The organism is Streptomyces sp. 4N509B, from assembly GCF_052245655.1.
In the GTDB taxonomy this organism is placed as follows: Bacteria; Actinomycetota; Actinomycetes; order Streptomycetales; family Streptomycetaceae; genus Streptomyces.
The window spans coordinates 1-55964 of the sequence record NZ_JBQQBZ010000045.1; the positions used below are offsets into that span (position 1 = coordinate 1).

General features: G+C 73.2%; 37 protein-coding genes, 1 rRNA gene, 1 other RNA gene and 1 pseudogene. 26 read left to right on the top strand and 14 right to left on the bottom strand.

Translation table 11 applies throughout. From position 1 onward, the window contains the following. The first annotated feature begins 6 nt into the window (after positions 1 to 6). Positions 7 to 124, top strand: a 5S ribosomal RNA gene (rrf, locus tag ACTWP5_RS28245). 146 nt (positions 125 to 270) lie between these two features. Here rrf and ACTWP5_RS28250 read toward each other — a convergent pair. Genes ACTWP5_RS28250 through ACTWP5_RS28270 form a run of 5 tightly spaced genes read right to left on the bottom strand, consistent with a single transcriptional unit; the run spans position 271 to position 6042 of the window. Further along, positions 271 to 1578 carry a DUF58 domain-containing protein gene (locus ACTWP5_RS28250; RefSeq protein ID WP_443223985.1) on the bottom strand — a complete coding sequence of 436 codons (1308 nt, stop codon included), beginning with the start codon at positions 1576 to 1578 and terminating at the stop codon, positions 271 to 273. A 19-nt stretch (positions 1579 to 1597) separates the two neighbouring features. Continuing rightward, on the bottom strand, positions 1598 to 2563 hold the full coding sequence (locus ACTWP5_RS28255) for an AAA family ATPase (RefSeq protein WP_443223986.1): 966 nt from the start codon (positions 2561 to 2563) through the stop codon (positions 1598 to 1600). Beyond that, positions 2560 to 3975, bottom strand: a complete 1416-nt coding sequence (locus ACTWP5_RS28260; protein WP_443223987.1) for a DUF4350 domain-containing protein — start codon at positions 3973 to 3975, stop codon at positions 2560 to 2562. The genes ACTWP5_RS28255 and ACTWP5_RS28260 overlap by 4 nt, the downstream gene beginning before the upstream one ends. Next, complete coding sequence (locus tag ACTWP5_RS28265; RefSeq protein ID WP_443223988.1) at positions 3972 to 4646, bottom strand: DUF4129 domain-containing protein; 675 nt, start codon at positions 4644 to 4646, stop codon at positions 3972 to 3974. The genes ACTWP5_RS28260 and ACTWP5_RS28265 overlap by 4 nt, the downstream gene beginning before the upstream one ends. 4 nt (positions 4647 to 4650) lie before the next feature. Further along, positions 4651 to 6042 (bottom strand): DUF7544 domain-containing protein, encoded by a 1392-nt coding sequence (locus tag ACTWP5_RS28270; RefSeq protein ID WP_443223989.1) that lies wholly within the window; start codon positions 6040 to 6042, stop codon positions 4651 to 4653. A gap of 280 nt (positions 6043 to 6322) precedes the next feature. Here ACTWP5_RS28270 and mtrA point away from each other — a divergent pair, with 280 nt between their 5' ends. The 6 genes from mtrA (at position 6323) to ACTWP5_RS28300 (ending at position 13714) form a co-directional block, all read left to right on the top strand. Beyond that, positions 6323 to 7000 (top strand): two-component system response regulator MtrA, encoded by a 678-nt coding sequence (mtrA, locus tag ACTWP5_RS28275; protein ID WP_347584395.1) that lies wholly within the window; start codon positions 6323 to 6325, stop codon positions 6998 to 7000. Position 7001: 1 nt separating this feature from the next. Next, the gene (gene mtrB, locus ACTWP5_RS28280; RefSeq protein WP_443223990.1) at positions 7002 to 8987 is read left to right on the top strand and encodes an MtrAB system histidine kinase MtrB; all 1986 of its coding nucleotides are present in this window, start codon (positions 7002 to 7004) and stop codon (positions 8985 to 8987) included. Next, a complete protein-coding gene (locus tag ACTWP5_RS28285; RefSeq protein WP_443223991.1) occupies positions 8977 to 10830 on the top strand; it encodes an LpqB family beta-propeller domain-containing protein in 1854 nt (617 codons plus the stop codon). The genes mtrB and ACTWP5_RS28285 overlap by 11 nt, the downstream gene beginning before the upstream one ends. A 244-nt stretch (positions 10831 to 11074) precedes the next feature. Beyond that, a complete protein-coding gene (locus tag ACTWP5_RS28290) occupies positions 11075 to 11794 on the top strand; it encodes a ComF family protein (protein ID WP_443223992.1) in 720 nt (239 codons plus the stop codon). A 321-nt stretch (positions 11795 to 12115) separates the two neighbouring features. Next, positions 12116 to 12808 carry a ribosome hibernation-promoting factor, HPF/YfiA family gene (hpf, locus tag ACTWP5_RS28295; protein ID WP_443223993.1) on the top strand — a complete coding sequence of 231 codons (693 nt, stop codon included), beginning with the start codon at positions 12116 to 12118 and terminating at the stop codon, positions 12806 to 12808. Between the two features lie 165 nt (positions 12809 to 12973). After that, positions 12974 to 13714, top strand: coding sequence for a response regulator (locus ACTWP5_RS28300; protein WP_443224020.1), 741 nt, complete (start codon positions 12974 to 12976; stop codon positions 13712 to 13714). A 46-nt stretch (positions 13715 to 13760) separates the two neighbouring features. Here ACTWP5_RS28300 and ACTWP5_RS28305 read toward each other — a convergent pair whose 3' ends face one another. Beyond that, positions 13761 to 14981, bottom strand: coding sequence for a winged helix-turn-helix domain-containing protein (locus ACTWP5_RS28305; RefSeq protein ID WP_443223994.1), 1221 nt, complete (start codon positions 14979 to 14981; stop codon positions 13761 to 13763). Positions 14982 to 15125: 144 nt separating this feature from the next. Between ACTWP5_RS28305 and secA the strand changes: the two genes are divergently transcribed. After that, positions 15126 to 18047, top strand: a complete 2922-nt coding sequence (gene secA, locus ACTWP5_RS28310) for a preprotein translocase subunit SecA (RefSeq protein ID WP_443223995.1) — start codon at positions 15126 to 15128, stop codon at positions 18045 to 18047. Between the two features lie 120 nt (positions 18048 to 18167). Here the strand turns inward: secA and ACTWP5_RS28315 are convergent, their stop codons facing one another. Further along, positions 18168 to 18611, bottom strand: a complete 444-nt coding sequence (locus tag ACTWP5_RS28315; protein ID WP_443223996.1) for an Rv3235 family protein — start codon at positions 18609 to 18611, stop codon at positions 18168 to 18170. 140 nt (positions 18612 to 18751) lie between these two features. Between ACTWP5_RS28315 and ACTWP5_RS28320 the strand changes: the two genes are divergently transcribed. The 3 genes from ACTWP5_RS28320 (at position 18752) to ACTWP5_RS28330 (ending at position 25539) form a co-directional block, all read left to right on the top strand. Then, positions 18752 to 19306 (top strand): DUF6912 family protein, encoded by a 555-nt coding sequence (locus ACTWP5_RS28320; protein WP_443223997.1) that lies wholly within the window; start codon positions 18752 to 18754, stop codon positions 19304 to 19306. A 156-nt stretch (positions 19307 to 19462) separates the two neighbouring features. Continuing rightward, the gene (locus ACTWP5_RS28325; protein WP_443223998.1) at positions 19463 to 20194 is read left to right on the top strand and encodes an HAD family hydrolase; all 732 of its coding nucleotides are present in this window, start codon (positions 19463 to 19465) and stop codon (positions 20192 to 20194) included. A gap of 347 nt (positions 20195 to 20541) precedes the next feature. Further along, the gene (locus ACTWP5_RS28330) at positions 20542 to 25539 is read left to right on the top strand and encodes an NAD-glutamate dehydrogenase (RefSeq protein WP_443223999.1); all 4998 of its coding nucleotides are present in this window, start codon (positions 20542 to 20544) and stop codon (positions 25537 to 25539) included. Between the two features lie 110 nt (positions 25540 to 25649). On the opposite strand, the pseudogene ACTWP5_RS28335 reads toward ACTWP5_RS28330, so the two are convergent. From ACTWP5_RS28335 to ACTWP5_RS28350, 4 genes and pseudogenes are all read right to left on the bottom strand, one after another. Further along, positions 25650 to 26471: pseudogene (locus tag ACTWP5_RS28335) on the bottom strand (carbohydrate ABC transporter permease); the annotation flags it as partial. Between the two features lie 11 nt (positions 26472 to 26482). Then, entirely contained in the window at positions 26483 to 27781 is a 1299-nt protein-coding gene (locus ACTWP5_RS28340) for a carbohydrate ABC transporter permease (protein WP_443224000.1), read from the bottom strand. Positions 27782 to 27840: 59 nt separating this feature from the next. Then, complete coding sequence (locus ACTWP5_RS28345) at positions 27841 to 29220, bottom strand: ABC transporter substrate-binding protein (RefSeq protein ID WP_443224001.1); 1380 nt, start codon at positions 29218 to 29220, stop codon at positions 27841 to 27843. A 387-nt stretch (positions 29221 to 29607) separates the two neighbouring features. Further along, positions 29608 to 32586 (bottom strand): FHA domain-containing protein, encoded by a 2979-nt coding sequence (locus tag ACTWP5_RS28350; RefSeq protein ID WP_443224002.1) that lies wholly within the window; start codon positions 32584 to 32586, stop codon positions 29608 to 29610. A 432-nt stretch (positions 32587 to 33018) separates the two neighbouring features. Between ACTWP5_RS28350 and ACTWP5_RS28355 the strand changes: the two genes are divergently transcribed. The 4 genes from ACTWP5_RS28355 to ACTWP5_RS28370 all read left to right on the top strand — a co-directional run bounded on the left by ACTWP5_RS28355 (position 33019) and on the right by ACTWP5_RS28370 (position 38391). Further along, positions 33019 to 34749: a serine/threonine-protein kinase gene (locus ACTWP5_RS28355; protein WP_443224003.1), complete on the top strand. Its 1731-nt coding sequence runs from the start codon at positions 33019 to 33021 to the stop codon at positions 34747 to 34749. A gap of 116 nt (positions 34750 to 34865) precedes the next feature. Then, entirely contained in the window at positions 34866 to 36209 is a 1344-nt protein-coding gene (locus tag ACTWP5_RS28360) for a serine/threonine-protein kinase (RefSeq protein ID WP_443224004.1), read from the top strand. A 16-nt stretch (positions 36210 to 36225) separates the two neighbouring features. Then, positions 36226 to 37332: a peptide chain release factor 2 gene (prfB, locus tag ACTWP5_RS28365; RefSeq protein ID WP_443224005.1), complete on the top strand. Its 1107-nt coding sequence runs from the start codon at positions 36226 to 36228 to the stop codon at positions 37330 to 37332. A gap of 228 nt (positions 37333 to 37560) precedes the next feature. Then, positions 37561 to 38391, top strand: a complete 831-nt coding sequence (locus ACTWP5_RS28370) for an LPXTG cell wall anchor domain-containing protein (protein WP_443224006.1) — start codon at positions 37561 to 37563, stop codon at positions 38389 to 38391. A gap of 124 nt (positions 38392 to 38515) precedes the next feature. Here the strand turns inward: ACTWP5_RS28370 and ACTWP5_RS28375 are convergent, their stop codons facing one another. Beyond that, positions 38516 to 38731: a hypothetical protein gene (locus ACTWP5_RS28375; protein WP_443224007.1), complete on the bottom strand. Its 216-nt coding sequence runs from the start codon at positions 38729 to 38731 to the stop codon at positions 38516 to 38518. A 221-nt stretch (positions 38732 to 38952) separates the two neighbouring features. Here ACTWP5_RS28375 and ftsE point away from each other — a divergent pair, with 221 nt between their 5' ends. The 6 genes from ftsE (at position 38953) to ACTWP5_RS28405 (ending at position 44917) form a co-directional block, all read left to right on the top strand. After that, positions 38953 to 39642 carry a cell division ATP-binding protein FtsE gene (gene ftsE / locus ACTWP5_RS28380; RefSeq protein ID WP_443224008.1) on the top strand — a complete coding sequence of 230 codons (690 nt, stop codon included), beginning with the start codon at positions 38953 to 38955 and terminating at the stop codon, positions 39640 to 39642. 41 nt (positions 39643 to 39683) lie between these two features. Beyond that, complete coding sequence (gene ftsX / locus ACTWP5_RS28385; RefSeq protein WP_443224009.1) at positions 39684 to 40595, top strand: permease-like cell division protein FtsX; 912 nt, start codon at positions 39684 to 39686, stop codon at positions 40593 to 40595. Positions 40596 to 40673: 78 nt separating this feature from the next. Continuing rightward, positions 40674 to 41795, top strand: a complete 1122-nt coding sequence (locus ACTWP5_RS28390) for a S41 family peptidase (RefSeq protein ID WP_443224010.1) — start codon at positions 40674 to 40676, stop codon at positions 41793 to 41795. Positions 41796 to 41885: 90 nt separating this feature from the next. Continuing rightward, the gene (smpB, locus tag ACTWP5_RS28395; RefSeq protein ID WP_443224011.1) at positions 41886 to 42368 is read left to right on the top strand and encodes an SsrA-binding protein SmpB; all 483 of its coding nucleotides are present in this window, start codon (positions 41886 to 41888) and stop codon (positions 42366 to 42368) included. A gap of 55 nt (positions 42369 to 42423) precedes the next feature. Continuing rightward, positions 42424 to 42794: a transfer-messenger RNA gene (ssrA, locus tag ACTWP5_RS28400) on the top strand. Positions 42795 to 43066: 272 nt separating this feature from the next. After that, complete coding sequence (locus ACTWP5_RS28405; RefSeq protein ID WP_443224012.1) at positions 43067 to 44917, top strand: penicillin-binding transpeptidase domain-containing protein; 1851 nt, start codon at positions 43067 to 43069, stop codon at positions 44915 to 44917. Positions 44918 to 45000: 83 nt separating this feature from the next. Here ACTWP5_RS28405 and ACTWP5_RS28410 read toward each other — a convergent pair whose 3' ends face one another. Next, positions 45001 to 46032 carry a LuxR C-terminal-related transcriptional regulator gene (locus ACTWP5_RS28410; protein WP_443224013.1) on the bottom strand — a complete coding sequence of 344 codons (1032 nt, stop codon included), beginning with the start codon at positions 46030 to 46032 and terminating at the stop codon, positions 45001 to 45003. Positions 46033 to 46145: 113 nt separating this feature from the next. Beyond that, positions 46146 to 47135 carry a LuxR C-terminal-related transcriptional regulator gene (locus ACTWP5_RS28415; RefSeq protein ID WP_443224014.1) on the bottom strand — a complete coding sequence of 330 codons (990 nt, stop codon included), beginning with the start codon at positions 47133 to 47135 and terminating at the stop codon, positions 46146 to 46148. A gap of 495 nt (positions 47136 to 47630) precedes the next feature. Between ACTWP5_RS28415 and ACTWP5_RS28420 the strand changes: the two genes are divergently transcribed. From ACTWP5_RS28420 to ACTWP5_RS28440, 5 genes are all read left to right on the top strand, one after another. Continuing rightward, positions 47631 to 49004, top strand: coding sequence for an ATP-grasp domain-containing protein (locus ACTWP5_RS28420; RefSeq protein ID WP_443224015.1), 1374 nt, complete (start codon positions 47631 to 47633; stop codon positions 49002 to 49004). A 70-nt stretch (positions 49005 to 49074) separates the two neighbouring features. Continuing rightward, positions 49075 to 50055 carry a DUF1015 family protein gene (locus ACTWP5_RS28425; RefSeq protein WP_443224016.1) on the top strand — a complete coding sequence of 327 codons (981 nt, stop codon included), beginning with the start codon at positions 49075 to 49077 and terminating at the stop codon, positions 50053 to 50055. A gap of 333 nt (positions 50056 to 50388) precedes the next feature. Beyond that, a complete protein-coding gene (locus ACTWP5_RS28430; RefSeq protein WP_443224017.1) occupies positions 50389 to 51780 on the top strand; it encodes a nitrate/nitrite transporter in 1392 nt (463 codons plus the stop codon). 131 nt (positions 51781 to 51911) lie between these two features. Continuing rightward, positions 51912 to 53147: a uroporphyrinogen-III synthase gene (locus ACTWP5_RS28435; RefSeq protein WP_443224018.1), complete on the top strand. Its 1236-nt coding sequence runs from the start codon at positions 51912 to 51914 to the stop codon at positions 53145 to 53147. A gap of 195 nt (positions 53148 to 53342) precedes the next feature. Then, positions 53343 to 55793 (top strand): HelD family protein, encoded by a 2451-nt coding sequence (locus tag ACTWP5_RS28440; RefSeq protein ID WP_443224019.1) that lies wholly within the window; start codon positions 53343 to 53345, stop codon positions 55791 to 55793. The last annotated feature ends 171 nt before the right edge of the window (positions 55794 to 55964 follow it).

Below are 55964 nucleotides of genomic sequence, written 5' to 3' on the forward strand. Positions count from 1 at the left end.
TTGTGTTTCGGTGGTCATGGCGGGAGGGAAACGCCCGGTTATCTTTCCGAACCCGGAAGCTAAGCCTCCCTGCGCCGATGGTACTGCATGGGGGACCGTGTGGGAGAGTAGGACACCGCCGAACAAATATTGAACGAGTGCCTGGAAGCTGATTCAGCTTCCAGGCACTCGTGTTTTTTGTTGTCGTACGCGTCGCGCCCGCTGACGGTTTGTCGCCCGTGCGGTTCCCTGGTCGGGAGCTGACATTCCGTGCTCCGAGCGAGGGCTTTGTCAGAGCTTTCCGGCGGCCTTCAGGGAGAGGTAGGCATCGGCCACGACCGGGGGAAGGGAGGAGGGCGGTGCCTCGACGACCGTGGCGCCGAGGGCGCGGAGCCGTGAGACGGTGAGGCGACGTTCCGCCTCGTGCTGCGCGGCGGCAGCGGCCTCGTAGACGCCGGTGATGGTGCCCCGCGAGCGGGCCATCTCCTCGATACGGGGATCGGCGACCGCGGCCACCACAACCGTGTGGCGACGCGTCAACTGCGGAAGGACCGGCAACAGTCCAGCCTCGACGGGCGCCGCGTCCAGCCCGGTGAAGAGAACGACGAGCGAGCGTCGTGGTGCCTCGGCCAGGGCGGCGGCCGCCATGGCACGGGTGTCCGTCTCGACGAGCGCGGACTCCAGCGGGGTGAGTGCCTGGACCACGGACGGCAACAGCTGCGCTCCCGTCCGGCCACGCACGGAGGCGCGCACCCGGCGGTCGAACGCGAGCAGGTCCACCCGGTCCCCCGCCTGCGACGCGAGAGCCGTGAGAAGCAGGGCCGCGTCCATGGCGACGTCGAGCCGTGGCACATCGCCGACCCGGCCCGCCGAGGTGCGGCCGGTGTCCAGAACGAGCAGCAGGTGGCGGTCGCGTTCGGGCCGCCAGGTGCGGACGGCGACGGTGGACTGTCGGGCCGTGGCGCGCCAGTCGATGGACCGGACGTCGTCGCCGGGAACGTAGTCCCGCAGGCTGTCGAACTCGGTGCCCTCGCCCCGGGTCAGGACCGTGGTGCGGCCGTCGAGTTCCCGGAGGCGCGACAGCTTCGACGGGAGGTGCTTGCGACTGGTGAACGGCGGCAGGACCCGCACGGTCCAGGGCACGGCGTGGCTGCCCTGACGTGCGGCCAGGCCCAGCGGGCCGTGGGAGCGCACCGTGACGCGGACGGCCTCGCGGCCGCCTCGCCGCGTCGGCGAGAGATCCGTCGTCACCCTGCGCCGTTCTCCGCCGGGGACCGTGAGGCGGTGCCGGGACGCCGTGAACGCGGCTCCCGCCGGCCAGCTGCTGGGCGGCCAGGCGTCGCGCAGGTCGGCGCGGAGGGTCCGGGACGACGGGTTGGTGACGGTGAGGTGCACCCTCGCCGTCTCGCCGAGACGGACACGGGTGTCGCCGCCGCGCGTGAGGACCAGGGCACGCACGGGCGCCGCCCTCGCCAGGTCGTAGAGCACGGCCGCGAGGAGGGGAAGCGCGACGGCGAGGACACCGTGCCAGCCTGGCATCAGGCCGACGACGAGGGCGCCGACGGCGGCCAGCAGTGCGGTGCGTCCGGTGAGTGCCATGGGGAGCGGCTCCAGCCGGTCAGCGTGGGACCGGAACGTGGGACAGCAGGCCGGTGATCACGCTGTCGGGGGTGACGCCTTCCATCTCCGCCTCGGGGCGCAGCCGGACCCGGTGTCGCAGCGTGGGAAGGGCGAGGGCCTTCACGTCGTCGGGGATCACGAACTCGCGGCCCGAGAGCCAGGCCCACGCCCTGGCGGTGGCCAGCAGGGCCGTCGCGCCGCGCGGTGAGGCGCCGAGCGCCAGTGACGGGGACTCCCGGGTGGCGCGGCACAGGTCGACGACGTACCCGGTGACCTCCGGCGAGACGGTGAGCTCGGCGATGGCCGCGCGCGCCGCCGCCAGATCGGCGGGGCCGGCGACGGGGCCGACGCCGGCGGCGGCGAGGTCGCGCGGGTCGAAGCCGGTGGCGTGACGCGTCAGCACGTCGATCTCCTGCTGGCGGTTGGGCAGCGGGAGGTTCAGCTTCAGCAGGAAGCGGTCCAGCTGGGCTTCCGGCAGGGGGTAGGTGCCCTCGTACTCGACGGGGTTCTGGGTGGCGGCCACCATGAACGGCTCGGGGAGGGGGCGGGGGACGCCGTCGACCGACACCTGGCGCTCCTCCATGGCCTCCAGCAGCGACGCCTGGGTCTTGGGGGGCGTGCGGTTGATCTCGTCGGCGAGGAGGAGGTTGGTGAAGACCGGGCCGGCCTGGAAGGAGAACTCGGCGGTGCGGGCGTCGTAGACCAGGGAGCCGGTGACGTCGCTCGGCATGAGGTCGGGGGTGAACTGGACACGCTTCGTGTCGAGCGTCAGCGCGGCGGCGAGCGTGCGGACCAGCAGGGTCTTGGCGACCCCGGGGACGCCTTCCAGGAGGACGTGTCCCCGGCAGAGGAGGGCGACGACCAGGCCGGTCACGGCGGCGTCCTGGCCGACGACGGCCTTGCCGATCTCGTCGCGCAGGGCTTCGAGCGAGGCGTGCGGGCTTTGAGCGGCGGGGGCGGTCACGGGCGTGCGTCCTTGTCGTTCTCGTCCCCGGCTGAGGGCGCGGGGGGCGGGCTGGTGGTGGTCGGAGGGCGGGCGGCCGGCCCGGGGCGGGGGGCGACGCGGCCTTCGAGGGCGTCGAGCTCGTCCGCGAGACGGATGAGGGCGGAGTCGTCGGCCGGGGGAGGCCCGAAGAGGAGGGCGTCCACGACGCTGGGGCTGTCCGCGACGCGCGCGGCGATCGCCGACGGGAGCACGTCGCGTGCGTCCATGGCGGTGGTGGGGAGTCCGAGCAGCGACGTGAGGCGGCCCCGGCTGGCGGCGCGCAGCGCGTCGGCCGCGCGGCCTCGGGCGCGTGTGGCGTGGTAGAGGCGGGCGCGGCCCTCGGTGGTCTCCGCGGCGGGGACGGTGACGGGCAGGGACTCCGTGACCACGGGGCCCAGGCGCCTGGCGCGCCACAGGGCGGTGAGGACCGCGGCGATGCCCAGCTGCAACGTTGCCCAACGCCAGCCCGGGTCGAGGAGGGAGGTCAGGCTCCGCTCCTCGCCGGGGGCGGGGGCGTCGGCCGCGGACGGCATGTACCACACGAGGTGGGGGCGGGTGCCGAGGAGCTGGAGGGCGAGGGACGCGTTGCCCGCCTCGCCGAGGTGCTGGTTGTAGAGGATGTGAGGGGAGCCGAGCAGCACGGTGTCTCCGCCGTCGCCCGCCGCGAGGGCGAGCAGGGTGGGCAGCGGGATCGGGGCCTCGGGGACGGGGTAGCACGCGAAGACGACGGAGGGCGGCAGCGGCCCCTCGGCGTGGAAGCCGCCGCCCAGCAGGGCGCTGCCGGCTCGCCTCCCGGGGGCCGCGTCTGCGGCGCCGTCGGGGGTGACGCAGTCCGGGGCCAACTCGGTGGCCTCGATGGGCCCGGGGGCGCTGATCCCGGGAGTGAGGACGTCGAGGGTGTCCTGGTCGGGGGCGACGAGCACGGTGCGTCCGCCGCTGTCGGCCGCCGCTCGGTCGAGGGTGGCGCGCTGCCGGTCGGTGAGCGTGTCGGGGCGGACCACCACCACGGTGGTGTCGGGGCCCGCCGCGTCGGCCGCCTCGGCCGCGGTGGTGACCAGGGTGGTGTCGACGCCGTGGTCGGCGAGCAACTCGGCGACGGCCCGGCTGCCGTGCTGGGTGGCGGAGCGGGGATGGAGGGTGCCGTCGTCGCCCGCGTTGAGCAGGCCGAGCACCAGACCCGTGGCCAGCAGCACCGCGGCGGCGACCAGGAGGCCGCGTCCGCTGCGCCAGAGCTGGCGGGCGTCGGGGGAGACGGCTGTCGTTGCGGGGCCCTCGGACGCGCCGGAGGATCTGGGCGGACCGGGTGGTGCGGACGGTTGTGGAGGGGCGGAGGGTCCGGTCGGTTCGACGCCGTCGGCGGGGCTGGTGCGGCCGGCGGTGGTGGGGGTCATCGCGCCGTCCCTGTGACGGCGGTCAGGTCGGGCCTGGCCTGGCGCAGGCGGTCGTCGAGCTCGCGCAGCCGCGCGTGGTCGGCCGGGGTGGCGGGGCGGTCGCCGTAGGTGACCCCGTCGAAGGTGGTGGCGGCGGCGTGCAGCTCGCGGGCGTGTGCCGGGAGGGGCAGGCCGGCCTCGGCCGCGGCCTCGTCGGCCGTGCGGCCGGGGCGGGGCTCCAGCAGGGCGCGCTCCTCGAGGGAGCGGACGATCGCGCGCAGCTGCTCCTGTACGGCCTGGTCCCAACGGCCGGCGTGGGCGTGCTCCGCGGCGGCGGCGCGGTGCTCGGCGGCGGTGCGCGGCCGGTCGGTGAAGAGCGCTCCCCGTCGGCCGGGGCCCGCCGCGTTGCGCAGGGCCCCCAGGCGCAGGCGCAGGGCCACGAGGAAGCCGACCACGAGGGCCACGATGACGAGCAGGCCGACCCAGCCGCCGGGAACGGCGAACGCCGCCGACTCCAGCACGCCGAAGAGGCGCTCCCACAGCCAGCCCAGGACGCGTCGGAACAGGCCGGGCTCGTGCTCCGCGTAGATCTGCCGGGACAGCTCGCGCTCGGCGGCCTCACGGGCCGCGTCACGGCCCACGACGACCGGCGGGCCGGGCTCGTCCACGGGGAACGCCACCGCGACCGGCATGGCGTCAGCTCCCCGGCATGCCCGGAGCGCCCGGCGCGCCCTTGCCCGGATGGTCGACGCCCGCCGCGCGGGCCAGCTCCAGGTCCAGCGCCTCGCGGCGTATCCGCTGGTCGATGTAGAGGAGGGCGGTGACCCCGGCGGAGATGGGCAGCGTGATGGCGGAGGCGATGACCGCGCCGATGCCGGTGATGGTGAGGTACGTCCAGCTCAGCTCGCCCATGGAGCCGCCGAAGAGGCTGTCGGCACCCTGCCCGTCGATGACGCCGGCGAGGATGGCCACGGGGAACTCGATGATGCCGACGACGATCGTGACCAGCACCTGGATCAGCAGGGTGATGCCGAAGATGCGCCACCACGACCCGCGCACCAGCTTCCAGGAGCGGCGCATGGCCGGCATGACGCCCTGCCGCTCCAGCATCAGCGCCGGCGGGGCCAGGGAGAACTGGACCCAGAGCCAGACGGCCAGCACGATGCCGGCGATCGCGGCGATGACGACGGCCGCGACGTTGCCCGAGAGGGCGGCGAGCACGAGCGGGACGGCGACCGCGCCCACGGCCACGAGCATCACCATCAGGGTGAGGCCGAGGAGACGCAGCAACAGGGGGCGTGAGTCCAGCCACGCCTCGTTCGTGGTGACGCCGCGGCCGAGGACGGCGCGGCTGACGACGATCGTGAGCATGGCCGTGGCCAGGACGCTGCCGAGCAGCGCGACCACGCCCGACACCGAGAAGAACGCGAAGAGGTCGGTGAAGGCGTCGCGGAGCTCTTCCGAGCTGGGGTTGGGGTTGTCCTCCAGGGCTTGGAGGCCGGAGCTGTCGCTGAGCCAGACGCGGGTGGCGATGGTGGAGATGAGCTGGATGACGATGGCCACCCCGAGTGCGATGGCCAGCACCGTGCGCCAGTGGGCGCGGGCGGTGGAGACCGCGCCGTCGAGGATCTCGCCGACGCCGAGGGGGCGCAGCGGGATGACGCCGGGCTTGGCGGCCCACGCCTGTGGGTTCCAGCCGCTCCAGGCGCCGTGCTGGCCGCCCCAGCCCTGCTGCTGACCTCCCCAGCCCTGCTGCTGGCCGGCCCAGCCCTGGTGGGGTGCGCCGCCCCAGCCGGGCTGGAGCGGGGGCTGGGCCTGGTGCGGCGCGGGAGCGTGCTGCGGGGCGGGGGTGGGAGTGGGGGTGGGGGTGGGCTCGGGACGTGGTGCGTCCTCATCGGGCCCGTCGGCCTCGCGGCCGGGCGTGGCCGGGGCCTCGTGGCCGGCGCCGGGCGCGGCGTCACGACCGCCGGGGTGCGGAGCGTCGCCCCAGCCCTGCGGCGCCGCGGGCGCGCCGCTCGGCGGCGCGTCGTTCCGGTCGTCGTCCGGGGACGGCGATCCGGGCGAGGCCCAACCCGGCCTGTCGTTCACGATCTCTCCCTCCCGCGTGCCGTCGCTCGTTCAACGGCCTTCTGGCGCCCATCGTGCCACGGCGCTACGACGCTGGCGCCCGCGCTACCGGGCCTCCCGGTTTCCGGGTCGGGGGGTCGGACGGGCACACTGTGCGAATGGCCGAATCCGTGCTCTCCCCCGGAGAGGTCTTCCACGGCCCGGGGTCCTCGGTCGACCAGACGCGCCCCATGGTCGCGTGTTCCATGTGTTCCAGGTCACGTTTCACAAGTCACGATCAGGTAAATGGGATGATGATGGCATGAAGGGACGCGTACTCGTCGTCGATGACGACACCGCGCTGGCGGAAATGCTCGGCATCGTGCTGCGCGGCGAGGGGTTCGAGCCGTCGTTCGTGGCCGATGGGGACAAGGCGCTGGCCGCCTTCCGGGAGATCAAGCCGGATCTCGTGCTGCTGGACCTGATGCTGCCCGGTCGGGACGGCATCGAGGTCTGCCGGCTGATCCGGGGCGAGTCCGGGGTGCCGATCGTCATGCTCACCGCGAAGAGCGACACGGTGGACGTGGTCGTGGGCCTGGAGTCCGGCGCCGACGACTACATCGTCAAGCCGTTCAAGCCCAAGGAGCTGATCGCCCGCATCCGGGCGCGGCTGCGCCGCTCCGAGGAGCCGACCCCCGAGCAGCTCGCCATCGGGGACCTCGTGATCGACGTGGCGGGACACTCGGTCAAGCGCGGCAGCCAGGCGATCTCGCTGACGCCCCTGGAGTTCGACCTGCTGGTCGCGCTGGCGCGTAAGCCCTGGCAGGTCTTCACCCGCGAGGTCCTGCTGGAGCAGGTCTGGGGGTACCGCCACGCCGCCGACACCCGGCTGGTCAACGTCCACGTCCAGCGGCTGCGGTCGAAGGTGGAGAAGGACCCGGAGCGTCCGGAGATCGTCGTGACCGTGCGTGGCGTCGGCTACAAGGCCGGATCCAGCTGAGGTGACCGACCGGCTGTGGCGGCACGGCTCCCGGCTGCTGTCCGAGGGCGCGACGGCGACCGGCGGCCGGGCCCAGCCCGCGATACGGATCATCGGCCGATGGGCGCGTGGCCCGGTGCTGTCGCTGATGCGGCTGTGGCGGCGGAACATCCAGCTGCGGGTCGTGGCCAGCACGCTGCTGATGTCGGCGGCGGTGGTGCTGGTGCTGGGCGTCGTGGTCATCGGCCAGGTGCGCAACGGCCTGCTGGAGGCGAAGCGGCAGACCGCCCAGAGCCAGGCCGAGGGCGGCTTCGCGGTGGCGGTGAACATGGCCACCGATCCCGAGCAGTCCACCGAGGCCGGCACCGGGCAGGCCACGCTGCCCGGCAACTGGATGACCAGCATCGTGCAGCAGCTCGCCAGCGGCGGGCAGGGCGTGTACCACGTGGTGGCGCTCAGCTCCGACCTGGGCACGCCGTCGCCGGGGGACGACGGGGCGGCGCCGCGCGCGCCGCGGGCCTCCGCCGATCTGGAGGTGGACGAGACCATATCGACCGAGCTGCGGGACGCGGTCGACCACAGCACCGCCATCCACCGTCAGTACGGCACGATCCACTACAAGAACGGCTCGAGTGAGGCCGGGCTGTTCATCGGCAGGCTCCTCACCGACAACCAGGGAAACCAGTACCAGCTCTACTACCTCTTCCCGTTCACCCAGGAGGAGAAGTCCCTGAGCCTCGTCGCGGGCACCATCGCCACCGCCGGTCTCTTCGTGGTGGTGCTGCTGTGCGCGACCGCGTGGCTCGTGGTGCGGCAGGTGGTGACGCCGGTGCGGATGGCGGCCAGGATCGCCGAGCGGCTGGCCGCGGGCCAGCTGCGGGAGCGGATGAAGGTGAGCGGCGAGGACGACATCGCCCGGTTGGGGGAGTCGTTCAACAAGATGGCGCGCAACCTCCAGGTGAAGATCCAGCAGCTGCAGGAGCTGTCGCGGATGCAGCGCCGCTTCGTCTCGGACGTCTCCCACGAGCTGCGCACGCCGTTGACGACGGTGCGGATGGCGGCCGACGTCATACACGAGTCGCGCACCGAGTTCGATCCGGCGACGGCGCGCTCGGCGGAGCTGCTGATCAGCCAGCTCGACCGTTTCGAGTCGCTGCTCGCCGACCTGCTGGAGATCAGCCGGTTCGACGCGGGCGCAGCCCACCTGGAGGCGGAGCACACCGACCTGCGGGACGTGGTGCACCGGGTCGTGGAGGGCGCCGAGCCGTTGGCGGAGCGCCGGGGCAGCCGGCTGCTGGTGCGGGGCGACGCCCTGCCGGTCGTCGCCGAGGTCGACCCGCGGCGCGTCGAGCGGGTGGTGCGCAACCTCGTGGTCAACGCCATCGAGCACGGTGAGGGCAACGACGTGGTGGTGCGGGTGGCGGCCAGCGGCGACGGTGGCCCGGTCGCCATCGCGGTGCGGGACTACGGCATAGGGCTCAAGCCGGGAGAGGCCGAGCGGGTCTTCAACCGCTTCTGGCGCGCCGACCCGGCGCGGGCGCGTACCACCGGCGGCACCGGCCTCGGGCTGTCGATCGCCGTGGAGGACGCGCACCTGCACGGGGGGCAGCTTGAGGCGTGGGGTGAACAGGGTGGCGGGGCGCAGTTCCGGCTGACGCTGCCGCGTTCGGTGGGCGGCTCGTTGCGTGGTTCTCCGTTGCCGCTGGAGCCGCACGACTCGCGGGCCAGGCGTGGTGCCGCGGCGGCCGTGGCGGCGGGGGTGGCCGGCGTGCCGCGGGCCGACGGTACGGACCCGGTGGGGAGCGAGGGCATCCCCGGAGGGGCGGGCGTTCCCGCCCCGGCGCGGGCGTGGGACGAGGAGTACGAGGGTGGCGTCGGGACCATGGCGGCGGCGTCCGGTGCCGACGGGGTGGCCGGCATGGCCGGTGGAGCGGGCGCGGTCGACGGAACGGGCGGAGTCGGTGTCGTCGGCGGCGCCGACGGGGAGGGCGGAGGCCGTGAGGTCTGAACGACACGGCGGCGTGGTCCGCTGGCGGCGCGGGGCCGTCCTCGCCGTGGTCGCGCTGGTGCTGGCGGGCTGCGCGTCGATGCCCAGCAGCGGGCCGGTGCAGCCGGTGGACTCCTCGCAGCGTGCCGAGGGCGAGTCCCAGGTCCGCGTCTTCGGCGTCAGCCCAGAGGAGGGAGCGCTGCCGCACGAGATCGTGCGCGGGTTCCTGGAGGCGATCACGAGCGACGAGGCGGAGTTCGACACGGCCACGGAGTACCTGACGCCCGAGCAGCGCCGCACGTGGGACCCGTTCCAGGGCACCACCGTGCTCGCCTCGGGGCCCCATCTGTCGTCGCCGTTCACCGAGACCGCTCCGGACGGCAGCGGCGAGGTCATGATCGTCGAGGTCAACGGCACGCAGCTGGCCACGGTGGACGCGGCGCACGTCTACACGCCGGTGGAGGCGACGTTCTCGGCCATCTTCACGCTGCGGCAGGTGGACGAGGAGTGGCGTATCGACGACCTGCCGCCCGGCCTGATCATGGGCGAGGCGGACTTCCGGCGGAACTACCGCTCCGTGGACGCGTACTACTACGCCGACCTGGGCTCCGAGGCGGGTCGGGTGGGCAACGGCGAGAACGTGCTGGTCGCCGACCCGGTCTACGTGCGCCGGCGGATAGATCCGCTGACGGAGGTCGTGGCCTCGCTGCTGGCCGGGCCCAGCGCGTGGCTCGAACCCGTGGTGACGACGGCGTTCCCGGAGGGCGTCGCCCTCGCCGAGGGGGAGCGCCCGGCCATCGACGACTCGGGCATGCTCACGGTGCGGCTGACCGGTGTGCCGCGTGACTGGTCACGGGCCAGCTGCGAGCGGATGGGCGCCCAGCTGCTGCACTCGGTCCGGGAGGTGTGGACGACGGCGGAGGTGGGCCAGGTCAGGATCGCCAACCGCGCCGGAACGCAGCTGTGCGCGCTGGAGCGGGGGGACGCGGGCATGTACGACCCGGGCCTGCTGGAGGGCGACCTCGGCCAGCCGTACTTCATCGACGACCAGGGGCGCCTGGTGGCGGTGTCGGCCGGGGACACGACGATCGTGACGCCGGTCTCCGGACCGTTGGGGCGGGGGGACGCGCCGCTGCGGGACGCGGCGGTCAGCCGCACGGAGGAGTGGGCGGCCGGCGTGAGCGAGGACGGCACGGCGCTCTTCGTGGCCGCTCTCTCCAGCAGCGACACGCTGCCGGAGCCGGTGTACACCCGGCCCTCGACGGGGGAGGACGACGCGGGGCTGACGGCGCCGAGCTGGGACGGTCTGGGGGACCTGTGGGTCGTCGACCGGGACCCGGCGGGGCAGCGGCTGCTGCGGCTGCCCAGCGGCCAGGGGCCGCCGCAGGAGGTTCCGGTGGTGGGCCTGCGGGAGGGGCAGCGGGTCGAGGCGTTGCGGGTCGCGTCGGACGGGGTCAGGGTCGCGATGCTGGTGCGCGAGGACGAGCACACCGAGCTTCTGCTGGGGCGCGTGGAGCGCACGGGGCGGGGCGAGGCCGCGGAGGTGGCCGTGGACGGGCTGCGGCCCGTGGCGCCCCGTCTGGAGAACGTCGCGGCGGCGTCGTGGGCGGGCGACAGCAGGCTGATGGTGGTGGGGCGGCCGGTGGACGGCGTCGAGCAGTGGCAGTACGTGAGCACGGACGGCTTCGCCGACACCACCCCGACCATGCCGGGGCTCAACGACGTGATCGGTGTCGCGGCGGCGGAGGAGGACGGCAGGTCGTTGCTGGCGGAGACGGAGGACGGCATCGCCATCCTGGAGGACGACGCCCAGTGGCGACTGGTGCCCTCGGGGCACACCTCGGGGCCGTTCTATCCGGGCTGAGCCGGCGCACCGACCTGTCTGTATCAGGGCTGAGCTGCGCACCGAGCCTGCGCACTGACCTGCTCGACCGACGTCCTCGGGGGCGGCGGGGCGCTCCGGTCCGCGCCGCCTTCGAGGCCGGTTCGTCGCGGAGACTCCGAGTGTCTGCTTGGGTGCGCACAGTGTTGGCTGGGTGATCGCTCGTGCGGGTGAACCGTGGCGGGACGAGTGGCGCGTTGGCCGCCGGTCCGTCACTCTGGGTGACATGAGGGGTTGGTGGGAGGAAGTCTGCGGCCTGGTGCTCCCCACGGCGTGCGCCGGCTGCGGCGCGGGGCGCGTCGTGCTGTGCGAGCCGTGTCGGCGGGAGCTGTGCGAGGGGCCGGCGCGGCGGTTCCGTCCGGTGCCGGAGCCGCGCGGGTTGCCGCCCGTCTTCGCCGCGACGGACTACGCGGACCGGGCGCGCGCGGTGCTGCTGGCGCACAAGGAGCGCGGCGTGCTGGCGTTGGCCGTGCCGCTCGGGCGGGCGCTCGCGACGAGCGTCCGGGCGGTCTGCGCGGCCGTGGCGGCGCGCCGCCGGTGCGCGGTGCCGCCCGGTGGAGGAGGAGTGCTGAGCCTGGTGCCCGTGCCGTCGGCGCGGCAGGCGACGGCGCGGCGCGGACACGATCCGGTGCGCCGCATCGCGCTCGTCGCCGCGGGTGTGCTGCGGCGGGAGGGGGCGGCGGTGCGGGTGCGCTCGGTGCTGCGGCAGCGGCGCGGCGTCGTCGACCAGTCGGGACTCGGGGCGGGGGAGCGGCGGGGGAACCTCGCGGGAGCCCTGGTCGTCGCGCCCGGCGCGCTGGGGGCGGACGAGCCGGTGCTGCTGGTGGACGACCTGGTCACCACGGGAGCCTCGCTCACCGAGGCGGCACGGGTGGTCACGGCGGCAGGAGCGGGGCTGGTGGGCGCGGCGGTCGTCGCCGCCCGTCCCTGGCATACGGGGCGGTAGGGGTGCCGGGCCGCGCCTCGTGGAGGTACGTTCGGAACAAGGCAGAGATGCGCTATCCAACGTCCATCTCGACATAAGAGCATATGGTCCCCGGGCCGCCTCGGGACGTGCCGCTGACTGCCACCGGTCGTCGTCACTCGCGGCCGGCCTCGTTGATCGTCCCGCTGTCCGGGGGATGTCGATCTTCCCGCTGGGCAGGAGGAGGTGAAAGTCCCAACCCCGAGGTAGTGCCGGAGGGGCTCCCGGGCACGGATCCCTCCCGGCTGATGTGTACCAAGGGCGTGCTCCGCCCAGCGGAGCCGTCCGGGAACGGAGTTCTGCGTGGACATCGTCGTCAAGAGCCGTAAGACAGAGGTGTCGGACCGATTCCGGCGGCACGTCGCCGAGAAGCTGAAGCTGGACAAGCTGTTGAGGATCGACGGCAAGGTGACCCGCTTGGACGTGGAGGTCTCCAAGGAACCGAACCCACGCCAGGCCGACCGTTCCGACCGTGTCGAGATCACGCTCAGGCACCGTGGCCCGGTCGTCCGGGCGGAGGCGTCCGCGGCGGACCCGTACGGCGCGCTCGACCTCGCGGTGGAGAAGCTGGAGGCACGGCTGCGCAGGCAGAACGACCGGCGCAGCTGCCGCAGGGGACGGGGCCGTGTCCCGGCCAGCGCGGTCGGCACCGTCATGCGCGACGCGGCCCCGCTCAACGGCGAGGGCGAGTTCGCCGCCGAGCGCCTCATGGGCGAGGCGCCCGCCGTGCGGCAGATCGGCGGGCTCGAGGTCCAGGGGGACGGACCGCTGGTGGTCCGCGAGAAGACGCACACCGCGGCCCCGATGTCGCTCGACCAGGCCCTGTACGAGATGGAGCTGGTCGGACACGACTTCTTCCTCTTCGTCGACGCGGAGACCAAGCTGCCGAGCGTCGTCTACCGGAGGCACGGCTACGACTACGGCGTCCTCCACCTGGAGACGGACCCGCTGGCGGAGAGCGAGCCGCGAGACGCGGGAGGCTCCGTCGGCGGCTGATTCCGCGTGGCTCCACGCGTCAACCCCTGGCCGGAGACCGATCCGGCCAGGGGTTCTCATGGAATCATGAGCGTGCCAACCGATGTCTCGCGCCGCCCGGTTGGCTGGGTTGGTGAGTTCTCGGCGTGGAGGGGGCGAACGATGGTGGATGGCTTCGGGCCCGCGATGTCCCGGGGGCTGGGTGAGCGGGGGAGGGGCGCCGCGGCGGAGCCCGCGGACACCGGCGGCGGCACGACGCGGGAGCCGATTCGCGTGCTCGTGGTCGACGACCACGAGCTCTTCCGTCGTGGGCTGGAGATCGTGCTCGCCCAGGAGGAGGACATCGAGGTCGTGGGGGAGGCGGGGGACGGCGCCGAGGCGGTGGAGAAGGCGGCCGACCTGCTGCCCGACATCGTGCTGATGGACGTTCGGATGCCGCGACGAGGCGGCATCGAGGCGTGCACCTCCATCAAGGAGGTGGCCCCCAGCGCGCGGATCATCATGCTGACCATCAGCGACGAGGAGGCCGACCTCTACGACGCGATCAAGGCGGGCGCCACGGGATACCTGCTGAAGGAGATCTCCACCGACGAGGTCACCGCGGCGATCCGCGCCGTCGCGGACGGGCAGTCCCAGATCAGCCCGTCCATGGCGGCGAAGCTGCTGACGGAGTTCAAGTCGATGATCCAGCGCACCGACGACCGTCGCCTGGTGCCGGCTCCCCGGCTCACCGACCGCGAGATGGAGGTGCTCAAGCTCGTGGCCACCGGGCGGAACAACCGCGACATCGCCAAGGAGCTCTTCATCAGCGAGAACACCGTGAAGAACCACGTCCGCAACATCCTGGAGAAGCTCCAGCTCCACTCCCGCATGGAGGCCGTGGTTTACGCGATGCGGGAGAAGATCCTCGACCTCGAGACGGGGTAGACGCGGCGGCGGCCGAGCGGGCCGGTGCCGGACACGCGCCGGGTGCTCAGGGCTGGCCCGGTGCCGCGCTTGCCACCGCGTCGGCCAGCGGCCGGGCCAGCTCGACGGGCGTGGTCCGCTCCACCCGGACGTCGTCGCACTCCACCCAGCGCGCCGCCTCGACCAGGGCCTCGGCCATGGCCGGCACGGCCTTGGCGGCCCGCGTCACGGGCCCCTCGAACGCGGCGTGCCGGGCCACCAGCGTGCGCCCCTCGCGGGCGGGGTCGACCCGGCCGAGCAGGCGCCCGCCGGCCAGCAGCGGCATCGAGAAGTATCCGTATATGCGCTTGGGCTTGGGAACGTACGCCTCAAGGCGGTGGAAAAAGCCGAAGATCCGCTCGGTGCGCGGACGGTCCCAGACCAGCGAGTCGAACGGGGACAGCAACGTGGTCCTGTGCCGCCCGCGGGGCGGCTGCTCCAGGGCTGCCGGATCGGCCCACGCCGGCTCGCGCCAGCCGGCCACCGCGACCCGCACCAACCCGGTGTCGGGCAGCACGTTCTCGACCTCGGCCGCCCGCAGACGGTGGTAGTCGGCGAGATCGGCGCGGGTGGCGACGCCGAGCGCCGCCCCGGCCTGGGCCACCAGGCGCCGCACGCACTCCCGGTCGTCGAGGTCGTCGTGGAAGAGCGCCGAGGGGACGGCGCGCTCGGCGAGCTCGTACACCCGCTTCCAGGAGCGCCGCTCCCGGCAGACGACCTCACCCGTGTCCAGCAGCCACTCCACCGCGATCTTCGTCTCCGACCAGTCCCACCACGGTCCGCCCTTCTTGGCCCCGCCCAGCTCGGTGGCGGTGAGCGGGCCGGCGTCCGCCAGCCGTGCCCGGACCTCGTCCAGCGTCCGCTCCCCCTCCGCGAGGCGGTGCCAGCGGTGGCCACGGGCGCGCATCTGGCGTCGGCGGAAGGCGAAGAGCGGCCACTCCTCGATCGGCAGTACGCACGCGGCGTGGGACCAGTACTCGAAGGACTGGCCCCCCTCCCAGTACGCCGCCTCCACGGCCGGCCGGCCGACCGCGCCGAGCCGCGCGTACGGCAGCAGCTCGTGCGAGCGGGCGAGCACCGAGATGGTGTCCAGCTGCACCGCGCCCAGCCGTCGCAGCACGCCACGGACGCCGGCTCTCCGGTCGGGCGCTCCCAGCAGACCCTGGGCGCGCAGCGCGATGCGGCGGGCCTCGTCGGCGGAGAGCTCGGCGGCGGGACGGCTGGCGGCGAGCGTCGCGGTGACAGTCATGCGAGGGATCGTAGGGCCGAGCACTGACACTCCTCGCGGCACTCGCATACCATGGCCGGTGCGGCGGGGCCAATGCTCGCTGTGCCCGCGCACCACTCAAGGCCCCTGGGGCCTGCTCCCCGACCGGCAAGGAGACCAGCCCTCGTGTCCGTCTTCGACAAGATCATGCGTGCAGGCGAAGGAAAGATCCTTCGGAAGCTGAATCGCATCGCCAACCAGGTGAACTCCATCGAGGAGGACTTCGTCGATCTGTCCGACGCGGAGCTGACGGCCCTCACCGCGGAGTACAGGGAGCGGCTGGCCGACGGGGAGAGCCTCGACGACATCCTGCCCGAGGCGTTCGCCACGGTGCGCGAGGCCGCCAAGCGGGTGCTGCGGCAGCGCCACTACGACGTGCAGATCATGGGCGGTGCCGCCCTCCACCTCGGGTACGTCGCCGAGATGAAGACCGGTGAGGGCAAGACCCTCGTCGGCACCCTCCCGGCGTACCTCAACGCGCTCTCGGGCGACGGCGTGCACCTCATCACCGTCAACGACTACCTGGCGCAGCGCGACTCCGAGTGGATGGGCCGCGTCCACCGCTTCCTCGGCCTGACGGTCGGCTGCATCACGGCCGGCATGTCGCCCGCCAAGCGCCGCGAGCAGTACGCCTGCGACATCACCTACGGCACCAACAACGAGTTCGGCTTCGACTACCTGCGCGACAACATGGCCTGGTCGAAGAACGAGCTGGTGCAGCGCGGGCACAACTTCGCGATCGTCGACGAGGTGGACTCGATCCTCGTCGACGAGGCCCGCACCCCCCTGATCATCTCGGGACCGGCCGACCAGGCGACCAAGTGGTACGCCGACTTCGCCAAGCTCGCCACGCGGCTGGAGCGCGGCGAGGCCTCCGTTCCCACCAAGCAGCAGCCCGAGACCGGCGACTACGACGTCGACGAGAAGAAGCGGACCGTCGCCATCCACGACGCCGGCGTCAGCAAGGTCGAGGACTGGCTGGGCATCGACAACCTCTACGAGTCGGTGAACACCCCCCTCGTCGGGTACCTCAACAACGCCATCAAGGCCAAGGAGCTGTACAAGCGGGACAAGGACTACGTCGTCCTCGACGGCGAGGTCGTGATCGTCGACGAGCACACCGGCCGCATCCTGGCGGGTCGTCGGTACAACGAGGGCATGCACCAGGCGATCGAGGCCAAGGAGGGGGTGAAGATCAAGGACGAGAACCAGACGCTCGCCAAGATCACCCTCCAGAACTACTTCCGCCTCTACACCAAGCTCGCCGGCATGACCGGTACGGCGATGACCGAGGCCGCCGAGTTCCACCAGATCTACAAGCTCGGCGTCGTGCCGATCCCGACGAACCTCCCGATGGCCCGCCTCGACCAGCCCGACCTCATCTACCGCACCGAGGTCTCCAAGTTCAGTGCCGTCGTCGAGGACATCGTCGAGAAGTACGAGGCGGGTCAACCGGTGCTGGTCGGCACCACCTCGGTGGAGAAGTCGGAGTACCTCTCCCAGCAGCTGAACAAGCGGGGCGTGCGCCACGAGGTGCTCAACGCCAAGAACCACGCCAAGGAGGCCGAGATCGTCGCCAAGGCCGGCCGGAAGGGCGCGGTCACGGTGGCGACGAACATGGCCGGTCGTGGTACCGACATCAAGCTGGGCGGCGACCCGGAGAAGATCGCCGAGGCGGACCTGCGCGCCAAGGGACTCGACCCGGACAACCCCGAGCACCTGGAGCAGTGGACCGCGGCCCTGCCGCAGGCGTTGGAGCGCGCCGAGAAGGCCGTCGCCGCGGAGTTCGAGGAGGTCAAGGAGCTCGGCGGGCTGTACGTGCTGGGCACCGAGCGCCACGAGTCGCGCCGGATCGACAACCAGCTGCGCGGTCGTTCCGGCCGGCAGGGCGACCCGGGCGAGTCCCGCTTCTACCTCTCGCTCGGCGACGACCTGATGCGGCTGTTCAAGGCGCAGATGGTCGAGCGCGTGATGTCGATCGCCAACGTCCCCGACGACGTGCCGATCGAGAACCGCATGGTCACCCGGGCCATCGCCTCCGCCCAGGGCCAGGTCGAGCAGCAGAACTTCGAGATCCGCAAGAACGTCCTGAAGTACGACGAGGTCCTCAACCGGCAGCGCGAGGTCATCTACAGCGAGCGGCGCCGGGTGCTGGAGGGCGAGGACCTGCACGAGCAGGTGCGGTTCTTCATGGACGACACGATCGAGGCGTACGTGCACGCCGAGACCGTGGAGGGCTTCTCCGAGGAATGGGACATGGAGCGCCTGTGGGGCGCGTTCAAGCAGCTCTACCCGGTGTCGGTGACCGTGGAGGAGTTGGAGGAGGAGGCCGGCGGCCGTGAGGGACTCACGGCGGAGTTCATCGCGAACACCGTCAAGGAGGACGTCCACCGCCAGTACGACAAGCGGGAGAAGGAGCTCGGCTCCGAGGTGATGCGGGAGCTGGAGCGCCGCGTGGTGCTGTCGGTGCTGGACCGCAAGTGGCGCGAGCACCTCTACGAGATGGACTACCTCCAGGAGGGCATCGGGCTGCGCGCGATGGCACAGCGTGACCCGGTGGTCGAGTTCCAGCGCGAGGGCTTCGACATGTTCACGGCCATGATGGACGGGATCAAGGAGGAGTCCGTCGGTTACCTGTTCAACCTGGAGGTCCAGGTTGAGCGGCAGGTCGAGCAGGTGCCCGTGCAGGGTGGCGCGAAGGCCCCGGCGGAGCAGGGCGAGCCGCAGGCCGCGGTGGCCGCGGGCGCGGCGCGGGCGACCGCTGCCGGCGGTGGCGCGCAGGCCGCGGCGGGCGCCCAGGGGGCGCCGGCGATCCGGGCCAAGGGACTCGAGATGCCCAAGCGCGCGAACCGGCTGCACTACTCGGCGCCCACCGTGGACAGCGCCGGCGGCGTCGTCGAGGGCGACTTCGCCACGGACGGTGGCGGCGAGGCGGGGGCCGGCTCCCGGTCCGGCGGCGCGGCCGGTGCCGGCGGCTCGGACCAGCAGGGCATGAGCCGCGCGGAGCGCCGCAAGGCCCAGAAGGGCGGCCGTCGCCGCAAGAAGTGAGGCTGACGCCGGGGTGCTCGTCGCGCCCGGCCGGACGGCCGGGCGCCGCCCGGACCTCTCGGTGTGACTGACGGTGTGGCCCCGCACGGTTTCGGCGTGCGGGGCCACACCGTCGGCGTTTCAGCGCACCGTGTCGAGTTCGACGGCGCAGCACAGCCAGCGGCCGTTGTCCGCGCGTTCCAGCCGGAAGGCCAGCGCGCGCGTCCTGCCACCCGCGGCGACGCGGGCGAACGCCTCGATCACGTCGGGGTGCGGGAGGCAGGCGCCGACGCCCCGCAGCGTCGGCGCGCCGCGCTGACCTGGTGGGGGACGGAGCGGGGTGCGTGGCGCGACGCGGCTGAGCTGCTCGTAGGCCCGGTCGCGGGTGTGGCCGAGGAGCGAGTGGACCGGCCTGACGCCGCTGAGGACGAGCAACAGCTGTTCCGCGAACCAGTGATGAGGCGCGCGTCGTCCCCGTGCCCTGGCCGGGCCGGCCGGGCGGCGAAGGTCCGATCGTCGTGGTGGCGCGGTCGGGCCGCCGGGTCCGCGCTCGATCCGCCGCGTGCGAGTGGTCTGACCACTCATGTGATCACCCCCGTGTCGTGCCGAGATAATGCTACCGAACGGTAATTTACGCGGATCGTAATCACCCAGGCACGGACTGGGCAAGGCAGGACGGGGGCGATCGGGCGCACGTCGGCCGGCGCGCCCCGTATCCTTGCCCGGTGCGCGTCTACGTCCCCCTCACGCTCCCCGGTCTCGCGCGACTGCGCCGGTCAGGCCAGGTGGAGCCGGCGCCCCTGACCGCCTACGCCGTCACTCCGGGACTGCGGGCGTGGTACGGCGCGGACGACCAGGAGGAGCTGGAGTACGCGGCGCTCGGCGCCGCCGGCGAGGCGTCGCTGCGGCTGCTCGCGGCCGAGCCCGCCGCGCCGCGGCGGCGCGTGGTCCTCGCGGCCGACGTGCCGGATCCGACCGTGCGGGCCGAGCCGGGCACGGGCGGGGCGCCGGGAGAGGTCCGACTGGTCGAGCCCGTGGCGCTGCGGCGGGCGGCCTCGGTCCACGTGGACGGGGAGGACGCCGAGGACGACGTCGCGGCGGCGGTCGCCGCCCTGGCACCGGCCGACCCGGGCGCGGAGGGAACGGCGGACACGGCGGGAACGCCGGGCGGGGCGGCGCTGGACCGGCTGCCGGACGGGCTGCGGGGCGCGGTCGCCGAGCACGAACTGCTCTGGTACGCCGTGCAGGAGATCGAGGACCTGGTGCGCGGGCGCCCGTGAGGACGTGAGCCGGTCAGGCGTCTGAAGCCGGCCGGGCGCGGGGGCCGGAACAGGACAAGGGGACACCGGCGGCGCACGCGGCGGCAGGCGCGCGGGGTGGGCGCGGAGGCGCATATCTCGTCGCGGTTGTCAGTGGCGCCCCGTACCGTCATAGGCATGGTTGAACCGACCCGCGAGACCAGGAAGCGCCGTTCCGACTCCGCCCGCGCCCACATCGTCTGGGACTGGAACGGCACGTTGCTCCACGACATCGACGTCGTGCTGGAGGCGACGAACGCCTCGTTCGCCGAGGTCGGGATACCGCCCATCACCCTGGAGCGGTACCGCGAGCTGTTCTGCGTGCCGATTCCCCAGTTCTACGAGCGGCTGATCGGGAGGCTGCCCTCCGCGGAGGAGTGGGCGGTGCTGGACAGCTCCTTCGACCGGCACTACACCGCGCGGGCCGAGGGCGTCGGCCTGGCCGAGGGGGCCGCCGCCGTGCTCGCGTCCTGGCAGGAGGCCGGCGGCACGCAGTCGATGTGTTCGCTCGCGGCCCACGAACGGCTCAGGACCACGGTGGCCCGCCTGGGTATCGACCGCCACTTCGTGAGAATCGACGGGAACAGCGGCGACGGCGTGATGCGGGGGAAGTCCGACCAGATGGCGCGCCACGTCGCGGCGCTCAGAGCCAGCCTGGACGGGCTCGACCCCGCCAGGACCGTCGTCATCGGAGACGCCGTGGACGACGCGCTGGCGGCGGCCCACGCCGGGGCCAGGGCGGTGCTGTACACGGGCGGCTCCCACAGCCGCAGCCGGCTGCTGGACGCGGGAGTGCCCGTGGTGGACAGCCTCGCGGAGGCCGTGGTCGTCGCGGAGGAACTGGCCGGGGCCATACCCACGGAGCGCTGAGGCCGAGCGGCCGGACGCCCGCGCGACCGGGCGGAGCCGTCCTCCCTCGGCGCGGAGCGAGCCTCGGGTGAGGTGGGACACCGGCCCGCGCCGGGCGGGCAGGCGGCAGAGTATGTTGGTTGAGTGATGAGTGCGATTGCCGTCGCGGTGCCAGCCGGAGACGGCTGGCTTCCTCCGCTCGGGATCGCGCTGGTCCGCCCCCGCCCCCACGGGCCGGGACCGAAGGACCGACCGGGAGCGGCTCTCCCCAGGGACGCACGCGTCAGGGGATCGAGCACCGCACCGACACCCCATTCGACGTCGCGCAACGGCGCGCGGCGTTCGCGGCGTTTGGAGCCACAGGAACCATGCACAACAAGCAACTGGACGAGGAAAAGGCCAAACTGCTGGCACAGGCCGCCGAGGTAGCGAAGCGGACACCGGCCGGCGGGCACGCGGCGTCCGTCATCGACCACGCCGCCCTCGGCAGTTACCTCCAGCGCTACTACCTCTACGTGGCCCCCGAGGACCTCACCGACCGGCAGCCCGAGGACGTCGCAGGCGCCGCCCTCACCCACAGCAAGCTCGCCGCCCACCGCCCCCAGGGCACCGCCAACGTCCGCGTCCACACGCCGACGATCGACGAGATGGGCTGGACCTGCAGCCACACCGTGGTGGACGTCGTCACCGACGACATGCCGTTCCTGGTGGACTCCGTCACCAACGAACTGACCCGCCAGCACCGCGGCATCCACCTCGTCATCCACCCGCAGATCGTGGTGCGTCGCGACGTCACCGGCCGGCTCCTGGAGGTCCTCGACGCCGGACGCGACCCCGAGGGCCCCTCGGCCACCACGTACCAGCCGGACCAGCTGCCGGCCGACGCGGTCATCGAGTCGTGGATCCACGTGGAGACCGACCGCGAGACCGATCGCGAGGATCTCGCCCAGATCGAGGCCGACCTGCGCCGCGTCCTCGGCGACGTCCGCGAGGCGGTCGAGGACTGGCACAAGATGCGCGCCGCCGCCCTCCAGATCGCCGACGGTCTGCCCAGCGAGCCGTTGTCGGACCGGATCGAGCAGCGGGAGATCGACGAGGCCGGCGAACTGCTGCGCTGGCTGGCCGACGACCACTTCACCTTCCTCGGGTACCGCGAGTACGAGCTCGTGCGGGACGAGGACGGCGGGGACCGGGACCAGCTGCGCGCGATCCCCGGCACGGGGCTCGGTATCCTGCGCTCCGACCCGACGCACGACCGCGGCGCCCAACACCCCTCGGCCTCGGCGGCGTTCAACCGCCTGTCGCCCTCGGCGCGCGCGAAGGCCCGCGAGCCGCGGCTGCTCATCCTCACCAAGGCCAACAGCCGCGCCACCGTCCACCGCCGCTCGTACCTGGACTACGTCGGTGTGAAGACGTTCGACGCCGAGGGCAACGTCGTCGGCGAGCGCCGCTTCCTCGGCCTCTTCTCCGCCGCCGCCTACACCGGATCGGTGCGGAAGATCCCGGTCGTCCGCCGCCGCGTCGCGGAGGTCCTCGCCGCGGCCGGCTTCGCCGCCGACAGCCACAGCGGCCGCGACCTGCTCCAGATCCTGGAGACCTACCCGCGCGACGAGCTCTTCCAGACCCCCGCGAGCACCCTGCGCACCATCGCCACCGCCGTCCTCCAGCTCCAGGAGCGGCGCCGGCTGCGGCTCTTCCTGCGCCAGGAGGAGTACGGCCGGTACTACTCGGCGTTGGTGTACCTGCCACGGGACCGGTACACCACGTCCGTGCGGCTCCGCCTGACGGAGATCCTCCGCGAGGAGCTCGGCGGCACCGGCGTCGACTTCACCGCGTGGAACACCGAGTCCGTCCTCTCCCGGCTGCACTTCGTGATCCGCGTCGAGCCCGGCACCGAGCTGCCGGAGCTCACCGAGTCCGAGGTGGACCACATCGAGGCCCGCCTGGCGGAGGCCTCCCGGTCGTGGACGGACGGCTTCGCGGAGGCGCTGCTGGCCGAGTTCGGCGAGGAGCACGCCGCCGAGCTCTCCCGCCAGTACCTCGACGCCTTCCCCGAGGGGTACAAGGCGGACTTCCCACCCCGTGCAGCCGTCTCCGACCTCCAGTACCTCATCGGCCTGACCCCGCGGGAGGCCGCCGAGCCCGCCGTCCCGGAGCCCGCCGGCCGCGACTTCGCGCTGAGCCTGTACGAGCCGGTCGGCGCGGGCGCCGGGGAGCGCCGCTTCAAGATCTACCGCACCGGTGAGCCCGTCTCGCTCTCCTCCGTCCTCCCCGTCCTGCACAACCTGGGCGTCGAGGTCGTCGACGAACGCCCGTACCTGCTGCGTCCGGCGGAGGGCTCCCCCGCCTGGATCTACGACTTCGGTCTGCGGATCCCCGAGTCGCTGGCGCGGAACCTCGGGGGCGACGCCCGCGAGCGGTTCCAGGACGCCTTCGCCGCCGCGTGGACGGGCGCGGCCGAGGACGACGGGTTCAACGCGCTGGTCCTCTCCGCCGACCTGAGCTGGCGGCAGGCGATGGTGCTGCGCGCCTACGCCAAGTACCTGTGGCAGGCCGGGGCCCGCTTCACCCGCGAGAGCATGGAGACCACGCTCCGCAGGAACGACCACACCACCAGGCTGCTGGTGAAGCTCTTCGAGGCGCGGCTGTCACCGCAGCGCCAGGCGGCGGGTCTGGAGTTGACCGACGCCCTGCTCGCCGAGCTCGACTTCGCGCTGGAGGACGTGGTCAACCTCGACGAGGACCGCATCCTGCGTGCCTTCCTCACCGTCATCAAGGCCACCCTGCGCTGCAACCACTTCCAGAACGCCAGCGACGGCCGCCCCCACGCGTACCTGTCGATGAAGCTCGACCCGAAGGCCATCCCCGAGCTGCCCGAGCCCCGCCCGGCCGTCGAGGTCTGGGTGTACTCGCCGCGTGTGGAGGGCGTCCACCTGCGCTTCGGCACGGTCGCCCGCGGCGGCCTGCGGTGGTCCGACCGGCGGGAGGACTTCCGCACCGAGATCCTGGGCCTGGTGAAGGCGCAGGAGGTGAAGAACACCGTCATCGTCCCCGTGGGCGCGAAGGGCGGCTTCGTCGGCAAGCAGCTGCCCGACCCCGCGGCCGACCGGGACGCGTGGCTGGCCGAGGGCATCGCCTGCTACCGCACGTTCATCTCCGGACTGCTCGACATCACGGACAACATGGTCGACGGCGAGATCGTCCCGCCCGCCTCGGTGGTGCGGCACGACGGCGACGACCCGTACCTCGTCGTCGCCGCCGACAAGGGCACCGCCTCCTTCTCCGACATCGCCAACGAGGTGGCCGTCTCCTACGGCTTCTGGCTCGGCGACGCCTTCGCCTCCGGCGGCTCCGCCGGCTACGACCACAAGGGCATGGGCATCACCGCCCGCGGCGCGTGGGAGTCCGTCAGACGCCACTTCCGCGAGCTCGGCCACGACACCCAGACACGGGACTTCACCGTCGCCGGCATCGGCGACATGTCGGGCGACGTCTTCGGCAACGGCATGCTCCTGTCCGAGCACATCCGGCTCGTCGCCGCCTTCGACCACCGCCACATCTTCATCGACCCCGACCCCGACGCCGCCACCTCCTACGCGGAGCGCCGTCGGCTCTACGGGCTGCCCCGCTCCTCCTGGGCGGACTACGACAGCGCGCTCATCTCCAAGGGCGGCGGGGTCTATCCCCGCACCGCGAAGTCCATCGGGCTCACCCCCCAGGCCCGTGAGGCCCTCGGCATCGATCCCACGGTCACCGTGCTCACCCCCGCCGAGGTGATGAAGGCCATCCTCAAGGCCCCCGTCGACCTGCTGTGGAACGGCGGCATCGGCACCTACGTGAAGTCCTCCGCCGAGTCCCACGCCGACGCCGGGGACAAGGCCAACGACGCCATCCGCGTCAACGGCCGCGAGCTGCGCGCCCGCGTCGTCGGCGAGGGCGGGAACCTCGGCCTCACCCAGCGCGGCCGGATCGAGTACGCCGAGGCCGGCGGCCGGTGCAACACCGACGCCATCGACAACAGCGCGGGCGTCGACACCTCCGACCACGAGGTCAACATCAAGATCCTGCTGAACGCGGTGGTCGCCGCGGGCGACCTGACCGTCAAGCAGCGCAACGCCCTGCTCGCCGGGATGACCGACGAGGTCGCCAGCCTCGTGCTGCGCACCAACTACGCCCAGAACGTCGCCCTGGCCAACGCCCAGACCACCGCGCCGGGGCTCATCCTCGCCCACCGGCGGCTGATCCGCCGGCTGAGCGAGGAGGGGCGGCTCGACCGGGAGCTGGAGTTCCTGCCCTCCGACGAGGAGATCGACGAGCGGCGTGCCGCCGGCAGGGGGCTCACCCAGCCGGAGCTGTCGGTGATGATGGCCTACGCCAAGCTGACCCTCACCGCCGAGCTCGTCGGCACGGAGCTGCCCGACGACCCCTACGTGGGCCGCCTGCTGTACGCGTACTTCCCGAGCGCGCTACGGGAGCGGTTCGCCGCGCAGATGGAGAGCCACGCGCTGCGTCGCGAGATCATCACCACGGTCCTGGTCAACGACACGGTCAACGTGGGCGGCTGCTCCTTCGTCCACCGCATGGGCGAGGAGTCCGGGGCCTCCACGGAGGAGATCGTCCGCGCCCACACCGCCTCGCGCGCGATCTTCGGCCTCGCCGAGATCTGGGACACCGCCGAGCAGCTCGACAGCCACGTCGACGCGGACGTCCTCACCCGCATCCGCCTCCACGCGCGGCGGCTGGTGGAGCGCGGCGCCCGCTGGCTGTTGAACAACCGGCCCCAGCCACTGAAGCTGACGGAGACCATCGAGCTGTTCTCGGACCGCGTCGAGCAGGTGTGGGCCGAGCTGCCGAAGCTGCTGCGCGGCCAGGACCTGCGGGCCCACGGGGAGATGCACGAGACGCTCACCTCCCAGGGCGTCCCCGCCGACCTCGCCCAGCAGGTCGCCGGCCTGTCCGCGGTCCTCCCGGCGCTGGACATCGTCGCCGTCGCCGACCGCACCGGTCGGGAGCTGCTGGACGTCGCCGAGGTGTACTACCACCTCGGGGACCAGCTCGGCATCTCGCAGCTGCAGGACCGTATCAGCGAGCTGCCGCGGGCGGACCGCTGGCAGTCGATGGCGCGCACGGCGATCCGCGAGGACCTCTACGCCGCGCACCAGCTGATCACGGCCGACGTGCTGGCGGCGGGTGGCCCCGACGCCACGGGCGAGGAGCGGTTCGCGGCCTGGTCGGAGCGGAACGCCGCCATCCTCGGCCGCGCCCGCGCCACGCTGCGCGAGATCCAGTCCTCCGACACCTTCGACCTCGCCAACCTCTCGGTCGCCATGCGCACGATGCGCACCCTGCTGCGCAGCAACCGCTGACCCGCCCGACAGACCGCCCAGGAACCCGTCCGTCGAACCCGTCCGTCGGGCCCGTCCGTCGGGCCCGTCCACACCCGGCGGTCCCCACCGGACGGACACGAACGAGGCGCCGGGCCGGGCACCTCGATGTTGCTGCCGAACTGCCGCATCTGCTGCTGGAGCGCCACCGTCATCGGCGGCGAGCTGGTGTCGGCGAAGATCAGCGCCACCAGCATGTCGTTCCACACCCACATGAACTGGAAGATGCCGAGCGCCGCGATGGCCGGGCCGCCCAGCGGCAGCACCACGCGGGCGAAGAGCCGGATCTCCCCCGCCCCGTCCAGCCGCGCCGCCTCCAGCAGCTCCCGCGGGATCTCCGCGAAGAAGTTCCGCAGCAGGAAGATCGCGAACGGCAGGCCGAAGGCGGTGTGGAAGATGATCACCGCCAGCGTGGTCCCGAAGATCCCCAGCGTCTCGAAGAGGTCGGCCACCGGGATCAGCGCCACCTGCACCGGCACCACCAGCAGGGCGACCACCAGCAGGAACCACCAGTCGCGGCCGGGGAAGTCCAGCCACGCGAAGGCGTAGGCCGCCAGCGCGCCGATGACGACGACGGCGAGGGTGGAGGGGACGGTGATCGCCAGCGTCGTCCAGACGGAGTCGGTGAAGACCTCGTTGCTCAGCAGGGTGTCGTAGTTGTCCCAGGTGAGCTGGTCGAGGTTGGTCAGCGACTCCCACCAGCCGGAGGCGGCGACGTCCCGCGGGTCCCGGAGGGAGGAGACGAGCAGCCCGGCCGTCGGCAGCAGCCACAGCGCGGCGATCACGACGAGGAAGACCCGCACGACGCCACCCGCGGTGAGCGACACCAGGCGCGAGGACAGGGACGGCGTCTCCTTCCCCGCCGAGGTCTCGCGCCGGTCCGGGGCCGGTGGCTCTGGCGCCTGAGCGGTCATGGTGGGTGCGCTCACCGCTGGTTCTCCCGTCGCAACCGTCGGATGTTGTTCAGCATCACCGGCACCGCGAGCAGCAACAGCAGCACCGCGATCGCGCTGCCCAGGCCCGGGTTACCGCCGGAGATGAAGGACTCCTGGTAGAGCTCCAGCGCCAGCACGTTGGCGTCCGCCTGGCTGGACTGCGGTGGAATCACGAGCACCAGGTCGAAGATCTTCATCACGTTGATCATCAGCGTCACCATGACCACCGCCAGCACGGGTGCCAGCAGCGGCACCGTCACGCGGCGGAAGATCTGCCACTCGTTGGCGCCGTCGACGCGCGCGGCCTCCAACGTCTCCCGTGGCACGGCGGCCAGACCCGCCGCGATCAGCACCATCGCGAAGCCGGCCCACATCCACACGTACGAGGCGATGATGGCGGGGGTGATGAGGCTCGGGCCGAGCCACTCCACGCCGTTGTACGGGGCGGTGAAGCTGTCCGCCGCGAGCCGTAGCTGGGCGCCGTCGGCCTCGGCGGGCAGCGTGAACGTGCCGTCGTCACCGGTGGTCGCCGAGGCGACCACGTCGCCGTCCCTGACGGCCTCCACGGTGATCCCGGCCAGGCCCTCCTCGCCGGGGTCGACGGTGTTCTCCGTGCCCTCGCCGCCGGGGGTGAAGTCCCGCCAGACGGTGCCGGTGACCTCCTGCCCGCCGCCGGCCGCCACCTCGGCGGGATCGGCGCCCTCCAGCTCGGGCTGCGGGATGCCGACGAGCGGCAGCAGCACCGGCTCGCCCGCCGTGACGGGCTCGGCCAGCAGGTACGAACCGTCCTCCTGCGCCTGGAGCGCGCCGTCGGGCCGCGGCTCGGCGTCCGGCCACGTGGAGGAGCCGGAGAAGGTGTCGTGCACCGTCGTCGCGACGGCGTTGGCCACGCCCCGGTCCGGGTCCTGCTCGTAGACCAGCCGGAAGATGATGCCGGCGGCCAGCATGGAGATCGCCATCGGCATGAAGACGATCAGCTTGAACGCGGTGGCCCAGCGGATCCGTTCGGTCATCACCGCGAAGATCAGGCCGAGCACGGTGCAGATGGTCGGGGCGACGACGATCCAGATGACGTTGTTCCGCAGTGCCGTGCGGGTGTCGTCCTCGGTGAAGATGTCGGCGAAGTTCGAAAGCCCCACGAACCCGTCGCCCGAGGCGTCGAAGAGGCTGCGCCACACCGTGTACCCGATGGGGTAGACGACCAGCGCGCCGAGCAGCAGCAGCGCGGGCAGCAGGAACGACGCGGCCACCCAGGGACGGGCCCTGATCACCGCCTTGCCGGATGCCATGGGGTCTCAGTCTCCATCCGTCCGTGGGTTTGTTCCGTGAGGGGGGCGGGGCGGGGCCGTCACTGGCTGTACGCCCTTTCCGCCTGTGCCTCCAGGTACTGCTGGGCGCCCTCGACGTCGTCGGGGTTGCGCAGGAAGTTCTGCAGGCCCTGCCACATGCCCTGACCGGTGGTGCCGCCGAAGGCGGCCGGGGTCTGGTCGGACATGTCGAACCGGAAGTCGTTGCCCGCCTCGACCAGTGCCTGGGCGATGCCGCGCTGCACGTCGTTGGGGTAGGCGTCCAGTTCGAGGGAGCTGTTGGGGGAGATGTAGCCGCCGGGCGCGGCCCAGATGCGGGCGGCGTCGGGGGAGGCGAGGAACGCCAGCAGCGCGTCCTGCGCCTCGCTGGTCTCGCCGTCCGGGGCCACCGCGACGGCCGCGTCGCCCGCGGTCACCACGGGGGGCTCGGCGCCGACCGACGGGAAGGGGAAGACCTGCGCGTCCTCGCCGACGACGGCGTCCGTGCTGTCGGTGATGACGGCGCCGACGAAGTCCGCCTCGAAGACCATGCCGGCCAGCGGCGTCTCCAGGTCGATGAACGTCTGGGTGACGGAGTTGGGGAAGTCCGTCTGGAGCGCGCCGTCGCTGCCGCCGACCACCAGCTGCTCCTCGCCGAAGAGCGCGCCGAGCGTGGTCAGCGCCTCGGTGACGCTGGGGTCGGTCCACGGGATCTCGTGCGCCATCAGCTGGTCGTACATCTCGCCGCCGGCCAGGGAGAGGTAGATGTTCTCGAACCAGTCGGTCAGCGTCCAGCCGTCGGCCCCACCCACGGACACGGCGTCGGTGCCCGACTCCCAGAGCGTCCACGCGGTGTCGACGAACTGGTCCCAGGTCTGCGGCGGCTCGACACCGGCGTACTCGAACGCCGTGGTGTTGTACCAGACCAGGGACTTGTTCGCGGCCTTGACGTAGACCCCGTACTGCTCGCCCTCGTAGGTGGTGAGGTCCTGCCAGCCCTGGGCGTAGTTGGCGTCGAGCTGCTCCAGCACGATGTCGCCGACGGGGGCGATCCAGCCCTCGCGCGCGAACTCCTGGATCACGCCGGGCTGCGGCACCATGACGACGTCCGGCGCGGCGCCACCGGCGACCCGGCTGCCGACGAAGGTCGCGACGTTGTCACCCGTGGAGACGAAGGTCACCGAGGCGCCGGTCTCCTGCTCGAAGGCCTCCATGACGCGCATGAAGTTCTCCTGCTCGGCGCCCGTCCACACGGCGGCGACCTCCACGTTCTCGCCGCTGAGGTCGGGCAGCTCGATCGAGATCCGAAAGTCGGTCTCCTCGCCGCCGCTCTCACCGGAGCAGGCCGTCAGCGCGACCGCGCAGGCGGACGCGGCCGCCGCTGCCGCACGCCACGCGCCGCGTCCGGTCCTCCGCCGGAAGTCCCCGTCCGAACCGTGCATGAGCACCTCATCACCTGGCCTTCTGATGCGGCGACACCCCGAAGCCGGCGCAGGGCTGCCACATCGCACGTCCTGTGCCGAAAGTCCTACGCCGGGCTCACGGGGCAGGCAACCCTGTCCGCCTTGTCAAGTCAGCTTTGTGATCGGCATGTTACCGCTGGGACTACGTCCGTCAGCGGTGTCGGGACGTTCTCCCCCGAATGAGCGTCTTCTGCCTGGTCCGCACCATGATGACGATGCGTCAGATTTGCGGAACGGGGTGCGGGGAGCGGCGCCGTCGAAGCGCGCCGAGGTGCCGGAGGGACACCGGCGAACCCTCGGCGAACCGTCGGCGAGGCGCCACGGAACCCCCGTCGAGGCGCCGAAGGGGCGCCGGGGCGTGTCGGCTCAGACGAGGCTCGCGGTCGTCGCGCGGTCCGAACGGGCCGCCCGGGAGGCGGCGCTCGCCAGGAGGGCCACGTCCGTCGGGCCGTTCCCCAGCTCGCGCACCGGGCGCCGCGTCGGCGGGTCCCCCGCCCGCGCCCAGTCCAGCCGCGTCACGGTGGGCCGGAGCGTCGCCGTCCGGGGAATCCGCCCGGTGACCCGGGCCGCCTGGAACGGCAGCGGCGCGCCGCCGCCCAGCCGCAGCTCCGCCCGCCCGGCCGGCGGACCGGTGAGCAGGACCCGCGCCTCCGCCCGGGGAACGTCCTGGGGCAGCTCGACGCCCGGCGCACCGGCGACGATGACCCGCACCCCGAGCCGATGCCCCTCCCGGGCCGCGGCGCCGAGCGCGCGCACCACCGAGCCGGCGGCCTGCCGGCCCGGGGCGCCCAGCGGCGGCGCCACCAGCGCGTCCACGTCGTCGACCAGCACGACCAGCCAGGGCAACGGGCCGCTGCCGGCCGCGCGTATCCGGGGCACGGAGGGGTCGACGTCCCCTGCCGGGGACTCCCGCGGCAGCCCCTCGTGCGCCGACGGCGCCGGCTCACCCACGGGCCCGCGCGGGCCGACGACCCGCCCACCCTGCCGCCCGACGCCGCCCAGCGCCGCCGGGGCGCCGGGGAAGACCGACTCGCCCAGCAGCGCGGCGCGCCGCTTCAGCTCGTCGCGCAACGCCTGCGCGAAGGCCCGCATCCGCACCGGATCGTTGGCGCCGAGATGGGAGGCCACGTGCGGCAGCTCGGCACAGGGCCGCAGCCCCTCGCCCGCGCCCTCCACGAGCAGCAGCGACAGGTCCCTCGGGCCGCGTGCCGCCGCCAGCGAGGCGGCCAGCGAGCACAGCAGCTCGGTCCTCCCCGAGGAACGCTCCCCCTCGATCCGCACGGGACCCGCGGTCTCCGCGAGATCGACGAGCGCGGCCCCGCCGGCCGCCGCGCCGAGCACGAGCGGCAGCCCGCCGGGGCGCTCCCAGCGCTCCCGCAGCGCGCCGGGCGTGACGCGGTGCAGCTCCAGGGCGTCCAGCAGCCGGCAGCTGGGCGGCGGCGCGGCGGAACCGGCGGCGACGAACGCCTCCCTGGCGTCCTCGCGCACGGGCGCCAGCGCCCGCGCGAACCTCTCGGCCCAGGCCGCCGACACGGCGTCCACCGTCACGACGGGCCCCGCGCCGTCGCCTCGCCCGGGCGTCACGCCGGCCCCGCTCAGCCGCAGGGCCGAGGCGACGGCCCCGCTGAGCAGCCCGACGGTGCCGCAGGCGGCGAAGGTGGGGGAGGAACGACGGGCCAGGGCGAGGGTGTCGGCCAGCGGCGAGGCCGGCGTGGCGGGCGGCGACTGCGTGAGACACAGCAGGTGCACGCCGAGGCCCGCGCCGGTGGCCGCGAGGCGCGCCAGCGCCCGACGCAGCTCGGCCACCGCGTCCGCCGCCCTGCTCGTCCCGAGCGTGTGCGCGGCGCCGGGCGGGCTGGCGTCGAGCGCGTCCTCGTCGACGAGCAGCACCGTCCGACGCCCCGTGGGGTCGGGGGACTCCCGCTCGGCGAGCTCGCGCACGCGCGCGGTCGCCTGCTCCACGTCGAACCCGACGAGCTGCCGGCACGCCTGCCCGCGCGTGGGGCGCAGGTGTGGCAGCCATCCCAGCCAGGACCACTCCGCGGCGCGGTCGGGCGCCACCACCACGAGCTCCAGCGCGCTCGGCGGATGCAGGGCCGCGAGCTGCGCGAGCAGGGAACGCGCCAGCCCGAGCAGCCGCTGACGGGGCCCGGCCAGCCCGAGCGAGCCGATCGTGGGAAGGCTGAGGCCGACGGGGGAGATCCGCCCCTGGGCCCGCTGCGCCGTGCCCAGCCGCAGGCCGTAGGCGTCGGGGTGGGCCGGGCCGCGCTCCCACAGCCGGGGCTGGCGGGGCCGCTCGGGCTCCAGCGCCAGCAGCAGCAACGTGGCGAGGTCGGGCCAACGGGCGTCCTCGGCCGGGTCGTGGGCGGGCCACGGCCGGGTCCCGCCCGTCGGGCGTGACGAGGAGGCGGACGGCAGGGCCACGCTGGTGTGGGTGTCGCCGCCCGAGGCCGGGGCGCCGCGCCTGCGGGCCCAGCCGGCCAGGCCACGTCCCGTCCGGCGGCCACCCGTGCCGGGGCCGTCCGTGCCAGGGCCGTCCGGCTCCGCGAGCGGCAGCGCCGGGGCCGTCGAGGGGGCCGACGGAGCCGGGGGCCTCGGGGGCGGAGCCGCCGGGGGAACGGGCGGTCCCCCCGGGCCGGCCACGGGCGGGCCCGACGGCGCCGAGCCCGACGCGGGTGCCGCGGCGGAGCGGGAGGCGGGCGTGGTGGGACCCGTGAAGCCAGGCGCCGAGGGCGCGCCATCCCCCACCGGGCCCTCGGATATCACGCGCACCGTGGACTCCCCGAGCCGCAGCGGCGCGCCGGGCGGCACGACCACCGGGCGGTCGGTCACGGGCTCCCCGCCGAGCAGCGTGCCGTTGGTCGAGCCCAGGTCGGCGACGGTGACCGTGCCGTCGGCGTGTATCGAGACCGCGCAGTGCAGCCGGGACACGTCCGGGTCGTCCAGCGGCACGTCGGCCTGGACCGACCGCCCTATGCGGACCTCGCCGCCGCGCAGCAGGTGCACGCCGCCGGCGTCAGGCCCGGACACGACGAGCAGCCGGGCCGGCACGCGCTCCGGCACGGGCGTGGCCGCGGGCCGGTGGAAGGACAGGACGGCGCCGTCCACCAGCGGTGCCCGTCCCAGGACGGCGCTGCGCGGATCCAGCCGCCGCTCACCGCAGAACACGGCCCCGGGCGTGCCCGAGCCGGGCGTGACCACGGACGCCAGGGTGCCGAGGACCTCCGCGAGCGGGGTGTCCTCGGGTGCGGTGAGCCGGACGTCCACGCCCTCGCCCTCACCGCCGCCCGGCGCGCCACGGCCAGCGGTGTGTCCGAGCACCGTCACGCTGATCTGGATCGGCATTCGGCCCCTCCCGGTCACCTCGCTGGCCAGGCTGTCACGGCTGTCTCGTACGGGTGGCTCGTACGGCGGTCTCGCACAGCTGCCTCGATCGGACGCCCCGACCGGTGTCCGTGTCCCGGTCGGATGCTGACAGCATCCTCGCACCCGCCACCGACACTCCGTGCCGCCCTGGGCAGTTGGTGATCTTGATTGACCATATCTGACGGGAACCAACCGCTCCGACCGGCCGGTCGGCAGCCCTCCCGCGCCTTCCTCGCAACCAGCCGCCCGCCGGGCCGCGTCCTCTCCCGCGAGACGCCCACGACGGCCCTCCCACGCGGCCGGCGGACGGCCGTCCGCGTGGTGGGCGGGCAGCACTACAGTAGGGAGCTCGGGCCCGGGCCTGGGACGTCACCGTCATCACCCTGCCAGCGAACCACCAAGGAGCACACCGTGCGGCCGGTCGGCAGCAAGTACCTGCTCGAAGAGCCGCTCGGACGCGGCGCCACCGGCACCGTCTGGCGCGGGCGCCAGCGGGAGGCCGCGGGCGACGAGGCCGCGGTCCAGGGGCAGCCGGGGGAACAGGTCGCGATCAAGGTCCTCAGGGAGGAGCTGGCCCACGACCCCGACGTGGTCATGCGCTTCCTGCGGGAGCGCTCGGTGCTGCTGCGCCTGACCAGCGACCCCCACGACAACATCGTCCGCACCCGCGACCTGGTGGTCGAGGGCGACGTCATCGCCCTGGTCATGGACCTGATCGACGGCCCCGACCTCCACCGGTACCTCCGGGACAACGGCCCGCTCAGCCCGCTCGGCGCCGCCCTGCTCACCGCCCAGGTCGCCGACGCCCTGGCCGCGGCCCACGCCAAGGGCATCGTCCACCGCGACCTCAAGCCCGCCAACGTGCTGCTGGCCGGCGGCGGCGACCCGTCCGGCGCGCTGCCGCTGCGCCCCATGCTCACCGACTTCGGGATCGCGCGCCTCGCGGACTCACCCGGCGTGACGCGCGCGCACGAGTTCGTCGGCACCCCCTCGTACGTGGCGCCCGAGTCGGCGGAGGGGCGGGAGCAAACCTCCGCCGTCGACGTCTACGGCGCCGGCATCGTGCTGTACGAACTGGTCGTCGGGCACCCGCCCTTCCACGGCGGCAGCACCCTGGACGTGCTGCGCAACCACCTCAGCGCGCAGCCGCCCCGCCCCGGCGGCATCCCCGACCCGCTGTGGACCGTCATCGACCGCTGTCTGCGCAAGAGCGCGGACGAGCGCCCCAGCGCCGTCAACCTAGCCCGCGGCCTGCGCACGGTCGCCGCCGGCCTCGCGGAGCACGCCACCGTCGAGCAGCGGGCCGCCGCCGCGGGCGTCGCCGTGCTCCTCCTCCCCGACCCCGCGCCGGTCAGGGTGCCCGGCACCGGCATCAGCCCGCCCGGAGCGTCCGAGCCGACGCAGGCGCTGCCCGGCGGCTCCGGTGGCGGGATGGTCGACCCCTCCGCCGCCACGAGCGTCCTGCCGCATGCCGGCGGGCCGGGAGCAGGGGACGGCGGCTCCGAGCCGACGCGCGTGATGCCGCCCCAGGGTCCCGGCCAGCGTCCGGGGGACGACGACGGCCCGCATCCGTGGCAGGACCAGATGCGTGCCGCGCGCGATCGCAACGAGCCGACGCAGGTCCAGCCCGTGAACCCGGCGCAGGACCCGCTCCACCGTCGCCCCCAGCGTCAGCCGCGCCGCCCACCGCAGCGCCGGCCGCAGCAGCACCCCCCGGCCCAGCAGCAGGGCTACGGGTATCCGCAGCCGCAGCCCCAGGGGTACCCGCAGCAGTACCCCCAGCCCTACCAGCCCCCGGCCCAGCCGCAGCCGCAGCGCCCCCCGCGGCCCGAGCCGCCGCGCCGCGAGCCGCGCGGGCGCTCCCGTGGCAGTTCCAGCCCCATGCGCATCCCCGGCCTGGGGTGCCTGAAGGGCTGCCTGTTCATCGTGTTGATCCTGGTCGTGCTCGGGGCCGTGGTGTGGAACTTCACCCCGATGCAGGACTGGATCGCCGACGGCCGGAGCTTCTGGAACGCCACCAAGGACTGGTTCAACGACGTCCGCGAGTGGCTCGGGTTGATCGAGCAGGCGCAGGAGAGCGTTCCCGAGGTGCCGGACGGCACGGAGCTGCCGAACCTCCCCGATGGGTCCGGCGGGGAGTGACCTCGGAGATTTGTCGACTTGTCGGGGTGGTTTTTTGGCCCCGACATCCCATCAAACCAGGGCAAGACAGGCGCACTTCACCGTCCGATGTCCGAGGCGCGTCGTAGCCTCACGCCATGGCACGGAACATCGGTAGCCGTTACACCGCCCACCGCGTCCTCGGCCGCGGCAGCGCCGGCACGGTGTGGCTCGGCGAGGGTCCCGAAGGCCCCGTCGCCATCAAGGTGTTGCGCGAGGACCTGGCCGCCGACCAGGACGTCGCCGAGCGGTTCGCCCACGAGCGGCACGCCCTGCTCGGCCTCGAACACCCGAACATCGTGGGCGTCCGAGAGCTCCTCATCGGGGACGACCACGGCCAGGCCGGCGCCCCCAGCGACATCGCCCTCGTCATGGACCTGGTCCGCGGCCCCGACCTCCGCAGCCACCTGCGGCGTGAGCGCCGCCTCACCCCCCACCAGGCCGCCGAGATCACCGCGGGCGTGGCCAGCGGCCTCGCCGTCGCGCACGCCGCGGGCATCGTCCACCGCGACGTCAAGCCGGAGAACATCCTGTTGGACACCGGCGGCGAGTCCCTGGCCGCCCTGCTCACCGACTTCGGCGTCGCCAAGCTCATCGACGAGCCACGGCACGGCGGTCGCGGCGGCGTCGTCGGCACCCCCGACTACATGGCCCCCGAGATCGTCGAGGGCCTCCCGCCCCGCGCCGCCGTCGACATCTACGCCCTGGCCACGGTCCTGTACGAGTCGCTCGCCGGCTTCACCCCCTTCGGCGGCGGCCACCCCGGCGCGGTGCTGCGGCGGCAGGTGACGGAGACCGCGGCGCCGCTGCCCGGCCTCGTGCCCGAGCTGTGGGAGCTGATCCAGCAGTGCCTGGCGAAGGCCCCCGCCTCGCGGCTGCGCGCCGCGGAGCTCGCCTCCCGGCTGCGCGAGCTGCTGCCCGCGCTGGAGGGGCTGCCCCCGCTGGACATCGGCGATCCGGAGGACGCGCAGGGCGACGGGAGTGCCGCCGCCGGCTCCCGTTCCGACGCCCGCGCCCCCCACGACTCCCTCGGCGTCCTCGACCAGGCCGGCGAGCCGGCCCTGGCGTCGTCGCCGGCCACGGACGGCTCGCGCGCCGCCGTGCCGCTGGTGCTCGGCGCCGTCCCGGACTCGGAGCGCGCCACCCACACCAGGATGCGGGTCCCGGACGCCGACGAGCTGGCGGGCGGCGCCCACGGCACGGCGCGCACCCCCAGGACCCCCGGCGAGCGTCGCGCCGGCTCCGCCCGGCACTCGGCCGCGCTCGCGGCGGCCCGCAGGAGGCGGCGCCTGGTCGTCACGGCCGGTGTCCTCCTGGGTGCCGGCGCCCTCGGCGGCTGGCTGCTGCTGGGCTCCGGCGGCGAGGGCTCCGGGGAGGGGACCGAGGGTGGGACAAACGGTTCTCCCGGAGTCGGGACGGTTGAGGAACGGCAGACTCCGTAACGGTTAGGCTGGGGATGTGGCAGTCGACGATCCATCCGAAGCTCTGAAGGCCCTCCGCTCCACGATGGAGTCGGTCGAGGCCGTTCTCGACCTGAACACGATGCGGGCCGAGGCCGCCAAGCTCGAGGAGGAGGCCGTCTCCCCCTCGCTGTGGGACGAGCCCGAGCGCGCGCAGCAGGTGACCAGCAGGCTCTCCCTTCTCCAGGGCCAGCTGCGCAAGGTCGAGGAGCTGGACGGCCGCATCGACGACCTGGAGGTGCTCTTCGAGCTCGCCGAGTCCGAGAGCGACGAGGAGGCCAGGCACGAGGCCGAGGCCGAGCTCGTCGCCGTGAAGGCGGCCGTGGACGAGCTGGAGGTCCGCACCCTGCTGTCCGGGGAGTACGACGAGCGCGAGGCGCTGGTCAGCATCCGTGCCGAGGCCGGTGGCGTGGACGCGGCGGACTTCGCCGAGCAGCTCCAGCGGATGTACCTGCGCTGGGCCGAGCGCAGGGGGTACCCCACCCAGATCCTCGACACCTCCTACGCGGAGGAGGCGGGCATCAAGTCCACCACGTTCACGATCAGGGCGCCGTACGCGTACGGCACGCTCTCCGTCGAGCAGGGCACGCACCGCATGGTGCGCATCTCCCCCTACGACAACCAGGGCCGTCGGCAGACGTCCTTCGCCGGCGTCGAGGTCCTGCCCGTGGTCGAGCAGACCGACCACATCGAGGTCCCGGAGAACGAGATCCGCGTGGACGTCTTCCGCTCCTCCGGCCCCGGTGGCCAGTCGGTGAACACCACGGACTCGGCGGTGCGCATCACGCACCTGCCCACCGGCATCACCGTCTCCTGCCAGAACGAGAAGTCCCAGATCCAGAACCGCGCCGCCGCGATGCGCGTGCTCCAGGCCCGGCTGCTCGCCCGTCAACGCGAGGAGGAGCAGGCGCGGATGGACGCCCTCAAGGGCGACGGGGGGAACTCCTGGGGGAACCAGATGCGCAGTTACGTGCTCCAGCCGTACCAGATGGTCAAGGACCTGCGGACCGAGCACGAGGTGGGCAATCCCCAGGCCGTACTGGACGGTGACATCGACGACTTCCTTGAGGCGGGCATCCGTTGGCGCAAACGCCAAGGGAAGTAGTCTTCACGCAACCTTCACACACGAGTCGGTCCTTACTGGACATCCCGCTTGACGGTCTGTGTGTAGAACGGGAAAGCTGTCGGTCTGGCATGCCTATGTTGTGAGGTGCGTGTCGCGTGAGGGCGAGTAAGTGGATCGGACCGCCCGACGCCACCACTCCCTTGCGTGAGGCTGCGCCAACGACAGGACATTGTCTCAAGACATACTGCTACAGGGGGTAGTGGATAGATGGCCAGTCCCAAGACACGGGCCAACGTGGCGCGGGTCGCCGCGGCCGCGATCTTCGCCGCCGGTGCCTCACTCGCCGTGGTCGGCACGGCCTCCGCCGACAACGGCTCGTCCGCTGACGAGGGCGCCAGCACCCGTGAGGGCACCGTCGTCGGTGTCGTCGAGGGTGCCGTCGTCGGTGCCGTCTCGGGTAACGAGGGTGGCGCCGTGGGCGTCGCCGAGGGTGGTTCCGAGGGCTCCGAGGGTTCCATCATCGGCTTGGTCGAGGGTTCCTCGGACGGTTCCGACGAGGGCTCCTCCGAGGGCGAGGACGAGGGCACCTCCGACGGTTCGCCGGAGGGCACCTCGGACGGTTCGCCGGAGGGTACCTCCGACGGTTCTCCCGAGGGCACCAGCGACGGTTCCCCGGAGGGCACCTCCGACGGTTCCCCGGAGGGCACCAGCGACGGTTCCCCCGAGGGCACCTCGGACGGCTCGCCCGAGGGCACGAGTGACGGTTCGCCGGAGGGCACCTCCGACGGCGGTCACGAGGGCACCTCGGACGGTCACAACCAGGGCGCCAGCGACGGCGTGGACGAGGGCGCCTCGGGCAACACCCCCGAGCCCGCCACCGAGGGCGGCAGCAGCGGCCCGATCGAGCAGGAGCCGCCGACCGAGGGCGAGGTTCCCGTCGAGGAGCTGCCCGAGGCCGACGACGACGGCGAGCTGGCGGAGACCGGCTCCTCCACCAACAACACCCTGCTGATCATCGGCGCGGCGACCATGATCGCCGGCGGTGTGGGCTTCCGTTACCTGCCCCGCGTGATCAACAAGAACGTGACCCCCGCCTGACGAGCGTCACGGACCCAGGGGTCTGACGACCCAGCGTAACGGGCCCGGAGCCACACGTGCTCCGGGCCCGTTCGCCTGTGTCGGCCCCTGCGAAACCCGTCGCCCCGAGGGCCCTCCCTGGCCTTCAGGCGGGCCGGGCCACGAGCAGGGCGACGGCCGCCAGCGCCAGCAACAGGGCGACCAGGGCCGCCGGGCTGCCGAGGGCGGCCCACGGCCCGCGTTCGGCGCGCAGCCGTGCCAGCTGGGCCCGGCACACGGGGCACCGGCCCTCGCTGACCCGCCCCGCACAGTTCGCGCACACCAGCCAGTCGGCGGTCATCGGCACGTCTCCTCTCGTCACCCCTCCGCCTCCTACTGTGCCAGGCTCCGGGCGCGAGCGCAGACGCCCTGCACAGGGGGCCCCGTCGGCGGCCGGCGAGGGGTCGTATCCCTTCGATCAGGGCCAGACCGCGACAAACCAGGATGTCCCAGGAGGGCGCCTGCGGCCGGACGCAGCTTCGCGTAAGGTCTGCCAAGCGAGGGGGAGCCTCCGCCCATACCCAGCTCCGACATGGTGTAACCGTGATTCGATTCGACAACGTCTCCAAGACCTACCCGCGGCAGAACGCGCCCGCGCTCCGCGACGTCTCGCTGGAGGTTGAGCGAGGCGAGTTCGTCTTCCTCGTGGGCTCCTCCGGCTCGGGCAAGTCCACCTTCCTGCGCCTCGTGCTGCGCGAGGAGCGGGCCACCCACGGCCACGTGCACGTCCTCGGCAAGGACCTGGGCCGGCTGTCCAACTGGAAGGTGCCACAGGTGCGTCGCCAGCTCGGCACCGTCTTCCAGGACTTCCGCCTGCTGCCGAACAAGACCGTGGCCGAGAACGTCGCCTTCGCGCTGGAGGTCATCGGCAAGTCCCGGGGGCAGATCCGCAAGACCGTCCCGGAGGTGCTCGACCTGGTCGGCCTCGCCGGCAAGGAGGAGCGGATGCCCGGCGAGCTCTCGGGTGGTGAGCAGCAGCGCGTCGCCATCGCCCGCGCGTTCGTCAACCGTCCGATGCTGCTGATCGCCGACGAGCCCACGGGCAACCTCGACCCGCAGACCTCCGTAGGCATCATGAAGCTGCTCGACCGCATCAACCGCACCGGCACCACCGTGGTGATGGCCACGCACGACGCGCAGATCGTGGACCAGATGCGCAAGCGCGTGATCGAGCTGGAGAAGGGCCGTCTCGTCCGCGACCAACACCGCGGCGTCTACGGCTACCAGCACTGATCCGGCACTGATCCACCGGCCCTCACGACCGAAAGGCTGCCATGCGCGCGCACTTCGTCCTGTCGGAGATCAGTGTTGGTCTCCGCCGCAACCTCACGATGACCTTCGCGGTGATCGTCTCCGTCGCCCTCTCGCTGGCCCTGCTCGGCGGCTCGCTCCTCGCCCGCGAGCAGGTCAACAGCATGAAGGACTACTGGTACGACAGGGTCGAGGTCTCGATCTTCCTCTGCAACGAGAACGACGCGGACACCGATCCCCAGTGCTCGCGCGGTCCGGTCACCGACGAGCAGCGGGAGGCCCTGAAGGCCGAGCTGGAGACCTACGACATCGTCGACCACGTGGAGTTCGAGTCGGCCGACCAGGCCTTCGAGCGCTACCAGGAGCAGCAGCAGGAGAACCCGATCGCGGCGGTGGTCACCCCGGACCAGATGCAGGACTCGCTGCGCGTCAAGCTGACCGACCCCACCAAGTACGAGGTCATCTCCACGGCCTTCGCCGGCCGCGAGGGCGTCCAGGACGTGGTCGACCAGAGCGACCTGCTGGAGAACCTCTTCAACCTGCTCAACGGCGTCAACTACGCGGCCCTCGGCCTCTTCGCCCTCATGCTCGTCGTGGCGCTGCTGCTGATCGTCAACACGGTGCGGGTCTCCGCCTTCAGCCGTCGCCGCGAGACCGGGATCATGCGGCTGGTGGGCGCCTCCAGCTTCTACATCCAGCTGCCGTTCATCATGGAGGCGTCGATCGCGGGCGTGATGGGCGCCGTGCTCGCGTGCGGACTGCTCGTCGGCGTCAAGTACTTCATGATCAACAACTTCCTCGCACAGGAGATCCCGCTGATCCAGTTCGTCGGGTGGGACGCGGTCATCGAGGTGTTGCCGTTCGTCCTGGCGGTCGGTGCGTTGATGCCCGCTCTTGCAGCTTTCTTCGCGTTGCGCAAGTACCTCAAGGTGTAGCTCGGTTGTGATTTATCCCCCGTGCGCCGGACAGTTCATCTCGCGTACGACCTCTCCATGTGTCCTACACTCCGCAACATGCCGCGAACGCCACAACTCCTCCCAGCCCGCCGCGGTGCGGTGCTGGCCTGTGTCTTCGCGGGCGTCCTGACGGCGGGCGCCGTCACCGGCTCGTGGCCGCAGGGCGCCGACGGCTCGGAGCTCGCGGCGATGGAGGACCCGGACGCCGCCGGACGGGACGGTCAGGCCGTGGGCGACGCCGAGGCGTTGGTCAGCCGCGACGGCGACCGCTGGTCGGCGGCGTACTCCCCCGAGGAGTACGAGGAGCTCCAGGCCGGCCTGGAAGGGGAGTACGTCGGCACCGGCATAGCGGTGACGCGCACGCCCGACGGCCGGATCGAGGTGAGCGAGGTCCACGAGGACAGCCCGGCCGAGCGCGCCGGCGTGCTGCCCGGCGACGAGATCCTCACCATCGACGGCGAGCGGCTCGACGGCGGGCCCGTCACCGACGCCGTCAGCCGGCTGCGCGGCAGTGACCAGCCGGAGCGCGCCGGGCCGGGCAGCACCGTCCGGCTCGGCCTGGAGCGCGACGGCCGGGCGTGGGAGACGGTGGTCGAGCGGGCCCGGCTGACCACCGAGACGGTGACCACGACGCGGGAGAGCCCGGGCGTCACCCGGATCCACGTCTCGTCCTTCACCCGCGGCTCAGCCGAGCTGCTGCGCGCGGCCGTGGAGAGCGCCCCCGAGGGCGACGGCATCCTGCTCGACCTGCGGGGCAACGCCGGCGGCCTGCTCGCGGAGGCGGCCGGTGCCGCCTCCGTCTTCCTCGACGGCGGCCTCGTCGCGACCTACGACGTCCACGGGGAGGAGCACGCCCTCAACGCCGACCCGGGCGGCGACACCGACACGCCCCTGGTCGTGCTGGTGGACGGCGGCACGATGAGCTCGGCGGAGATGCTCACCGGGGCGCTCCAGGACAGGAACCGGGCGGTGGTCGTCGGCTCGCGTACCTTCGGCAAGGGCACCGTCCAGATGCCGAGCGAGCAGCCGGACGGCTCGGTGGCCGAGCTCACCGTGGGGCACTACGTCACGCCGCTGGGTCGCACGGTGGACGAGGACGGCATCACGCCCGACCTCGTCGTCGCGCCCGGACAGGACGCGGAGGCCGAGGCGCGCACCGTGCTCGGCGGCCTGTCCTGAGCGGTGTCCCGAGCGTCGGGCCAGCGCCCGTCCGGCCCCGGTCCCGCCTCCCGTCACCCACTCCCCGGCGCTCGCTAGACTGGAGCGGTTATGGCTAAGGAGACCGGTCGCAAGCTCATCGCCCAGAACAAGCGGGCCCGGCACGACTACCACATCCTGGAGACCTACGAGTGCGGACTCGTGCTCACCGGGACCGAGGTGAAGTCGCTGCGGCAGGGCCGCGCCTCGCTGGCCGACGGCTTCGCGCACGTGGACGGCGGCGAGGTCTGGCTGCACAACGTGCACATCCCCGAGTACACGCAGGGCACGTGGACCAACCACAGCGCCCGGCGGAAGCGGAAGCTGCTCCTGCACCGCTCGGAGATCGACAAGCTGATCGGCAAGACCCAGGCCACCGGCATCACGCTCATCCCGCTCGCCCTGTACTTCGTGGACGGCCGCGCCAAGGTGGAGGTCGCGCTGGCGAGCGGCAAGCGGGAGTACGACAAGCGGCAGACGCTGCGGGAGAAGCAGGACCGCCGCGAGGCGGAGCGGGCCATGTCCGCGGCGCGCCGGCGCGCCAGGGCCGGCTGAGGCGCCGCTTCCGGAGGCTGCTGGGGTACACTGGGGGCGGTTCTCAACTGAACATGGGGATGATCGGTTTCGACAGCGGATGTCGAAGCAGGGGAAGCGAGCCGAGGAACGCGGCAATGATCTCGTTAACCATGTGTCGCGAAAAAATAATCGCCAACAACAAGCGCGATTCCTTCGCCCTCGCTGCCTGAGCAGCGACCTGCGAAGTGTCAGCCCGGGACTGTTCCCGGCCCGGTGTCTGACATCATCTAGGGGACTCACCGCTTACTCCGGTCACGGGAGTGAGTGGGACATCTCACAGTGACTGAGCCCGTCGGAGACTTGTCCGTGTGATCTCCGGGGCCGAGAAAAGCACAGCGGACTGCGCTCGGAGAAGCCCTTCTTCCGCTCCGTTGGACGCGGGTTCGATTCCCGCCATCTCCACCACCAGGACCACGACAGGTCCGTCACAGGGCCCCACCGCCTCGGCAGTGGGGCCCTGTGACGTGTCCGGGGGCCCCGTGCTTCTCCCGTTCCGCCGGCTGTTCGGCCTTCTGTTCTGTTCTCCGCCGCTTCTCCGATGTGCCCCAGCCTGTCCGCTGTCGGTGGCGCCCGATAAGGTGCGCGGCATGGGGAATCTCGGGAGCGTGCCGGGGTGGGGACCGAACGGCGGTCGCCGCCCGCGCCGTGTCGGCACACGGGCGGGAGTCATCGGGGTCGTGGTGGTCGCGTTGGTCGCCGTCGGCGCCGTCGTGCTGCTGCGCGGCGGGGGCGACGGGGACGACCGGGCCACCGCGCGGGCCGAGGCGGAGGCGTTCCTCGACGCCTGGGCCGCGGGTGAGCTGCGGCGGGCCGCCGACCGCACGGACGACCCCGAGGCCGCGCTCTCCCTGCTGGAGTCCGTCCAGCAGAACACCCGCCCCGAGCGGCTCGCCTTCACCGTCGCGGAGGACGCGGGTGAGGAGCTGTCCGAGGACGGCGGCCAGGAGGGCGGCATGGCCGTCCCGTTCACCGCCACGTTCACCCTCGACGGCGTGGGCGAGTGGTCCTACGACTCCACGGCCCGGGTGCTGCCGCCCGGGGACGGCGGCGACGGGAGCTGGACCGTGGACTGGAGCTCCTCCCTCGTGCATCCGCGGCTGGAGGAGGGCCAGACCCTGGTCCTCACCACGGAGGAGCCCGAGCGGGCGCCGATACTCGCCGCGGACGGCAGCGAGCTCGCCGGCCCCGGCACGGTCTGGCACCTCACGATCTGGCCCGCCCAGCTCAGCGACCCCGACGCCGCGTACGCCGCGATCGAGCGGCTCGACGTGGGCGTCGACACCGAGCGGCTCGCCGACGAGGTCGAGGCCGCCGACCCCGACCAGGCGGTGCCCGTGGTCACCCTGCGCGACGAGACTTTCCAGGAGCACGCGGCGGACCTCCAGGCCGTCGCCGGCCTCCAGTTCGACGAGGACAGCCAGCCCCTGGCGTACGCGGCCCCGGCGCTCGTCGGCGGGGTCGACGCGGGGACCGGCGAGGGCACCTCCGGGCTCCAGAGCAGGTACGAGGAGCAGCTGGCGGGGATGGCCGCCGCGGCCGTGGTGATCGCCGACCGGGAGTCGGGGGACGCGGTGCGGACGCTCTTCGAGCGTGAGGAGAGCGAGCCGGGCACGCCCGTGGAGACCACGATCGACCCGGCGGTGCAGGCGGCGGCGGCCGAGGCGCTGGAGGGACTGGACCAAGACGCGGCGATCGTGGCCGTGCAGCCCTCCACCGGGCACGTCCTCGCCGCCGCGGACTGGCCGGCCGACGGCTTCAACCTCTCCCTCCAGGGCCAGATGGCCCCCGGGTCCACCTTCAAGATCGTCTCGACGGCGGCCCTGCTGGAGGGCGGCACGGCGGACTCCGACATCCTCGGATGCCCGCAGTTCGTCACGGTCGACGGCCAGACCTTCGAGAACCAGAACCAGTTCGAGCTCGGCCCCGAGACCACGCTGCGCGAGGCCTTCACCGCCTCGTGCAACACCGCGTTCATCGACAACCGGGACCGTTTCGCCGACGACACGCTCACCGAGACGGCGCGGGCCTTCGGCATAGGCGAGGAGTGGACGGTCGGCGCCGTCACCTTCGACGGCGGTGTCCCCGTGGCCGAGAACGAGAACGAGCTGGCCGCCTCCCTCATCGGGCAGGGCCGGGTGCAGGCCAGCCCTCTGGTGATGGCCTCCGTGGCCGCCACCGTGGCCGAGGGTGCCTTCCACCAGCCCGTCCTCGTCCCCGGTGCCGTCGAGGAGCCGCACCAGGCCACGGCGGAGCTCGGTCAGGAGACGTACGAGGCGCTGCGCTCCCTGATGCGCGAGACCGTGACGAGCGGCAGCGCCTCGGCGCTCGACGGCGTGCCGGGTGAGCCGCACGGCAAGACCGGGACGGCGGAGTTCACCGACGAGGAGGGCGAGCTGTCGACGAACGCGTGGATGGTCGGCTTCCTTGGCGAGCGGGACCTGGCGTTCGCCGTCGTCCTCACCGGCGGCGGCTCCGGTGGCGCGGACGCGGGGCCGGTGGCGGCGGACTTCCTGCGCGGCCTCGGCTGACCCCGACGCGGAGGCGTCACCGGGCGGCCGGGCCGCCGGGCCGTCGTCGCCCGGTCGCCCGCGTCGCCCACGGTGCCTTCGCCTCAGGCGGGCGGGGAGGAGGCCAGCCAGCCGCGGCGTGCGGCGAGGGCGCCCGCCTGGAAGCGGTTGGTCGCCCCGAGGCGGTCCATCAGACGCCCCACCAGTCGGCTGACGGAGCGCCGCGAGACGCCGAGCTGGGCGGCGATCGCCTCGTTGGTCTTCCCCGCCGCCATCAGCTGCAGCACGTCCCGCTCGATCCCGTGCGGGGCCGCGTCCGGCGCGGCCTCGGCGGCCCCGTCCTCCGGGTCGGCGAGGAAGTCCTCGGCGGCGTCCCAGTAGTGGGTGAAGAGCTGGCCGACGAAGGCCAGGACCGCGGTGTCGCGGATCAGCGCCACCCCCGCCCCCGTCTGGGCCGGGTCCCTCGGCAGCACCACGCAGTCCCGGTCGTAGCACAGCAGGCGGGAGGGCAGCACTCCCGTGCAGCGCACCTGGGCCCCCGCCTCCACGATCTCCTCCACGTACTGCACGGTGGCCCGGTGGCCGCGCGCGCTGTACTGGAGCAGCAGCCGCAGCCGCACGCCTCGGCCCAGGACGTCGAGGTCGAGCGGGAGCGCCGCCCGCATCGCCTCCTCGTTCTGCGTCCCGCCCGGCGAGATGACGTCGATGCTGGAGGAGCAGGTGCGCGCCAGGTCGTCGATGACCGACCGGATGTTGCCGAGCCCGTCGACGAGTTCGACGCTGCTGGTGGCCGAGCGCATGCCGCGGGCCTCCAGGTAGTCGCCCGAGAGGGAGTGGAGGCGTTCGCGGGTGGCCGCCATGGCGATGCGGTGCTGGAGGATCTCCTGCTCCATCGGTGCCAGCAGCGACTCCGCCGCGCTCTCCGGGCTGACGGCGACCCAGCCGCCGCCGGGGGAGGGCTGGAGCAGGCCGATCGCCGAGAGCTGCGCCTCGGCACGGGCCACTTCCACGGGCGTCAGCCCGGCGCGCGCGGCGAGTTGGCCGGCGCCGTCGGTGGGATGGGTGACCCGCAGCTGGTAGACGCGGACCGCCGCGGCGTCGAGATCCGCCGTGTCGAGGTCTGCTATGCCGTCCATTCCCTCTGTGCCATCCCTGGTGTCCGAGGAGGTGTCCGACGCGCGCACGGCCGAGGTGAAGCGGTCGTGCCAGCAGCCGTCGGCCCCCAGTCGTCGGCCCTCATCGTCGGCCCTCAGTCGTCGGAGAGCCAGCCGTTGAGCGCGGCCCGCGCGCCGGCCTGGAAGCGGCTCTCGGCCCCCAGCCGTTCCATCAGCCGGGCCACGATCCGGCTCACCGAACGCGGGGACATGCCGAGTTGGTGGGCGATCGCCTCGTCCTTCTTTCCCGCCGCCATCAGCAGCAGCACGTCACGCTCCACCTCGTTCGGCTCCGGGCCGTCGCGCTGTTCCTCCTCCGAGAAGTCCAGCGCCCGGTCCCAGTAGTGCTCGAACAGCTGCTGGAGGAAGTTCAGCACCGTGGGGTCGCGGATGACGGCCGCACCGGCGCCGCCGCGTTCGGGGTCGAGCGGCAGCACGGCGCAGCTGCGGTCGTAGATCGCCATGCGGGAGGGGAGCACGGTGGTGCTGCGCACCTGTGCCCCGGCGTCGGTGAGGACGGCGACGTGGCGGACCTGCGCGCGGTTCTTACGGGCGCTGTGCTGGAAGAGGCTGCGCATCTTCACGCCCCGCTCCAGCATTTCCCTGTCGTTGGAGATCGCGGCCCGGACCGCCACCTCGCCGAGGCCGCTGCCCGGGACGAGGGCGTCCAGCGACTCCGAGCAGGTGCGGACGAGGTCGTCGATCACCGCCCGCGCGTTGTCGGTGCCCTGGACGATCTCGATGCTGCTCTTGGCCGAGCGCATGCTGCGGGCTTCGAGATAGTCGCCGGAGAGCGCGTGCAGCCGCGCCCGGGTGGCGGCCATGGCGATGCGCCGCTGGAGGATGTCCTGTTCCATCGGGGCCAGCAGGGTGTCCGCCGCCGTCTCCGGGCTGACGGCGACCTGGCCGCCGCTGGGGGAGGGGCGCAGGAGACCGAGTGCCGACAGCCGCGACTCCGCCTCCAGAGTCTCCTGTGGCGTGATTCCCGCACGGGCGGAGATCTGCTCCACGGTGTCGGTAGGGTGAATGACACGCAGTCGGTAGACGCGGGCCGCGACCGCATCTATTTCGCCGGTTTCCTGCACGTTCTACTTCCTTGAACGACATCAGCCAGCCCCTGGCGTCATCCTGACAGGCGAGATAATGCCACAGGAACGCTCTCGACTTCGCTTCCCATGCTTGTGAGCATCAACTGCACCAGCATGTCACTGTTGTTCGGCCATGTGGACGCGGAAGAGGGAACCCGTGAAGAAGATGGCTCTGAGCGTAGCCTCGGCTTTGCTCATCGTAGTGGTCACCGGAGGCGTGGCAACCGCTCAGGTCGCCACCTCCCAGTCGGAGAGCGGCACTGTCACGACGCAGACCGTCCGGCCGCTGACCAGCGGCTGGGAGTAACGGTCTCCGTATCGTCCGCTCGCCCGTAGGTGGCGACACGCGGCCCTTTCGTGTGGCCCGGGTCGGTGACGCTATGCCATTTTCGCTAACTGAAGGTATCCAGTCTTGCCTGAAATGGGCGCCCTAGTCGGTATTTTGTCGGTTATTGACCCCGTGAGGACATCGATGGACAGGGAGGCGGCACGATGACGTCCCAGACGCCCCTGGCCGTCCTGCTCAGTCCGCGGTCGTCCGACGTCGCGGCGGCCCACCGGGTCGGTGCGCGCACCCTCGTGCTCGCGCCCAACCTCTCCGCTCCCGGCATCCGCAAGGCCGTCGCCGCCGCCGACACCGCCATGACGGTGGACTGGACCGATCACCCCCGGCTGACGATGGCGCTCAGCCAGCTCGCGTCCCACCCGGCGCGCACCTCGATCTTCGGCTTCGCCGAGGCGAGCGCACTCGTCGCCGCCCGCGCCAACGAGGCTCTCCGTCTCCCGGGCAACCCCCATGCGGCCGTCGCGTACCTCACGGACAAGGCGGCCCTGCGCGGCAAGGTCAACCAGCTCACCCGTTCCCCCGTGCGGTATGAGCACTGCGACCGGGCCGCGCACCTGGTGGCCGTCGCCGATCGCGTCGGCTACCCCTGCGTGGCCAAGCCACGCACCGGTTCCGGCGGCCAGGACGTTCACCTGCTGCGCAGCTCGGCTGACGCGGCCGTCCTGGCCGCCGGGCTGACCGGAGAACCGGCCCTCATCGTCGAGGAGTACCTCGACGGGCCGGAGTACAGCGTCGAGGCGCACTCACGCGACGGGGAGCACACCGTCCTCGCCGTGAGCCGCCGGTACACCACCGGCGCGCCCGACTTCCTCCCGACCGGCTACGACCTTCCCGCCGACCTCGACCAGCAGACCGCCGAGCGGATTCACGAGCTGGTCACGGCCACGCTGGTCGCCGCCGGTCACCGCAGTGGCCCGTCCCTCACCGAGGTCGTGGTCACCGCTCAGGGGCCGCGGCTGATCGAGGCCCACGCCCACCCGGGCGCCGAGTGCGTGCAGGACCTCCTGCTCGCCACCGGCACCGACCTGGCGGCTCGCGCCATCGCCTCCCAACTCGGGCTTCCGCTGCCCGAGCCACGGCCCGGGGCCCGCCGCCACGCGGGCATCCGGTTCCTGCGGCTGCCCCCCGGCCAGCTGCGCGCCGTGGAGGGCCTCGCCGAGGCGCGCGCGCTCAGCGGAGTGACCGGGCTGAAGATCACCGTCCCCCTCGGAAGTCATGTACCGGAGGCCACCAGCCGGGTCGCCGGGCATGGCTATCTCACGGCCGTCGCGGACGGCGCGCAGGAGCTGGAAGCGGTGCTGAGCAAGGCGCTCGACATCGTGCGACCGACGGTGGTGCCGAGGGCGGCCGCGCCGTCCTCGCGTGTCACCGCCGCGCCGGGCTCCGCCGCGCCAGCCGCCTCCGTCACGCCCGTGACCCCCTCGACCCCTTCGGGGTCCCCGCCGTCCGCGATGACGGTGAGGACCCCGAAAGGGTCGGCCAGGGACGCCGCACCGGAGGAGGAACACTCTGCCGCCTGACCTGTTCCCCGGCACGCTCCCTCTGGGTACGCCGGCCCCACGGACAGATCTGCTCCTGCCCTGCCGCGGGGTGCTCGGCGAGCACTCCGCGCGCTCCGACCACCCCGGCTACCACGTGCTGGAGCGTCGCGACGCGGACGGCGAGGTGAGCCAGCGCGGCATGCTCGGCGCCCTGAGCCTGCGCGGCGTGGAGACCGGGCACGTCGTGCGCCACCAGCAGGTCGGCGAGCGCCACGTCGCCCTCCACGCCCGCCTGCTGCGGCAGCGCGGACTCCAGGCCGACGGCGGCGCGCCGCCCGCGCCCGGCGCCGTCGAGCCACTGCTGCTGGCCGCCCACGACCTCGGGCCGATCCAGGAGTACCTCGACGCCGTCGCCGAGGGCCCGGCGGACCACGAGCGGGTCACCCCCGACGGCGGGGTCCAACGCCTGTGGGCGTGCGACGCGCGCTGGCTCGACGAGCCGCCCGCCCTGCCGCCCGTGCTGCTGGCCGACGGCCACCACCGGCTGGAGGCCGCCCGCCGGCTGCGCCGCGAACACCCGGGCGCGGCGGCGGACACGCTGCTGGCGCTGGTCGTCGACCACAGCCGGTATCCGCTGACGCTCTCCGCCACCCATCGCGTGGTGCGGGGGCTCGACGTCGGGAAGGCGATCCGCACCGCCTCCCGCATCGCCCGGGTCGTCGAGCATCCGCCGGGCGCCCGTCCGCTGCCGCGGCGCGGCACCTTCGTGCTGACCGGTGGCGGGCAGGCGTGGGAAGTCTCCGAGGTCTCCGCGGAGACCGTCGCGGGGCGGCTGCGCTCCCTGCCGCCGGAGTGGGTCGAGCTGCCGGCCGCCATCAGCGACCACGTGATCATCCCGGCGATCTGCGAGGACCAGGGCGTCGAGCCGTCACTCCGCTACACCAGCCAGGTCCCGTACGGCGCGGACCTCGGGCTGGTGCTGCCGCCGCCGACGTGGGACCAGATCTGGTCGGGCGCGGCCAACGGCACGGGCATGCCACCCAAGAGCACCTGTCTCGGGCCGGCTCCCGAGCCCGTGCCCGTGGGCTGAGGCGCGCGCGCCCGCACCGCGCGCTGTCGGGCGCTTCGGTTCGCCCCCGGGGGCGCGCTCCGTCCCCCGTTCGGAGCCGTCTCGTGCGGTCGGCCGCCCGTCGGCCGCCCAGCGCGGCCCTCGGGGGCCCGTCGGTCCCCGCGCGCCCCCACACGCACCGTTCACCCCCTCGTTCACCCGCGCGCGCACATCGGCCGTCCCGCCGCTCACCTCCCTCCCCTCCACCGGGTGAGAGCAAGGTTTCGTACGTGTCATTTCCTGCCACGTTGTCGAAACGCGGCCTCCCTACCTTCAGGCAGCACGGACCCCCTGCCCGAACACGTGGAGGCACGTATGCCAGCCCCCCAGACCGCTGCCGCCCGCCGACGGGGCGGGCGATGGATCGACGAGTGGGACCCCGAGGACGAGTCGTTCTGGGAGCGGGAGGGCCGGCACGTCGCCCGCCGCAACCTCGTCTACTCCGTGATCTCGGAGCACATCGGCTTCTCCGTGTGGAGCATGTTCTCCGTCCTCACGCTCTTCATGGGCGACGAGTACGGCATCGACCCGGCCGGGAAGTTCTTCCTCGTCGCGACCGCCTCGCTGGTCGGCGCCTGTCTGCGGATCCCCTACGGCTTCGCGGTGGCCAGGTTCGGCGGCCGGAACTGGACGATCATCAGCGCGAGCATGCTGCTGCTGCCGACCGTCGCGCTGCTCGTGGTCATGGAGCCGGGCACCTCCTACGGCACGTTCATGGTGGTGGCCGTCCTCACCGGCGTCGGCGGCGCGAACTTCGCCTCCTCCATGACCAACATCAACAGCTTCTACCCGCTGCGGCTGAAGGGCTGGGCCCTCGGCATGAACGCCGGCGGCGGCAACATAGGCGTCGCCGTCGTCCAGCTGGTCGGGCTGCTGATCATCGCCGTCGCCGGCGAGGGCCGGCCCCGCCTGATGCTCATGGTCTACGTGCCGTTGATCGTCCTGGCCACCGTGCTCAGCGTCCGCTTCATGGACAACCTCGGGCCGGTGCGCAACGACACGGGCGCGGCGCGCGAGGCCGCCGCGGACGGCCACACGTGGATCATGTCGTTCCTCTACATCGGCACCTTCGGCTCGTTCATCGGATACAGCTTCGCCTTCGGCCTCGTGCTCCAGAACCAGTTCGACCGCACGCCCCTCCAGGCCGCCGCGGTGACCTTCGTCGGCCCGCTGCTCGGCTCCCTCATCCGCCCCGTGGGCGGCCACCTCGCCGACCGCTACGGCGGCGCCCGCGTCACCCTGGTGAACTTCGCGATGATGATCGCCGCCTCGACCGTCATCCTCACCGCCTCGATGCGGGAGTCCCTGGCGCTGTTCACCGTCGGCTTCGTGATCCTCTTCGTGCTCACCGGCCTCGGCAACGGCTCGACGTACAAGATGATCCCCGGCATCTACCGGGCCAAGGCCGACGCGATGGGGCTGACCGGCGAGGCCGCGAACGTCTACGCCCGGCGGCTGTCGGGCGCGTCGATGGCGATCATCGGCGCGGTCGGCGCCCTCGGCGGGGTCGGCATCAACCTCGCGCTGCGCCAGTCCTTCCTCAGCGTCGGCTCCGGCACCGGCGCCTTCGTGGTCTTCCTCTGCTACTACGCGGTCTGCTTCGCCGTCACCTGGGCGGTGTACCTGCGGCGGAGCGCCGGTGCGACGGCCGCGGACGACCCGGTCGAGGGATCCCGCGCGAGCCAGCCGGCCTACGCGGGAGTGTGACGAGGGTCCCGCGGAGGACACCGGGCGTAACGCTCGGGAAACCATGCGGATCCGAGCCTGTCATCCCCCGTTGACAGGCTCGGGTCCGCGTCTCGATGTCTCGATGACACTGGGCGGAGCGGAAGACGAGCATGCAGCACCACCAACGTCAGCACACAGGCAGCGCCCCGGACGGCCCCCGGGCCGACTCCGGCCCTGGCCACGGCGCCGCTTCCGGCCGCGGTCACGGCCCCGGTCCTGAGGTCCGTCCCCTCGACGGCTTCACCGTCGGCGTCACCGCCGCCCGCAGAGCCGAGGAGCTCGCGGCCCTCCTGCGGCGGCGCGGCGCCGAGGTCCAGCACGCCCCGACGCTGCGCATCGTGCCGCTCTCCGACGACGACCAGCTGATGGCCGCCACCCGCGCGCTGATCGACCACGCCCCCGACGTCGTGATCGCCACCACCGCCATCGGCTTCCGCGGCTGGGTCGCCGCCGCCGACGGCTGGGGCCTGGGCGAGGCGCTCCTTGGCACCCTCGCCGGGACGGAGGTGCTGGCCCGCGGCCCCAAGGTGCGCGGCGCGGTCCGCGCGGCGGGCCTCACCGAGCGCTGGTCGCCGGCCTCCGAGTCGATGGCCGAGGTGCTCCAGCGCCTCCTCGACCAGGGCGTCGACGGCCGCCGGGTCGCCCTCCAGCTCCACGGGGAGCCGCTGCCCGGCTTCATCGAGGCGCTGCGCGGCTCCGGCGCCGAGGTCGTGGAGGTGCCGGTCTACCGCTGGATGCCGCCGTTGGACATCGCGCCCGTGGACCGGCTCATCGACGCGGTCCTCTCCCACGGCCTGGACGCGGTCACCTTCACCTCGGCGCCCGCCGTGGCCTCGCTGATGCAGCGCGGCGAGGAGCGCGGCGTGGTCGAGCCGCTGCTGGCCGCGCTGCGCGAGCACGTGCTGCCCGTCTGCGTGGGGCCCGTCACCGCGCTGCCGCTCCAGGCCCGCGACGTGCCCACCCGTCACCCGGAGCGGTTCCGGCTGGGGCCGCTGGTGCAGCTGCTCTGTGACGAGCTGCCCGCCCGCGCCCGCAGCCTGCCCGTGGCCGGGCGGACCGTGGAGATCCGCGGCCACGCCGTCGTCGTCGACCGCGAGCTGCGGCCGGTGCCGCCCGCGGGCATGGCGCTGCTCCGGCTGCTGGCGCGCCGCCCCGGCTGGGTCGTGCCCCGCGCCGAGCTGCTGCGGGCCCTGCCGGGCGCCGGCCGCGACGAGCACGCCGTGGAGACGGCGATGGCCAGGCTCCGCAGCGCGCTGGGCGCCCCCATGCTCATCCAGACGGTGGTCAAGCGCGGGTACCGGCTGGCCCTCGACCCGTCACTCGACGGCCGTAAGTACGGCGAGTAGTCACCGGGGCGTGCGCCCGACCGCGGGCGGGATGCCGTCAGGATGCCGTCGGGTGCCCTCGCGCTCCCGCCGGGCTCCCGCCGGTGGCTCCCGTCGGCCCGTGGAAGGCCCGTCCACCGCGCGCGGAGGCGTCCGAACGGGCCGATCTGGCGTACGGTGGACGGCTCGCCCTGCCGAGCAGAAGGGGGATGAGCGGTGGAACCGGTCGACGTGCGCGAGCGTGAGATCCGTCACGAACAGCGGCACCTCGACGCCGTCTACCGGCGTCTGACGGAGAAGATCCACGAGGCGGAGTTCCTGGTCGCCGACGCCGCCCGCCGCGTCCAGGTCGGCACGCCCGGCGCCCTGGCCGAGCGGGACGCCCAGGTCTTCCAGGCCGGCCTCCACCTCCACCGTCTCAACAGCGAGTTCGAGGACTTCCTCTTCGGCCGCGTCGACCTGCTGCCGGGCAAGGACGGCGAGCGCGGCCCCGACGGCGCGTACACCTCCCTCGAACCCGCGGACGACGCCGTGCGCGAGGACGAGGGAGGCCCGGTCGCGGACATCGCGGAGACCCTCCACATCGGCCGTCTCGGCGTCCTGGACGCCGACTACCAGCCGCTGGTCATCGACTGGCGCGCGCCGGCCGCCGCCCCGTTCTACCGCGCCACCCCCGTCGCGCCCGGCCGCGTCGTGCGGCGCCGCGTCATCCGCAGCCGCGGCAGGAAGGTCCTCAGCGTGGAGGACGACCTGCTGCGCCCCGGCGTGCGCGCCCGGCTGGACGGCGCCGAGCTGCCCGTCGTCGGCGACGGCGCGCTGATGGCCGCCCTCGGCCAGGAGCGGGGCCACCGGATGCGGGACATCGTCGCCTCCATCCAGGCCGAGCAGGACCGCGTGATCCGCGCGCCCGCCGTCGCCGTCACCGAGGTGACCGGCGGCCCCGGCACCGGCAAGACCGCGGTCGCGCTGCACCGGGCGGCCTACCTGCTCTACGCCGACCGCCGCCGCTACGCGGGAGGCATCCTCGTGGTCTCCCCGACGCCGCTGCTGGTCTCGTACACCGAGGGCGTGCTGCCGGCCCTCGGCGAGGAGGGGCAGGTCGCCATCAGGGCGCTCGGCTCGCTCGTCGAGGGCGTCGAGGCCGACGCCTACGACGAGCCGCCGGTGGCGCTCGTCAAGGGCTCCGCCCGCATGGCGCGGCTGCTGCACCGCGCCGCGCGCGGCCTGCTGGAGGCGGCCCCCGCCCCCGAGCGGCTGCGGCTGGTGGCCTTCGGCCGCCGCGTCGAGCTGACGGCGGAGGAGCTGGCCGAGGTGCGCCGTCAGACGCTGAGCGGCACCGCCCCCGTCAACCTGCTGCGTCCCCGCGCCCGCCGCCTGCTGCTCGACGCGCTGTGGCGGGCCGCTGGCGGGCCGCAGCGGTACCCGGAGCCCGAGCTGGTGGAGGAGGCGCGGGCGGCGTTCGACGAGGACCTCGGCACCGAGGACGACTTCCGTGACTTCCTGGCCGCGTTCTGGCCCGAGGTGACGCCGCTGGCGGTGCTGAGGGCCATGGCCGACGAGCGGCGCCTCGGCCGCTGGGCCCGGCGGATGCTGCGCCCGGGGGAGATCCGGGTGCTGGCGCGCTCGCTGCGACGGGTCACGCCCGAGGGCTCGGGGCTGTCCGTCCACGACGTGGCGCTCCTGGACGAGCTGAGGGTGCTGCTCGGCGCCCCGCCCCGCCCCGAGCGCCGCAGGCCGGAGGCGGAGGAGGCCGACGCGCTGGCGCAGCTGACCGGCCTCGCGGAGCTGACGACCCACGCCGACCGCGTCGCCGCCTCGCGGGGCGCGTCGGACGCCGGGGAGCGGGAGGAGCGCACCGAGTACGCGCACGTCATCGTCGACGAGGCGCAGGACCTGACGCCCATGCAGTGGCGCATGGTGGGCCGCAGGGGCCGCCGCGCCACCTGGACCATCGTGGGCGACCCGGCGCAGTCCTCCTGGCAGGCGCCGCAGGAGGCGGCGGCGGAGCGCGACGCCGCCCTCGGCGACCGCCGGCGAAGACGCTTCGAGCTGACCGTGAACTACCGCAACCCGGCGGAGATCGCCACCGTCGCCGACCGGGTGCTGCGGCTGGCCGCGCCGGGCACCGTTCCGCCGAGGGCGGTGCGCGCCACCGGCGTCGATCCCCTCTTCCTCCGCCTCCCCGACGGGCTGCCGGCCGCCCCGCCCGCCAGGGGCCGACGGGCGGGGGCGCGGGAGGCGGCTCCGCGGACGACGGCGACGCCCTCGGGGGCCGCGGCGACGACGGGCGCCGGGGCGGAGGCGACGGCGCGTGAGGCGGTGCGTGAGGCGGCCGGGCGACTGCTGCGGGAGGTGACCGGCACGGTCGGCGTGGTGGTGGCGATGGCCCGGCGCGAGCAGGTCGGGCGCTGGCTGGCCGACCTCGGCGAGCCCGGCGGGCGGCTGGTCGTGGTGGGCAGCCTGGAGGCGAAGGGCCTGGAGTACGACGCCACGCTCGTCGTCGCGCCCGCCGAGATCGCCGGCGAGTCCCCGGCCGGGCCGCGGGTGCTCTACGTGGCCCTGACCCGGGCCACGCAGCGCCTCGCGGTGCTGTCGGGGCCGGGTGACGAGCCCGACGCCGAGGGTGTTCCCGTCCTCCTGCGCCCGGAAAGCCCGCGGGCCCGGTAGGCTGGGAGAGGCGCCGGCCCGTTCCATGCCCCCGGGCCCAACCATTGTCGCTACGAGCGACCACTTGCCGCGAGGCGAGCTGGCGGGTCGGTGCCTCCAATCGTTTCTTTCTCGCCGCAGGTCACAGCCCTGTAGTGGCTCATGGCGAGGAGGATGTGGACTCCATGTGGA

Coding starts and splice junctions, on each gene's coding strand:
- ACTWP5_RS28340 (WP_443224000.1), bottom strand. CDS start 27,781: ATGGCATCCGGCAAGGCGGTGATCAGGGCCCGTCCCTGGGTGGCCGCG.
- ACTWP5_RS28260 (WP_443223987.1), bottom strand. CDS start 3,975: ATGACCCCCACCACCGCCGGCCGCACCAGCCCCGCCGACGGCGTCGAA.
- ACTWP5_RS28305 (WP_443223994.1), bottom strand. CDS start 14,981: ATGACTGTCACCGCGACGCTCGCCGCCAGCCGTCCCGCCGCCGAGCTC.
- ACTWP5_RS28315 (WP_443223996.1), bottom strand. CDS start 18,611: ATGAGTGGTCAGACCACTCGCACGCGGCGGATCGAGCGCGGACCCGGC.
- ACTWP5_RS28410 (WP_443224013.1), bottom strand. CDS start 46,032: ATGGACGGCATAGCAGACCTCGACACGGCGGATCTCGACGCCGCGGCG.
- ACTWP5_RS28265 (WP_443223988.1), bottom strand. CDS start 4,646: ATGCCGGTCGCGGTGGCGTTCCCCGTGGACGAGCCCGGCCCGCCGGTC.
- ACTWP5_RS28390 (WP_443224010.1), top strand. CDS start 40,674: ATGCCGCGAACGCCACAACTCCTCCCAGCCCGCCGCGGTGCGGTGCTG.
- ACTWP5_RS28325 (WP_443223998.1), top strand. CDS start 19,463: ATGGTTGAACCGACCCGCGAGACCAGGAAGCGCCGTTCCGACTCCGCC.
- ACTWP5_RS28430 (WP_443224017.1), top strand. CDS start 50,389: ATGCCAGCCCCCCAGACCGCTGCCGCCCGCCGACGGGGCGGGCGATGG.
- ACTWP5_RS28290 (WP_443223992.1), top strand. CDS start 11,075: ATGAGGGGTTGGTGGGAGGAAGTCTGCGGCCTGGTGCTCCCCACGGCG.
- ACTWP5_RS28330 (WP_443223999.1), top strand. CDS start 20,542: ATGCACAACAAGCAACTGGACGAGGAAAAGGCCAAACTGCTGGCACAG.
- ftsX (WP_443224009.1), top strand. CDS start 39,684: ATGCGCGCGCACTTCGTCCTGTCGGAGATCAGTGTTGGTCTCCGCCGC.
- ACTWP5_RS28350 (WP_443224002.1), bottom strand. CDS start 32,586: ATGCCGATCCAGATCAGCGTGACGGTGCTCGGACACACCGCTGGCCGT.
- ACTWP5_RS28435 (WP_443224018.1), top strand. CDS start 51,912: ATGCAGCACCACCAACGTCAGCACACAGGCAGCGCCCCGGACGGCCCC.
- smpB (WP_443224011.1), top strand. CDS start 41,886: ATGGCTAAGGAGACCGGTCGCAAGCTCATCGCCCAGAACAAGCGGGCC.
- ACTWP5_RS28420 (WP_443224015.1), top strand. CDS start 47,631: ATGACGTCCCAGACGCCCCTGGCCGTCCTGCTCAGTCCGCGGTCGTCC.
- ACTWP5_RS28370 (WP_443224006.1), top strand. CDS start 37,561: ATGGCCAGTCCCAAGACACGGGCCAACGTGGCGCGGGTCGCCGCGGCC.
- ACTWP5_RS28300 (WP_443224020.1), top strand. CDS start 12,974: ATGTCCCGGGGGCTGGGTGAGCGGGGGAGGGGCGCCGCGGCGGAGCCC.
- ACTWP5_RS28360 (WP_443224004.1), top strand. CDS start 34,866: ATGGCACGGAACATCGGTAGCCGTTACACCGCCCACCGCGTCCTCGGC.
- mtrA (WP_347584395.1), top strand. CDS start 6,323: ATGAAGGGACGCGTACTCGTCGTCGATGACGACACCGCGCTGGCGGAA.
- ACTWP5_RS28345 (WP_443224001.1), bottom strand. CDS start 29,220: ATGCACGGTTCGGACGGGGACTTCCGGCGGAGGACCGGACGCGGCGCG.
- ACTWP5_RS28250 (WP_443223985.1), bottom strand. CDS start 1,578: ATGGCACTCACCGGACGCACCGCACTGCTGGCCGCCGTCGGCGCCCTC.